Consider the following 53598-nt stretch of genomic DNA (forward strand, 5'->3'; position numbering starts at 1 on the left):
AGTCCCGTCCACTCCGCCAAAATCGAAGCCGTTGTGAACGCAAGTTCACGACGGCTTTTTGTTTTTCGCTTGACCTGTCACAGCGCAAACACCTCGCCCAGCGGCGGGGTGCCCACATTGCTGGCTGTGGCGGGCGGGTTCGGTGGCATCGCCGCCACGCGCGCCGCCCGGGCGAAGGCCATCATGTCGTCCAGGGGCACCGCACGCGAAAACAGGTGTCCCTGTCCCTGGCGGATCCCCAGCTGGTACAGGGTCTGCAGTTGCTCTTCCGTTTCAACACCTTCGGCCACAAAGGTGGTCCCGTAGCGCCGCGCCGATTCGAGCGCGAGCTCGATCGCGGAGCGCATGCGGGGGTTGCCGATCATCGCCACCATGGTGTGGTCGACCTTGAGTTCCGAGAACTGGAAACGCGCCAGCACGGTGAGCGCCGAGTAGCCGCTGCCAAAGTCATCAAGCGAGAGATGGATGCCGCTGTCGTTCAGCACGCGGGCGTTGTCTCTGACCGAATCGATGTCGGGCACGGGGTCGTACTCCGTCAATTCCAGCACGATGGCAGCGCGCGGCAGGGCGTGGTGGTCCATCAGGTCGCGCAGGCGCAGGGCAAAGTGGGCCGTCACCATGGAGGCGCTGGAGATGTTGACCGACAGCGGACAAGCGTGACCCGTGCTGACCCAGCGTTGCGCGTCGCGGCAAGCACGCTCGATGGTGCTCCATTCGAACGCGGCCAGCAGCTTGTGCCGGACGGCCAGGGCCAGCACCTGCCCGGGTGGCACCAGCGCACCCTGATCGTCGTGGCAGCGCAGCAGCGCCTCGGCCCCCAGCACCTCGCGGGTGCACAAATCGCACTTGGGCATGTAGGCCAATGGTGGCGTGCCGGTGTCTATCCACTCGCCCAGCTGGGCCAGCAGTTGCAGCTCGCGGCGGGCGGCGTGGGCGAAACTGGTGTGCAGGAACTGCACGTTGCGCGCATCGTTGCCCTGGGCCTGCAGGTACAAGGCCAGATCGCGCAATGCGGTGGCGGCGTCGGCGTGGCAACGCAGGTCGCAGTTGGCCACCGTCACGGTCAGCACCGGCACCGCGCCCGAGGTGGCGAGGTCTTGCAGTCTCATGTTGAGCCCTTGATGGATGCGGTGGGCCAGGCCCGACTGCTCCAGCGCCGACACCGTCGTGCCCTGCAGGACCAGCACCAGGCTCAGGTCGGTGAACTGGAACGCACGCGCACCAAAGGGCTGAAGCAGTTCCACCAGAGGTTCCTCGTGCACCGCGCCCGACAGCCGCTGTAAAAAACGCTCGCTCCATTCGTGTCCCTGCGAGAGCAGCATCTGCGTGTGGTTGCTGACGCTGATGCTGAGCAGCGCCACCTGCTTGGGCGCAGCCCGGCGGACATGGCGGTCCAGGTGCTCGCTCAGCGCGCGCCGGTTGGGCAACTGGGTCAGCGAGTCCTTGCGGCTGTTGAGCCAGTCGTTTTGCTGGCGCCGGCGGTCCTGGGCGTCGAGCTTGAACATGGCGAACACACCGCCGAGGAACAACAGGGCCGGCCCGGCCATGAGGGTCTTGCGCACCAGGGAGCCCAGCGAGTTTTTGTAAGGAAGGAGTTCGAACGGCACCCAATCCTTGGGCAGCTGGTGCAGGCCCAGCAGCGCCAGCCCGGACAGGATCAGGGTCACCGATCGCAGCGCCCAGATCCACAGCACGCGGCGCACCGTCACGTCGGCGAGTTCCAGGTCGACGTACCACCGGTGGGCCCACACGCCGCCCAGGGTCACGATGGCCATGTCGATCGCGGTGTAGACCGCCTGCACGCTGCCGGCCCACTGCAGGCGGGCACCATAAATCAGCACATAAGCCAGGGCGCCACCTCGCCAGCCGCCCAGCATGCCCGCGAGAAACAGCAGGTCGTAGCGGATGGGCGCGCTGGACGGTGGGGGCAGGTAGAGGTGGAGCAGCGCGCTGATGGCGTAGCCGCTGAGGCCCAGGACGACGCTGTACATCCAGCCGGCCTGCCGTGGCGTGATGCGCAGCGGGCGCGTCACCACCAGGATCAAGGCCAGCAGCCCCAGGACCGCCGCGTACTGCCACATGAACATGGGGATGGGCCCCAGTTCGAAACGGATCAATTCCAGCCAGCTCATGCTGTTCTCCCTGCCCGCGTGTGTCGCGGGTGGGGACAACATAGCATCAACTGCTGAAAATGTAATTTATTGTCAAATTTATCGTTAAAGATTGTTGACGTTGCTGCCCGGTGGCGTGGGCTTGCCCCAGCGAAGCAGGCCGGTGGCCAGTGCAATGCCGACCAGGATCACGCCGCCACACACCACCATCCAGCCGGTCAGTGCCTCGCCCAGGAACACCGTGCCGTAGAGGATGGCGAACAGCGGAATCATGAAGGTCACGGTCACGGCCTTGCTCGGGCCGGCCTTGGCGATGAGGCGGAAATACAGGATGTAGGCCACGGCGCTGCACAGCACGGCCAGCGCCACGATGGCCAGCCAGGCGGTGGCGCCGGGGGGCTGCTCGGGCCAGTACACGATGGTCGGGACGGCCAGGCCCACGCTGGCGCCGATCTGGCTGCCGGTGGCGTTGGCCAGCGGTGGCACGCCGCCCAGGAAACGCTTGGCGTGGTTGGCCGCCAGGCCGTAGCACAGTGTGGCGGCCAGGCAGGCCAGCACGGCCCAGCCGGTGCCGCCGGGCTTGAAGCTGGCCTTTTCCCAGGACAGCAGGGCCACGCCGGCAAATCCCAGGGCCAGACCCAGCAGGCGGCTCCTGTCGGGACGGTCCTTGAGCCAGAGCCAGGCCACCAGGGCGCCAAACAGCGGCGTGGTGGCGTTGAGGATGGACGACAGGCCGGTGGTGATGGACAACACCGCGTAGGAGTACAGGGCGAAGGGCAGGCCGGAGCTGAGCATGCCCGAGATGAACAGGTGGCCCGCGTGCCGGCGCAGCGCGCCGATGTGCCCGCTGCGCCACAGCAGCGGCAGCAACACCAGCGAGGCCAGGGCCACGCGCCCACCGGCCGTGGCCCAGGCGCCGAACTCGGCCGCGCCCAGGCGCATGAACATGAAGGACGCGCCCCACAGGGCGGCGAGCAGCACGAACTCGGCCGCGACAGATGATTTCATGAGAACAGGTCGTTGGTGGTGCCGACAGGCACGGGGGCATGGGCACCTTGTTCCAGGCGCAGCAGGGCGGTCTTGCGCCACAGGCCGCCGGCGTAGCCGGTGAGGCTGCCGTCGGCCCCCATCACGCGGTGGCACGGCACGATGATACCGATCGGGTTGCGGCCCACCGCCGCCCCCACGGCCCGCACGGCCGCCGGGCGGCCGATCTGCCGCGCCAGCGTGCCATAGCTCAGCGAGCCGCGCATGGGAATGTCCACCATCGCCTGCCACACCGCGCACTGGAATTCCGTGCCATGGCGCAGGTCCAGCGGCAGCTCGAAGGTCTCGCGCGCGCCGCTGAAATAGCCGGCCAACTGCTGCGCCGCGGCCTGCAGCACCGGGTGGCTGGGGGGACTGTCGTTCCACTCGGCTGGCAGCCAGGGCGGCAGGTGCTTCTGTTCCTCGAACCACAGGCCACACAGGCCTTGTTCGCTGGCGGCCAGCAACAAGGCGCCCAGCGGACTGGGCACACGGGCAAAGGCGATCACGTGCTGGGCGGTTTTCATGGCGTGTCCTCGGTGGGTGGGGCGGCGGTGGCGTGCCAGGCGCGGATCACCGCGTAGGCCCGCCAGGGCCGCCAGGCCTGGGCGCGTTGTTCGGCGGCGCGCTGGGCCTCGCGCAGGCCCAGGGAATGCAGGCCCAGCGCATGGTGCAGGGCCACGTCGCCCGCGGGAAAGGCGTCGGGCCAGTGCAGCGCCCGCATGGCGATGTAGTGGGCGGTCCAGTCGCCGATGCCGGGCAGCGCCTTGAGGGCGGCGATGGTGGCGGCCGGTTGTGCCGCCGTGTCCAGCTGCAGGGACCCGGCCGCCACGCCTAGCGCCAGGGCCTGGATGGCGGCCTGGCGCTGCCGGGTGATGCCCAGCGCGCCCAGGTCGTCGCCGCTGGCCTGTGCCAGGGTCTCGGGGGCAGGGAACAGGTGGGTGAGCGCCGGCCAGGGCGTGGCGATGGGCGCGCCCCAGCGGTTGACCAGGCGCTGCGCCAGCGTGCGCGCAGCCTTGACCGTGACCTGCTGGCCCAGGACCGCGCGCACCGCCTGGGCGAAGCCGTCGAGCGCGCCGGGCAGGCGCTGGCCGGCCGCCTCGGGAAAGGCCTCGTGCAGCACCGCGTGAACCACCTCGGGCAGCAGGTCCAGGTCCAGCGCGTGCCGCACCCGCTGCAGCACCTGGGGCAGCACCGGCGCCAGGCTGTCGGCCACCTGCAGGTGCACGAGGTCGTGTGTGCCATCGAAGCGCGCCACCACCCAGCCGGTGTGCCGCTGGCCACCCTGGCGCAGGGTGAGCGTGCTGCCCCATTGGCGCTGATCGAGATCGACGAACTCGACGCCGGCCATGGCCCGCTGGCCCAGGAAGCCCAGCAGATGGGCCACGTCCAGCGGCGGACGGTAGGGCAGCTTGAAGCGAAAACCGGCGCCTTGCTCGGCGGCGTCCGGTGGTGTGGTCTTGCGCAACTGCAAGGGATGCAGGCCGTAGCGCGCCTGCCAGGCCGCGTGGAAGCGGCGCTGCGATGCGAAGCCACTCAGCGCTGCCACGGTGCTCACCGGCAGCCGCGTGTCGGTCAGCAGCAGCTTGGCGTTGAGCAGGCGCAGCGTCTGCAGGAACTGCATGGGGCTGGTGCCCCAGTGGTCGGTGAAGATGCGGCGCAGGTGACGTTCGCTCACGCCCAGCCGCGCGGCCACGTGGGCGACGCTGGAGCCCTCGCCGGGGTCGCCGGCGTCGAGGCCACCGCCGCCCGCGCTGTCGGCCGCTTCACGCAGCAGGCGCGCGGCGTCCAGCGCGAGCAGCTGGCTGGCGTCCTCGGTGCTCCAGTGGGCCAGGCCGTTGTTGGATGCGGGAGCCAGCTCGGGCCGGCAGCGCAGGCAGGGGCGGAAGCCGGCTGCTTCGGCCTGCGCGGCGTGGCCGAAGAAGCGGCAGTTCTGGGCCTTGGGCGTGCGCACCCGGCAGACCGGACGGCAGTAGATGCCGGTGCTGGTCACGCCGGTGAAGAACACGCCGTCAAAACGGGTGTCCCTGGCCTTGAGGGCCAGATAGCAGGCGTCGGGGTCCAGTGTGTCCATGGTGGCCATCATAGGTCGCCGGTTCGGCAGAAATCGCCGTTTTCGGACATGCGGTTCGGTGTGCAGCATGGGGCGTTCGGGTGGCGGGTCGCGCCGGGGGCCTGCCTACAATGCGGGAGCTGATCCAACCCCTTCCTTCACCCATGCAAGTTCAACCCGCGATCTTCAAGGCCTACGACATCCGGGGCGTCGTGCCCGACGCCCTCAACACCGATGTCGCCCACGCGCTGGGCCGGGCCTTTGGTGCCGAGGCGCTGGCCCAGGGCGAGACGACCGTGGCGGTGGGGCGCGACGGCCGCATCAGCAGCCCGTCGCTGGCCCAGGCCCTGGTCCGTGGCCTGACCGAGGCCGGTGTTGACGTGATCGACGTCGGGCTGGTGACCACGCCCATGCTGTACTTCGCCGCCAGCACCGTGTGCCGCAGCGGCATCCAGGTGACCGGCAGCCACAACCCCAAGAACTACAACGGCTTCAAGATGGTGCTGGGCGGTCGGGCCATCTATGGTGACGACATCCAGACGCTGCGCGGGCGCATGGAGCGCGGCGACCTGCCCACCCGCGCGCCGGGCCGGGCGCGCACGCTGGACGTGGGCGACACCTACCGCGAACGCATCGTGGGCGATGTGAAGCTGGCGCGCCCGATGAAGATCGTGATGGACTGCGGCAACGGCGTGGCCGGGGCCTCGGCGCCGGCCTTGTTCCGCGCGCTGGGCTGCGAGGTGATCGAACTCTTCAGCGAAGTCGATGGCGAATTTCCCAACCACCACCCCGACCCGAGCAAGCCCGAGAACCTGCGCTGGCTGATCGAGGCGCTGCAGGCCAGCGACGCCGAACTGGGCCTGGCCTTTGACGGTGACGGCGACCGGTTGGGCATCGTCACCAAGCGCGGCGAGAACATCTACCCCGACCGCCAGATGATGCTGTTCGCGCAGGACGTGCTCTCGCGCGTGCCCGGTGGCACCATCCTGTTCGACGTCAAGTGCACCCAGCGGCTGGCGCCGGCCATTGTGGCGGCGGGCGGTGCGCCATTGATGTTCAAGACCGGGCACTCGCTGATCAAGGCCAGGATGAAGGAGGTGGATTCACCGCTGGGCGGCGAGATGAGCGGCCACATTTTCTTCAAGGAGCGCTGGTTTGGCTTCGACGATGGCAGCTACGCCGGTGCGCGCCTGCTGGAGATCCTGAGCCGCCACGCCAACCCGTCGGCCGTGCTTGAGGCCCTGCCGACCAGCCACAGCACGCCCGAGCTCAACGTCGCCTGCGCCGAAGGCGAGCCCCACGCGCTGGTCGCCCGTCTGCAGCAGAGCACATTCGAAGCGCCGGCCCAGGTCTCCACCATCGATGGCCTGCGGGTCGACTGGCCCGATGGTTTTGGCCTCATCCGCGCCAGCAACACCACGCCGGTGCTGGTGCTGCGTTTCGAAGGTCAGACGCCCGAGGCCTTGCAACGCATCGAGGCCCGGATGATGGCCTTGCTCAAATCGGTGAAGCCGGACGCCGTCATCCAGCAGGCAGCACATTGATGGCCGCAGCAACTCCCAGCGATGACCCCGAAGTCATCGTCTTCAACCTCAAGAAACGCTACACCGGCGTCTCGGCCACGGTCAACGCGCTGGTGCCCATCCAGCTGGGCCAATGGCGCCTGGCCTATTGCGGCACGCCCTTGCCCCACGGCGTGCCGGGCATGACGCTGAAACAGGCGATCGCCCTGTCACGCAAGCCACCGGCCGGGCGACCGTTTCGCATCTGGCATGTGCGGCGCGACCACGAGATGATGGCCGGCCTGTGGGCGCGCGATGTCCTGCGCCTGCCCATCAAGTTGGTGTTCACTTCGGCGGCACAACATCTGCATGGCCGTTTCCCGCGCTGGCTGATTTCGCGCATGGACGCGGTGATCTCCACCACGCCACTGGCCGCGAGCTTTGTGCCCAACACCACGGCGGTGGTGCCCCACGGCATCGACCTGGCCCGTTTTGCGCCACCGCCCGACAAACTGAACGCGTGGCACGATGCGGGCCTGCCTGGGCGCTACGGCATCGGCACCTTTGGCCGGGTGCGCCCCGACAAAGGCAGCGACGTCTTCGTGGACGCCATGATCGCCGCCTTGCCCCACCTGCCCGATGCCACCGCCGTGATCGCTGGCCTGGCGCAAGCGCAGCACCAGGCTTTCGAGCAGGCCTTGCGCGACAAGATCGCCGCCGCCGGTTTGAGCGATCGCATCGTCTTCCTGGGCGAGGTGCCCGCCGCCGAGGTGCACCGCTGGTACCAGCGGTGCCTGCTCTGTGTGGCCTGCCCGCGCTACGAGCCGTTTGGCCTCACGCCTTTCGAGGCGGCGGCCACCGGGTGTGCGGTGGTGTGCTCGCGCACGGGCGCCTTCGACCAGCTGGTGCGGCCCGGCGAGAACGGCGAACTGGTGGACACCGGCGACGCCGAGGGCCTGGCCCAGGCGGTGCGGCGTGTGATGGCCGACCCGCAGCAGACGCTGGCCATGGGCGAGGCTGCGCGCCAGCGGGTGCAGGCGCACTTTTCGCTCGCGCAGGAGGCGGCCGGCATCGGCCGCGTCTACCAGCAGCTGTTTGGCGCCTGAGCATGGGGCTGTGGCACCGCATGGCGCTGGCCCTCTACGCCGGCGTCGCCACGCTGGCGCAGCCGCTGCTGCGGCGCAAGCTGCGCCGCCGGGGCCAGGCCGAGCCCGGGTACCTTGAAGCGGTCGAAGAACGGTTTGGCCATTACGCCGATGCGGTGCCGTCCAGCGGCTGGTTGTGGCTGCACGCGGTGTCCTTGGGCGAGACCCGCGCGGCCACGCCCCTGGTCGCCCAATTGCGCGCCTTGCGTCCGGACCTGCGGCTGCTGCTGACACACGGCACCGCCACCGGCCGTGCCGAAGGACTGCGCCTGCTGCGCCCCGGCGACCGCCAGGTCTGGCTGCCCTGGGACACGCCCCAGGCCACGCGCCGGTTCCTGGCCCATTTCCGCCCCGCCGTGGGTGTGTTGATGGAAACCGAAGTCTGGCCCTGCCTGACCCAGGCCTGCCGTGTGGCCGGTGTGCCGCTGCTGTTGGTCAACGCGCGCCTGAGCGACAAATCGCTGCAGCAGGCGCTGCGCCTGCGTGTGCTGTCCGAGGCCACCTACGGCGCGCTGGCCGCGGTGTACGCGCAGACGGAGGCCGACGCCCAGCGCCTGCGCACCCTGGGTGCGCCGGTGCAGGGTGTGCTGGGCAACATCAAGTTCGACGCGCTGCCCAACGCCGCCCAGCTGGCGCAGGCCCGGCAATGGCGCGCGCAGGCCAGCGGGCGCCGCGTGGCCATGCTGGCCAGTTCGCGCGAGGGCGAGGAAGCGATGTGGCTCGCGGCCCGTCCGGTGTCCGCCGGTCTGCTGTGGCTGGTGGTGCCGCGCCACCCGCAGCGTTTTGACGAGGTGGCGGCGATGCTGTCTGCCGCCGGCCTCACGGTCTCGCGCCGCAGCACCTGGTCCGCGAGTGGCCCCGATGCGCAGGCCTGGCAGGCGGACGTGTGGCTGGGCGATTCCCTGGGTGAGATGGCGCTCTACTACGGCCTGGCCGACGTGGCGCTGCTGGGTGGCAGTTTCGCTCCGCTGGGTGGGCAGAACCTGATCGAGGCGGCGGCCTGTGGCTGCCCGGTGGTGATGGGGCCCCACACCTTCAATTTTCTGGAAGCGGCCGAGCGTGCGCTGGACTGTGGCGCCGCGCTGCGGGTGGGCGATATTGACGAGGCCTGTGGTGTGGCTGCAGCGCTTTTGACGGGTGATGGTGTGCGTTTGGCTGCCGCCCGCCAGGGGGCGGTGGCACTGGTGGACAGTGGGCGTGGTGCGGTGTTGCGCACGGCGGAGGTGGTGCTGCAGGCTGATTCTGCTTCACCTGAGCGCCAGGGCTGACTGCCTCCGCGGCTGTCCCCCGGGCGCTGCGCGCCCTCCGCCTTTATGCCGCTGCGCCAGCCAGCCCTGTCACCCAGGCCGCCGATAGATGGGCGCGCCAACGGTGGCACGCCGACACAGTTGCAGATCGGGGTGGCACGCTGCCCTGTGCAGCGAAGTAAAGGCGGAGGGCGCGCAGCGCCCGGGGGACATGAGCGGAACAGGGCGGCGTGTCGCCCCGATCCGCGCGGTCACCGAGACCACATGTCGATCTATTTGGCCAACAGCGAATCGATGGCCTGCAGGTCGTCGGTCTTGAGCACGCCGCTGGCCTGCTTCAGGCGCAGGGTGCCCAGCAGCACGTTGTAACGCGCCACGGCCAGGTCGCGTTTGGTCTGGAACAGCTGGCTCTGCGCGTTGAGCACATCAATGTTGATGCGCACACCCACCTGGTAGCCCAGCTTGTTGGCGTCCAGCGCGCTCTGGCTCGAGGCCTCGGCCGCTTCCAGCGCCTTGACCTGGCCTTGGCCCGAATACACCCCGAAGAACGCGGCGCGGGTGGCCTGGGCCACGTTGCGGCGCGCGGCTTCGAGGTCGGTGCGGGCCTTGTCCTCCAGCGCGGCGGCCTCGACGATGCGGTTCTCCAGCGCGCCACCGGTGTAGAGCGGCAGGTTGAACAACACGCCGACGCTAGCGGTGTTGGTGCGCACGTTGCCGGCCGCCAGGGCCGAGGTGCTGGGCGAGCGCGCGAACTGGTACTGGCCGGTCAGGTCCAGCGTGGGCTTCTTGCCGGCCTCGGCGCGGCGGGTTTCCAGGCTGGCGATGTCCAGCGCGGCGCGGGCCTGGCGGATGCCGGGGTGGACGTTTTCAGACTGCGCGACCCAGGGCGCCACGTCATCTGGTGCCACGGCCGGCAGGACCACCGGTGCGGCCAGCGGCAATGGCGATGTGCCGTTGCGGCCCACCAACTGGTCCAGCGCGAGTTTTTTCACCAGCAGATCGTTTTCGGCCGCGATCTCCTGCGCCAGCACCAGGTCGTAGCGGGCCTGGGCCTCGCGCGAGTCGGTGATGGTGGACGTGCCGACCTCGAAATTGCGCTTGGCCGCGGCCAGTTGCTCGGCCACCGCCGCTTTTTGTGCCTTGACGAAGGTCAGTGTGTCCTGGGCGGCCAGGACGTCGAAATAGGTCTGCGAGCTGCGCACGATCAGCTCGTGTTCGGCCGCGAGCAGTTGGCCTTCTGCCAGGTCCAGCGACTTCTGCGCCTGGTCAAAGGCGATCTGGTTGACCGGGCGGTACAGCGGCATGCTGGCCGAAACAGCGGCGTTCTGGCTGTTGGTGTTGCGGTTGCCAGTGAGGCTGCTGTCGATGTTGGCCACGTTGGCGCCGGCGCCCAGCGCGGCCTGGGGCCGCAGTCCTGCGCGGGCCTGCTCGGCCTTGGCCAGGTTGGCCTGGTACAGCGAGCGGGCCGAGAGGTAGGCGGCGTCGAAGTCGCGTGCCGACGCGTACAGGTCGCTCAGGCTCTGCGCCATGGACGGCAGGGCGCCCCCCGCCAGGCCCAGGAACAGGCCCGCGTGCGCCAGTGCCTGCCACAGGGGGCGGCGGGGCGCGGCGACGGGAGCGGCGTCAAGAGCGGCAATGGCGTGCGGGCGTCGGTTCATGCGGAGAGGTCCTGGGTGGGGCGGTGCGAGGGGTGGGGGATCAGTAACGCGGGATGGCCGGATCGACTTCGATCGACCAGGCATCGATGCCACCCGCGATGTTGACCGCTTGCTCAAAACCCTGGTTGTTGAGGAAGTGTGTGACCTGGGCACTGCGCCCACCGTGGTGGCACAGGCAGGCGATGGGGCGGTCGCGTGGCAGGTCCTGCAGGCGGGCGGGGATGCTCTGCATCGGCATGTGCACCAGCTCGAAGCCCTCGGGCTTGACGCTGGCGGTCTGCAGTTCCCAGGCCTCGCGCACGTCGAGCACCACGGGCAAGACACCGGCAGGCAGTTGGGCCTGGGCCACCCAGGCGGCCACTTGGTTGGGGCGCAGCGCGTTCATCAGAAGTGGAAGCGTGAGGGTTGGGGGAAGTTCAGCAGGCGCGGCGCCACGGTGTCCCAGGGCTGGGTGGTCTGGAAGGCAGCGTCGCTGACGCGGGTGACCAGGGTGGCGCGCATCATGGGTTCGTCGCCGGTGATGGCGATCAGGCGGCCGCCCACGGCCAGCAGGTTCATCAGGGCCTGCGGCACCTCGGCGACCGAGCCACTGAGCAGGATGGCGTCAAAGGGGGCGGCGGTCTTGCAGGCGGCGAAGCCATCGGCCGCCGCATCGGCCTGGCGAACGTCGACGTTTTTGACGCCGGCCTGCATCAGGCGGGTGCGCGCCCGGCTGGCCAGCGCGGGTTCGATTTCCAGGCTCAGCACCTGCTGCGCCAGGCGCGCCATCAGGGCGGCCGAGTAGCCCGAACCGGTGCCGATTTCCAGCACCTTGTCGGTGGGGGCCAGTTGAAGGTCCTGCACCATGCGGGCCTCGACACGCGGCGACAGCATGCACTGGCCTTCCACGGCCGGCTGGGTCAGCGGAATGTCCATGTCGACAAAGGCCAATGCCTGGTGCGCCTCGGGCGCGTAGTGCTCACGCTTGACCTCGCCCAGCAGGGCCAGCACCTGGGGGTCGAGCACGTCCCAGGGGCGGACCTGTTGCTCGATCATGTTGAAGCGGGCTTGTTCGATGTCGAACGTGGAGGGCAGGGCGGTCATGGCAGAAGACTCCGTGGGGCTGGTCAATCAGGGATGTCGATTTTACCGGGGGGCCTGCGCGGCCCCGGCCAGCGGGGCTGCCGGGGCCAGGCCCATGAGGCGGCGGCCCCAGGCCGCCAGGTCGTCCATGTAGCAATACACCACGGGCACCACCACCAGGGTCAGCAGCGAGGAGGTGATGACCCCCCCGATCACCGCCTGGCCCATGGGCGCGCGCTGCTCCGAGCCTTCGGTCAGGGCAAAGGCCAGTGGCACCATGCCGAAGACCATGGCCAGGGTGGTCATGAGGATGGGGCGCAGGCGCACGCGGGCGGCCATCAGCAGCGCGTCCTCGCGGCCCAGTGGCGGGTGGTCGGGCGTGCCCTCGCGGGCGCGGATGGCGAAGTCCACCAGCAGGATGGCGTTCTTGGTGACCAGGCCCATCAGCATCACCACGCCGATGATGGAGAACATGGACAGCGAGGACCGGAACATCAGCAGCGCCAGCACGACGCCGATCAGGGTCAACGGCAGCGAGCTCATCAGCGCCAGCGGCTGCAGAAAGCTCTTGAACTGGCTGGCCAGGATCATGTAGATGAAGACGATGGCCAGCACCAGGGCCGAGATGGCGTAGCCGAAGGACTCCTGCATGTTCTTGGTCGAGCCACCGAACTCGTAGCGGTAGCCGGGCGGCCAGGCGATGCCGTCGAGCACCTGCCGGATCTCAGCCGACACCTCGCCGCTGGAGCGGGCATAGGCGTTGGCGCTGATGCTGACCTCGCGGGTCAGGTTTCGGCGGTTGATCTGGTTGGCGCCGGTCGCCTCGCGCACCTCGGCCACCTGGCCCAGGCGCACCACGCGGGCGCTGCCGTCGGCCTGGGTGCCGGTCACCAGTGGCAGCTGCGACAGGTCGGCCAGGCGGGCGCGGTCGGCGGCCGGCAGGCGCACGTTGACGTCGTAGGTCTGGTCGTCGGGCGCGCGCCAGTTGCCCACCGTGGTGCCGGCCACCAGGGTGCGCAGGCTGCTGGCCACGCTGGCCACGCCCACCCCGGCGTCGGAAGCCAGATCGCGGCGCAGGGCGATGTCCACCGTGGGCTTGTTGGGCTTGACGCTGGCGTCCAGGTCGACCAGACCGGGGATGCCGCGTATGCCGTCCAGCACCTGCTGGCTCAGGCGTTCCAGTTCCTTGAGGTCGCTGCCCTGCAGCGAGAACTCCAGCGCCTTCTGCCCGCCCACCGGGTCGAGCAGGCCGACGTGGGTCACGTTGATGCCAGCCACCTGGCGCAGGCGCTCGCGCAGGCGGGCCGACATGGCGTCCACACTCACCGTGCGCTCCTTGCGATCGACCAGGCGCACGTAGACATTGGCGTAGATCTTGCCCTGCGCGTTGCCGGTGTTGATGGTGGTCAGGGTGTACTGGACCTCGGGAAATTCGCGCACGATGGCCTCGACCTGGGCCGCTCGCGACTCGGTGGTTTCCAGGGACGAACCCACCGGCGTGTGGAAGGTGACCGAGGTTTCGGAGAAGTCGGCCTTGGGCACGAACTCGGTGCCCAGCAGCGGCACCATGACGATGCTGGCCACGAAGGTGGCCAGTGCCACGCCCAACGTGGCGAGCTTGTGCTTCAGCGACCAGCGCAGGATGTTCTGGTAGGTGTCGGCCAGGTGGTCCTGGGCGCGGTCTATCCAGTGGGTCACGCGGCCGATGGTCTTGTCGTACAGCGTCGTGGCCACAAAAGGCTGGCCGTGCTGGTCGATGGCCGGGTCGTGCCAGATGCTGGACAACATGGGGTCGAGCGTGAAGCTCACGAACATGGAGATCAGCACGGCGGCCACGATGGTGATGCCGAACTCGTGGAAGAACTTGCCGATGATGCCTTCCATGAAGCCGATGGGCAGGAATACCGCCACGATGGACAAGGTGGTGGCCAGCACCGCGAGGCCAATTTCCTGCGTGCCGTCCATGGCGGCCTGGAAGGGGGTCTTGCCCATCTGCACGTGGCGCACGATGTTCTCGCGCACGACGATGGCGTCGTCGATCAGCAGGCCCACACACAGGCTCAACGCCATCAGCGTGATCATGTTGATGGTGAAGCCGAACATCTGCATGAACAGGAAGGTGCCGATCAGCGCGATCGGCAGGGTCAGGCCGGTGATGACGGTGGAGCGCCAGGAGTTGAGGAAAAGGAACACGATCAGCACCGTGAGCAGGGCGCCTTCGATCAGGGTGCGGCGCACGTTGTCCACCGCCACCTTGATGGGGCGGGCGGCGTCGCCGATGGGCTCCAACCGCACGCCGGCGGGCAACTGGGTGCGCAGCTCGGCCAGGGCGGCGTGCAGGCCGTCGGTCACGCCGATGGTGTTTTCGTCCTGCGCTTTCTGCACCTGCAGCAGCAGGGTGCGCTGGCCGTTGTAGAGCGCCAGGCTGTCGACGTCGCTGGTGCCGTCCACCACCTGCGCGACCTGGCCCAGGGTCACCGGCTGGCCGTTGCGGCGGGCCACGATGATGCGCTCGAAATCCTGCGGCCGGTGCATGCGTGCCTGCACCTGCACCACACGCTCCTGTTCGCGCGAACGCAGCGCGCCCACCGGCAGGTCCTGGTTCTCGCTCTTGACCGCATTGACCACCTGCTCGGGCGTGATGCCCATGGCCTCCATGGCCGCGGGCTTGAGTTCGATGTTGATGGCGCGCTGGGTGCCGCCCACCAGCGTGACCGAGCCGACACCGCGCACGTTCTCCAGCCGCTTCTTGAGCGTTTGTTCGGCCCAGTTGGTCAATTCCGCAGCCGTCGGGCCGTTGGGCTCGGGCAGCACCGCCACCGACCACACGGCGCGGCTGGACGGGTCGAAGCGCAGCACGCGCGGTTCGTCGACCTCGTCGCGCAGGCTGGGTTTGAGCAGGGCGATCTTTTCGCGCACGTCCTCGGCCGCCTTGCGGCCGTCGATGTGCAGCTGGAACTCGATGATCACCACCGACTGGTTCTCGTAGCTGCGCGAGGTCAGCTTGTTGATGCCGGCGATGGCATTGACCGATTCCTCGACCTTTTTGGTCACCTCGGACTCGACGATCTCGGGCGAGGCACCGGGGTAGGTGGTGGTGACCACCACCACGGGGAAGTCGATGTTGGGGAACTGGTCCACCTGCAGGCGCTGGTAGGAGAAGGCCCCCAGCACCACGAAGGCGAGCATGACCATGGTCGCGAAGACCGGGTTGCGCAGCGAAACCTGGGTGAACCACATGGCGGGGCGTCCGGCGTTACTGGGGCTTGGCGCCGGTGCTGGCCAGGGTCACGGACGTGCCTTCGCGCAGCGCGCCCACGCCCACGCGCAGCACCTGTTCGCCGGCCTGCAGCGGTTCGACGGCCACCCAGTCTTCGTCCTGCACCTGGCCACGTGCGCCCAGCGCCACGGTCTGGTGCACCACCTTGCCCGCGCGCACCAGCTGCAGGTAGGGCTGGGGCTTGTCGGTGCGCACGGCCGACAACGGCACCGCCACACCCTGGGTGTTGCCGGTGCGCAGCCGGCCCTGGGCAAACAGGCCCTGGCGCAGGCCGTCGGCCTGGTCGAGCCGCAGATAGGCCAGCACGCTGCGGCTGCCGGCCTGGGCGCTTGGGTTGATGCGCACCACGGTGGCGGGCACACGCAGGGCGGCGCCTTCGATCAGCAGCTCGGCCTTCTGGCCCACACGCACGGCCAGGGCATCCGCCGGCGCCAGCGCGGCCTCGAGTTCCAGCGCCGACAGGTCGACGATCTCGACGATGCGGGTGTCCAGGGCCACGCGTTCGCCGTTCTGCACCAGCCGACTGGCCACCTGGCCGGTGATGGGCGCGCGCAGTTCGGTGTCGGCCAGGCCTTTCTTGGCGATGTCCAGGGCGGCCAGGGCTGCCTTGTGGGTGGCCAGCGCGGCGTCGAGGTTGGCCAGCGAGGTGTCGAGCGCGGTGCGAGAAATGAAACCCTGGTTGACCAGGGCCTGGTTGTTGTCGCGCTGGCGCTGGGCGATGGCCACCTGGGACTGCGCGGCCTCGGCTTGTTCACTGGCCTGGCGCACGCGGGCCAGGCCCTCGGTGTTGTCGATGCGGGCAATGAGCTGGCCGGCGCGCACGCTGTCGCCTTCGCGCACGCTCAGGCCTTGCAGTTCGCCAGCCACCTTGGCTTTCACGGCCGCACTGCGCACCGCCTTGAGCGCACCCGACAGGGTGACACCGGTGGACATCTCGGTGGTCTGGGTGGCCAGCACGTCGCTGGCGGCCAAGGACAGCACCGCGCTGGCCCGCAGCGCCTGGGCCGCCTGGGCGGCGCTGGCCTGCTGCAGCTTGCGTGCGTTGAGTGCCCGGAGCACGCCCAGGGCCACGGCCAGCAGCAGCGCGCCCCACAACAGCCATTGGATCCAGCGTTTCATGGGGTCGGTTTCCTTGCGTCTGGCTTGAGCAGGCCGTGGGTGAGGATGTCGGCCTGCGCGCGGATGAACGTTTCCGGGTCGAGCAGGTGCTGCACCGCGCAGCAGGGGCCCAGCGAGTGTTTCCACATGGTCAGGAAGATCATGGGCGCGACGATGCTGTGGCAGGCGTTGTCGAGGTCGATGTCGCGGAGTTCGCCACGGCGCACGCCACGCTCCAGGATGCGGCGGATCAGCACGTTGCCGGGCTCGACCACTTCCTGGGTGTAGAAGGTGGCGATTTCCGGGAATGAGCCGGCCTCGCTCATCACCAGCTTGGTGATGCCGGAGGCACGGGTGTTGCCAATGCGCTCCCACCAGCGCAGCATGCATTCGCGCACGAGGTCGGCGGTGTCGCCCGGAAAGTGCTCCAACTCGGCGGTCCACTCGTCAAAGCGGCCGGTGATGGCCTCGCGCACCACCGCCTTGAAGAGGTCGACCTTGCTGGGGAAGTACAGAAACAGCGTGCCTTTGGAGACACCGGCGCGCGAAGCCACTTCCTCCACTCGGGTGGCGGCAAAGCCTTTCTCGACGAACAGGTCGAGCGCGGCGTCCAGCAGTTCGCCCGGGCGCGCGTCCTTGCGGCGCTCGCGCTTGTGCCGAGGCTCGGCGTCGGGCGCATCGCTGTCGCGGGGTGGGGGAGGCGGGGCGGCTGTCATGCGTAGTTAATGACCAATCGGTTATTAACTATAGCGCATGGGGTGTGCTGGCGGGTGAAGATCGGGTCCATGTGAGGTTTTGATGCCACAACGTGGGTCGTGCGAGCCTGCGGGTAACATCGCCGCCGTGAATGTGTCCAGTCCCCAACCCGTGCTGGTGTCCCTGACGCCGGTTGTGCTTCTGATCGTGCTGGGCTTTGTGGTCGGCCGCCTGCAATGGATACGCGACAGCGCCGTGCGCGACCTGTCCAACCTGGTGTTTCTCGTGCTGATCCCGGCCCTGCTGTTCCGCACCATGAGTTCGGTGCGGGTCCAGCAGCTCGACACCTTGCCTCTGCTGGTGTATTTCAGTGCCGCGTTCGTGTTGTTCGGGTTGGTGCTGGCTTTTCAGGGTTTTCACCGGCGTGGCGTGGCGCTCGCGCTGGCCAGCGTGTTTTCCAACACCGTGATGATCGGCATCCCGCTGGTGGAGCTGGCCTATGGCACGGAAGGACTGGTGACCTTGTTGACCCTGGTGTCGGTGCATGCGCTGGTGCTGCTGACGGTGATCACCATCGTGTTCGAGCTGGCGGTGGCGCGCGAGGCCCGGGCTGCGGGGCAGGGCGCAAGCTCGCTCTGGGGCACGGCCTGGGGGGCGGTCAAGAGCACGGTGATCCATCCGATTCCCTTGCCCATCCTCTGCGGTTTGTTGTACGCCCAGACCGGCTGGGCGCTGCCGGTGGTGGTCGACAAGCCCCTGCAACTGCTGGCCAATGCTTTCGGCCCCATTGCGCTGCTGCTGGTCGGCGTGACCATGTCGCGCACCCGCGTCACCGGCTTGTGGCGCGACACCCTGCTGGTGACCCTGCTCAAGAACCTGGCCCTGCCCGCCTGTGTGGGCTTGAGCGGTTGGCTCTGGGGCCTGCAAGGCCTGCCCTGGACGGTGATGGTGGTGTCGGCGGCATTGCCGGTGGGGGCCAACGTGTTTCTGTTCGCCCAGCGCTACCAAGTGGCCGAAGACCTGGTGACCGCCAGCGTCGGTGTGACCACAGCGGCCGCGCTCCTCAGCCTGACGGCTGTTATCTGGCTGATTTCCTGAACCACCCACCCACTTCCATGATCGCATTCCTCCAATCCCTGCCCGTGCCTGTGCAGACCATCGGTTTGTTGCTGGCCTCCAACGTGTTCATGACGGTGGCCTGGTACGGTCATCTGCGCAGCCACGCCGCGTCGCCATGGCTGGTCGCCGCGCTGGTGAGCTGGGGCATCGCCTTGTTCGAGTACCTGCTCCAGGTGCCCGCCAACCGCATCGGCCACACCCAGTTCAGCGTCGCCCAGCTCAAGATCATGCAGGAGGTGATCACCCTCAGCGTGTTCGTGCCCTTTGCCGTGTTTTACCTGAACGAGCCCATCAAGCTGGACTTCCTGTGGGCCGGCCTGTGCATGGTCGGCGCGGTGTATTTCATGTTCCGCAATGGTTGATCACGGCCGTCGCGCCGGGCCGCCCCACGCCAGGCCAGCCCCCTCGGGGGCAGCGACCCGCGCAGCGGTGGAGCCTGGGGGCCTGAGCCCTACTGACTTATTTTGCGGGCCTCTTCCACTTGGTATTCGAAGTAATGCTGAAAGCTGAAGGCCAGGCTGGCCATCAGTGAGCCGGCGCCCACCAGCAGCGATGCCACGATCGCCATGATGGTCAGCGCGCTGGTGTTGCCGGCGGTGGTCGACGCCGCCCCGGGGTTGTGGCGGGCATTCCACTTGCCGGCTTCGGTCAGGGCATAGACGATGGCCGTCAGGCAGGTGCTCGCCACGGTGAAGCCCAGCAGCGGGATCAGCGCCCAGGACAGTTTGTCGTCCTGCCCCAGCGATTGCAGGCGTTCAATGCCCCACAGGCCCAGGGCCGTGGGCAGCGGGTGCAGCCAGCCCAGGGTGTCGCCCAGGCCATGCAGGTAGAAGCGGTGCAGGCCCAGCGGGCCGCCCAGCAGGGCCAGCCAGGCGGCCAGGGTCTTGTTCTTGGGTTTCATGCGGTGACTTGTTTCATTCCGGGCGGCTGCTGTCGCCTTCGCCGAGGCTTTTTTCCATCAGCACGATGTCCAGCCAGCGATCGAATTTCCAGCCGCAGGACTTGACCACGCCCACACGTTCAAAGCCCAGCGCGGTGTGCACGCCCACCGAACCGGCGTTGGCCGAGTCGCCGATCACCGCCATCACCTTGCGCACGCCGCCGGCCTGCAGGCGCGCCAGCAGCTCGGCCAGCAGGGCGCGGCCCAGGCCTTTGCCCGCCGCCTTGGGCGAGAGGTAGATCGAATCCTCGACCGAGAAGCGGTAGGCCGGGCGCGGCTTGAACCAGTTGCCGTAGGCGAAGCCCTGCACCTCGCCGGCCTCCTCCAGCACCAGCCAGGGCAGTCCCTTGGACAACACATCGGCGCGCCGGGTGAGCATGTCGGCCTCGGACGGTGGCGTGGTCTCGAAGGTGCCGGTGCCATGCAGCACGTGGTGGGCGTAGATGCGGGTGATGGCGCCGATGTCGGCGTCGGTGCTGGGGCGGATCAGGGGCATGGTGCGTCGGTTGGATGGGCCCGGGCTGGACAGCGCGCGGGCGGAGGCTATAATCGCGGGCTTTGCGGCGTTTCGCTGACCGGGTGGTCAGTCGTGTGTCTCAAGCGTTGCAAAACTTTGCGGTGCCGGTCGGTGTTTTGAACCACCAGAACCGTCACCACCACCCGAAGGATAAATCATGGTCGTCATTCGACTCTCCCGCGGCGGCGCCAAGGCCCGTCCGTTCTACAGCATCGTGGTCGCCGACAAGCGTGACCGCCGCGATGGCCGCTTCATCGAGCGCATCGGCTTCTACAACCCCCTGGCCAAGGGCGGCGAAGAGCCGTTCCGCATCGCCCAGGACCGCCTGACCTACTGGGCTGGCGTCGGTGCACAGACCTCCGACACCGTGGCCCGCCTGGTCAAGCAACACGCTGCCAAGGCCGCAGCCTGATCGTGTGATCCCGCAGACCCCGTGACCCGTTCACGGGGTCTTTTTCATTTTTTGCCCCCCAGATTCGCATGATTCCAGGCCTGACATCCGCCACCTTGCCCGCCGACGCGGTGGAGGTGGGTCGCTTGGCCGAAGCCTGGGGCATCAAGGGTTGGCTGCATGTCCACCCGCACAGCGCCGACCCACAGGCGCTGTTCTACTCCAAGGACTGGTTCCTCTGCCCGCCCGAAGGCCGCTATGCACGCGGCTTTGACGCCTTCACCGGCGTGGTGTCGGTCACGGTGGACGAGATCAAGGCCCACGCCAATTCGGTGGTGGGCTTGCTGCACGGCCTGGCCGATCGCAACGCGGCCGAGGCGCTCAAGGGCGCGCGCATCTTCATTTCGCGCCAGCATTTCCCGCCCGTTGCGGAAGGCGAGTACTACTGGGTGGACCTGCTGGGCCTGGACGTCTTCAACCGCGAAGGCGTGCACATGGGCGTGGTCAAGGACCTCATGCCCACCGGCCCGCATTCGGTGTTGTGCCTTGAATACACGCTGGGCATGGACGCGGGCGATGACGCCGGCAAGACCGCCGAGCGCATGATTCCTTTTGTGTCGGTCTATGTCGATCAGGTCGACCTGGCCACACGCCGCATCACGGTCGACTGGCAAGCCGACTACTGAGGGCGAACCGCGCCATGCGCTTCGACATCCTCACCCTGTTTCCCGAACTGTTCACGCCGTTTCTGAGCAACGGCATCAACCGCCGCGCTTTCGAGTCTGGCCAAGTCGAGGTGTGCTTCTGGAACCCGCGCGATTTTGCCGACGGCCAGTACCGCCGCGTCGATGACCGTCCCTTCGGTGGCGGCCCTGGCATGGTGATGATGGTCGAGCCCCTGTCGCGTTGCCTGGAGGCCGCGCGCGCCGCGCGCCAGGCCGCGGCGGCCGACCCCGAAGGGCAGGCGGCGCCGGTGCTGCTGTTCTCGCCCGTGGGCCAGCGGCTGGACCACCCGGCCGTGGCGCGTTGGGCCGACAGCGCGGGCGCCGTGCTGGTCTGTGGCCGCTACGAAGGCATTGACCAGCGTTTCATCGACAGCTTTGTCACGCACCAGGTCAGCCTGGGCGACTTCGTGCTGTCGGGCGGCGAGATCGCCGCGCTGGCCCTGCTCGACGCCGTGGCGAGGCTGATGCCTGGCGTGCTGGGCGACGCCGGCAGCCACCAGCAGGACAGCTTCAATCCAGCGCTCGACGGCTTGCTCGATTGCCCCCACTACACCCGGCCCGAGGTGTGGCAGGGGCCGGCCGGCCCCCAGGGCGTGCCCGAGGTGCTGCTGTCCGGGCACCATGCGCGCATCGAACGTTTCCGCCGCGAGGCCAGCCTGTCCGTCACCGCCAACGCGCGGCCCGACGTGCTGGACGCCGTGCGTGCGCATGGCGGTTTGACCAAGCAGGACGAACAATGGCTGCGGCAACACCAGCCTGCGCCTGGCACTCCGTCCTGACACGGTGGGCGGTTTGTGCTCGCCGGCAGAAGCAGGCTATAATCCAAGGCTCTGCGGTCCTCTGCCCGGCCGCCTTGACCGTGCGCCACGTTTGTCGCCATGGATTCGAGGCCTTCTGTGTAGCGCGTGCAAGACCATCAACAGGAAACCATGAACCTCATCCAGACCCTTGAGCAAGAAGAAATTGCTCGCCTGAACAAGGAAATCCCCACCTTTGCGCCCGGCGACACCGTGATCGTCAGCGTGAACGTGGTTGAAGGCAACCGCAAGCGTACCCAGGCCTACGAAGGTGTGGTGATCGCCCGTCGCAACCGTGGCCTGAACTCCAGCTTCATCGTGCGCAAGATCTCCAACGGCGAAGGCGTCGAGCGCACCTTCCCGCTGTACAGCCCGCGCATCGCCAAGATCGAAGTCAAGCGCCGCGGTGACGTCCGCCGCGCCAAGTTGTACTACCTGCGCGACCGCAGCGGCAAGTCGGCACGCATCAAGGAAAAGCTGGGCGCTTGATCGCTCCGCGATAAAAAAACCGCTGCATTGCAGCGGTTTTTTTTCGTCCTCACCCAGCGCGTGCAGCGCAGGAGCTTCAAAGTTCTTCGACGCGGCGCGTCGGGTAGCTGTCCCAGCTTTGGCAACCCGGGCATTGCCAGAAGTACTGTCGGGCTTCGAAGCCGCAGGCGGCGCAGCGGTAGCGTTTGAGCGGGTTGGCCGCCTGGTCCAGGGCGCGCAAGACCAGGGCCTTGGCCTGCGGATCGCTCAGCGGCTCGTCGGCCAGCCAGCGTGAGGCCACCACCAGCGACGCTTCTGTACCGAGGTGGGCCAGGTAGGTGGCGCGGGCCTGGGTGTTGTCCTCGCTGAGCTGGGCGATGGCCTCGGTGACGTCCAGCGAAGGGGGCTGCGACTGCAGGCCTTGCAGGCGCTGGCGCACCTCGGCCTGTCGCTTCGTCTGTTTGGCCAGCTGGGCCATGGGGTGGGCCACCAGGGGCAGCGATTGCGGGGCGTGGGCACTGGTCTCCAGCAGCATGTCCAGCGCCGGGCCCGCCGCGCCGTCTTGCTGCAGCAACAGGGCCCGCTCGATGCGCGGGCGGGCCGCTTCGGGCGCGCGTGCCGTGGCTGCCTCCAGCAATTGCAGCGCTCCGGGGCGGTCGCCCTGACGGGCGCGCTCCAGCGCCTGTTCGCACAAGAAATGCGACAGGCGGATCTGGTAGCTGCCGGGCTGCTCGGTGTCGAGCTGTTCGGCCATGGCCGACGCCTGGGACCAGTCACGGCCACGCTCGTAGATGCCCAGCAGGGCCTGCCGGGCCTCGGAGGCAAAGGCCGAGCCTTCCAGTCGCCGCAGCGCAGCTTCGGCGCGGTCGAGCAGGCCGGCTTTCAGGAAGTCCAGCGCCAGCGCGTGCTGCGCGCGGTCTCGGTCTTTCTGTGTCAGGTCACCGCGCGCCAGCAGGTGTTCGTGCACCCGCACGGCGCGGTCGTAGTCGCCGCGGCGGCGGAACAGGTTGCCCAGCGCGAAATGCAGCTCGGAGGTGTCGGGGTCGTTCTGCACGGCCTCGATGAAGGCGTCGATGGCGCGGTCCTGTTGCTCGTTGAGCAGGTGGTTGAGACCGCGGAACACCGCCTTGGGCGCGCGCCGGCTTTCCAGGCGCCACTGCCGGAGATCGAGGCGGGAGGCCAGCCAGCCCAGGGCAAAGGCCAGGGGCAGTCCCCAGAGCAACCAGGTCAGGTCAAGATCCATGAGGTGGCAGGGGAAGGTCGGTGGGCCGGGCGCCAATGGCATTCTTGTCGCCGCGCGTGCGGCGCGCCTGCAGCCAGGCCGGCAGCATCACCAGCACGCCCAGCGCCACACCGGCCGCCAGGGCGATCAGCAGCACCAGCACCAGGGGGGCCTGCCAGTAGGCGCCGAAGAACAGGTGCACCTGCACCGGCGCCTGGTTGTTCAGGGCAAAGGCGAAGAGGGCAAAAAAAATGGCTGCCTTGAGCAGCCACATGAGGTATTTCAAGTCGTCCCTTTCGTGGCGGAACGATTGTAGTCTTCAGCTGGCGTCGACCCCGGCATCAACGGCCGAGAGCATCGCGGGCGTGCGGGCGTCGACCTGCTCGCGCAAGGCCTTGCCCGGCTTGAAGTGGGGCACGCGCTTTTCGGGGATGGCGACCTTCTCGCCCGAACGTGGGTTGCGGCCCATGCGCGGGGATCGGTGATTGACCGAGAAGCTGCCAAAGCCACGGATTTCGATGCGATGTCCCTTGACCAGCGCGTCGCCCATCGCGTCCAGGATGGACTTGACGGCGAATTCGGCATCGCGCTGGGTCAGTTGCCCAAACCGTTCGGCCAGGGCTTCAACGAGGTCGCTGCGGGTCATGTCGCTGGTGTGGGCGTTCCGTGTCGAGCGTTCAGCGCGGATGGCGGGCGTGGTCTGCACGCCCGCCATCCGTCGCTCCATGCTCGAGCAGGGATCACTTGTCGCTGTTGTCCAGCTTGGCGCGCAGCAGGGCGCCCAGGCTGGTGGTGCCGGCGTTGCCCGAAGACTGGCTCAGGGTGGCCATGGCTTCTTGCTGGTCGGCCTGGTCCTTGGCCTTGATCGACAGCTGGATGTTGCGGGTCTTGCGGTCGATGTTCACGACCACGGCCGTGACTTCATCGCCTTCCTTCAGCACGTTGCGCGCGTCTTCCACGCGGTCACGGCTGATTTCGCTGGCGCGCAGGTAGCCCAGGATGTCTTCGCCCAGATCGATCTCGGCGCCCTTGGCATCCACGGTCTTGACCTTGCCGGTCACCACGGCACCCTTGTCGTTGATCGACACGAAGGTGGTGAAGGGGTCGCTGTCCAGCTGCTTGATGCCCAGGCTGATGCGCTCGCGCTCGACGTCCACGGCCAACACGATGGCTTCGACTTCCTGGCCCTTCTTGTAGTTGCGCACGGCGGTTTCGCCGGGCTCGTTCCAGGACAGGTCGGACAGGTGCACCAGGCCGTCGATGCCGGCGGCCAGACCCACGAACACGCCGAAGTCGGTGATCGACTTGATCGGGCCCTTGACGCGGTCGCCGCGCTTGGTCTGCTCGGCAAACTCGTGCCAGGGATTGGCGCGGCACTGCTTCATGCCCAGCGAGATGCGGCGCTTGTCTTCGTCGATCTCGAGGACCATGACTTCGACTTCGTCACCGAGCGACACCAGCTTGGAAGGGGCCACGTTCTTGTTGGTCCAGTCCATTTCGGACACGTGCACCAGACCTTCGATGCCCGGCTCCAGCTCGACAAACGCGCCGTAGTCGGCGATGTTGGTGATCTTGCCGAACATGCGGGTGCCCTGCGGGTAGCGGCGCGAGACGCCCATCCACGGGTCGTCGCCCATCTGCTTGAGGCCCAGCGAGACGCGGTGCTTCTCGGTGTCGAACTTGAGGATCTTGGCGGTGATTTCCTGGCCGGCCTGAACGACTTCGCTCGGGTGGCGGACACGGCGCCAGGCCATGTCGGTGATGTGCAGCAGGCCGTCGATGCCGCCCAGGTCCACGAAGGCACCGTATTCGGTGATGTTCTTGACCACGCCCTGGACGATCGCGCCTTCGCGCAGCGTTTCCATCAGCTTGGCGCGCTCTTCGCCCATGGAGGCTTCCACGACGGCGCGGCGGCTCAGCACCACGTTGTTGCGCTTGCGGTCGAGCTTGATGACCTTGAATTCCAGGGTCTTGTTCTCGTAGGGGGTCAGGTCCTTGGTCGGACGGCTGTCGACCAGCGAGCCCGGCAGGAAGGCGCTGATGCCGTTGACCATGACCTTGAGGCCGCCCTTGACCTTGCTGGAGGTGGTGCCGGTGACGAATTCGCCGGATTCCAGGGCCTTTTCCAGGGCCATCCACGAGGCCAGGCGCTTGGCCTTGTCGCGGCTCAGCAGGGTGTCGCCGAAACCGTTTTCAACGGAGTCGATGGCCACGGACACGAAGTCGCCCACTTGGACTTCGAGTTCGCCCTGGTCGTTCTTGAATTCGGCGAGCGGAACGTAGGCTTCCGACTTCAGGCCAGCGTTGACGACCACGTGGCTGTGTTCGATGCGAACCACCTCGGCGGTGATGACCTCACCGGAGCGCATTTCGGCGCGCTTGAGGGATTCTTCAAACAGGGCGGCAAAAGATTCAGACATGGAGTTTCCTAATCTGCAGACGGGCCAGCGTTTTTGAGGTGCCGGGGTGACCGGATGCAGCGTTGACAAATGCGCGGATGCGCGGGTTGGTTGAATGAACCATCGGGCCTGCGGGCGGTGTGAATACCCGGCGGGGCCTTCTGGGCCAAGGTGGCCCATCCAGGAGTCTGGGCCAGGGTGGCCTGACCGAACCGCGCCTGGCGGGGCCGCCAGGCAGGTATTCAGAAAGGCCGTTTGTCCTGCCACCAGACCAGCACCTGATGGACCGACTGGTCCACATCAAGTGCCGAGTTGTCCAGCAGCAGGGCATCTTCGGCGGGCTTCAAGGGTGCGCTGGCTCGGGTTGAGTCTTGCCGGTCGCGCGCTTCCAAGTCCGCCAAAAGACTGTCGATTTTAGCGGAAATCCCTTTGGAAATCAATTGCTTATGGCGGCGTTCGGCGCGTTGTGCCGCGCTGGCGGTCAAAAATATCTTCATCGGGGCCGCCGGGAAGATCACCGTGCCCATGTCGCGGCCATCGGCCACCAGGCCCGGCGCGCGCTGAAAACCGTGCTGCAGGGCCAGCAGGGCCTGGCGCACGGAGGGCAGCGCCGACACGCGCGAGGCGGCCATGCCGGCGGCCTCGCTGCGCACGGCGTCGCTCACGTTCTCGCCGTCCAGCCAGATGCCCTGACCGTCAAAACGCACCGCCATCGAACCGGCGAGCGCGCCGAGCTGGCGGGCCAAGGTGGGGTCGGCGAGGTCTTCGCTGCGGGTGGACAGGCCGGCCTTGTCGGCCGCCAGGCCCACCAGGCGGTAGAGCGCGCCGGAGTCCAACAGGTGGTAGCCCAGGCGCTGCGCCACGGCCGCGCCCAGCGTGCCCTTGCCCGAGGCGGTGGGGCCGTCGATGCAGATCACCGGTACCTCGTGGGCCACCGGTGCCACCACCTCGAACAGGGTTTCGAAGTAGTCGGGAAAGGTCTTGGCCACACACTTGGGGTCTTCGATGCGCACCGGCAGGCAGGCCGGGTTGAAGGCCGCCAGCGAGAAACACATGGCCACGCGGTGGTCGTCGTAGGTGTGGATGGACGCCGGCCGCCAGCCGTGCGCCGGCAAGGGCTCGACGCGGATGAAGTCGGGGCCTTCCTCGACGGTGGCGCCGAGCTTGCGCAGTTCGGTGGCCATGGCGGCGATGCGGTCGGTCTCCTTGACACGCCAGCTGGCGATGTTGCGCAGCGTGGTCGTGCCGTCGGCGTAGAGCGCCATCACCGCCAGCGTCATGGCCGCGTCGGGGATGTGGTTGCAGTCGAGGTCGATGGCCTTCAGGGGCCAGGCGCCGCGCTGGATGACCAGGTGGTTGGGGCCGCCCGTGATGTGGGCGCCCATGGCCTGCGCGGCCTCGACAAAGCGGATGTCGCCCTGGATGGACGCCAGGCCCACGCCCTGCACGGTGACGCCCGACGTGCTGGCGATGGCGCCCAGGGCAATGAAGTAGCTGGCCGACGAGGCATCGCCTTCGACGAACACGTCGCCGGGCGAGCGGTAGCGGCTGCCGGCCGGGATGGTGAAGCGCTGCCAGCCATCGCGCTGCACGGCCACGCCAAACTGGGCCAGCAGCTTGAGCGTGATGTCGATGTAGGGCTTGGAAATCAGCTCGCCCACCACGTCGATCACCACGTTTTTGGTGGCCACGAGGGGGAGCGCCAGCAAGAGGGCGGTGAGGAACTGGCTGGACACGTCACCACGCACGCGAATGGGCTGGTCCAGCTGGAGCGTGGCCGGCTGGCCATGGCCCAGGCGCAGCGGCGGGAAACCGGCATTGCCCAGGTAGTCGATCGGGCAGCCGAGCTGGCGCAAGGCGTCGACCAGATCGCCGATGGGGCGTTCATGCATGCGGGGCACGCCGCGCAGCTCGAACTGGCCGCCGTGTTGCGCCGCCAGCAGCGACAAGGCCGCACACAGCGGCCGCATGGCGGTGCCGGCGTTGCCCAGGAACAGGTTGGCGGACTGGCGCGGCAGCGCGCCGCCCAGGCCGGTGATGGCCAGCGTGCCATCGGCCTGAGGCTCGACGCCACAGCCCAGCTCACGCAGCGCCGCCAGCATGACCCGGGTGTCGTCGGAGTCGAGCAGATCGTGCACCGTGGTGCGGCCTTCGCTCAGCGCGGCCAGCAGCAGCACACGGTTGGAAATGCTCTTGGAGCCCGGCAGGGTGACGGTACCGGCGGCGCTCTGCAGGGGCGGCACGTCGAGGAAGGGAATGTCGTACATCAGTCGGAGTCTTTGGAGGCGGGCAGGCGCCACGCGCCGCGCTGCTTGTTGGCCTGCTCGATCAGGGGCACCAGCACGTCGGCGCGCTGATCGGTGAGCGATTGTTCCAGCGCCTCCAGCGCGGCACGGAAGTGGCGCGACTGCGCCAGCACCTCCTCGCGGTTGGTCAGCAGGATGTCGCGCCACACGCTGGGGTCGCTGGCCGCGATGCGGGTGAAATCACGGAAGCCGGGACCGGCCATGGCCAAGAACTTCGCGCCCTCGGGTTGCGCGGCCAGCCCGTTCATGTAGGCAAAAGCCAGCAGGTGGGGCAGGTGGCTGACTGCGGCGTAGGTGCTGTCGTGCGCCTGGGGCGTCATGCGCAGCACCTGGGCGCCCAGGGCGCGCCAGACGGCTTCGGCGCGGTCGGTCTGGGCCGGATCGGTGTGTTCGGTCGGGGTCAGGATGACTTGACGGTCAACGTAGAGGCGCGGGTCGGCGTGCTCGACACCCGCGACCTCCTTGCCGGCGATAGGGTGGGCCGGCACGAAGCCGCCGAGGTGTTCGCGCAGTACGCGCTGGGCTGCTGCCACCACGTCGCCTTTGGTCGAGCCCACGTCCATCAGCAGGGTCTGCGGCGTGAGCAGGTGGCGTATGGCCTTGAAGCTGTCTTCGGTGGCCGCCACCGGCACGGCCAGCAGCACGATGTCGGCACCCGACACCGCCAGCAACGCCGAAGGCGCCTCCACGTCGATCACGCCCAGCTGGCGGGCCTTGGCCGTGGTGGTGGGGGACTTGCTGTAGCCCACCACCTGCTTGACCAGCCCGGCCTGTTTCATGGCCAGCGCAAACGAGCCGCCCATGAGGCCGCAGCCGATCAGGCCAAGCTGTTCGAACATGGTGCTCAGTCCTGCACGGGGTAGGCGCCGAGCACCTTGTAGAAGGCGCACAGGCTCTGCAGTTCGGTCAGCGCCGCGGCCACGTTGGGCTGCGAGGGGTGGCCGGCCAGGTCGATGTAGAAGTAGTACTCCCACTGGCCCGATTTGGCCGGGCGCGATTCGAAGCGCGTCATGGACACGCCGTTGTTCTTGAGCGGCACCAGCAGGTCGTGCACGGCGCCGGGCCGGTTGGGCACCGACACCACCAGGCTGGTGCAGTCCTTGCCCGAGGCCGGTGGCGTGGCCAGGGTCTGCGGCAGGCAGATGACAGCGAAGCGGGTGCGGTTGTAGGCCTCGTCCTGGATGGCGTGGGCGACGATGTGCAGGCCGAACTGCGCGGCCGCGCGTTCGCTGGACAGGCCGGCCCAGGCCGGGTTGGTGGCGGCCAGGCGCGCGCCCTCGGCGTTGCTGGACACGGCGCGCCGCTCGACGTTGGGCAGGTGCTGCGACAGCCAGCCCTGGCACTGGGCCAGCGCCTGCGGGTGGGCCATCACCACCTCGATGCCTTCGAGCGAATTGACCTGGCGCAGCAGGTTGTGGCGGATCAGCAGGCTGACCTCGCCCACCACATGCACCGGCGAGCGCAGGAACAGGTCCAGCGAACGCGCGACAACGCCTTCGGTGGAGTTCTCCATGCCCACCACGCCGTATTGCGCGGTGCCGGCGGCGGTGGCGTGGAAGACCTCGTCGAAGCTGGCGCAGTAGATCAGGTTGGCGGCGCTGCCGAAGAACTCGATCGCGGCCTGTTCGGTGAAGGTGCCTTCGGGGCCCAGCACGGCCACGCGCTGCGGCGCCTCCAGCGCCAGGCAGGCCGACATGATCTCGCGCCAGATCGAGGCCACATGCTGGTTGAGCAGCGGGCCCTGGTTGGCGTTCTGGATCTTTTCGATGACCTGGGCCACGCGGTCGGGTCGGAAGAAGGGCGAGCCTTCGGCCTTCTTGATCTCGCCCACCTGTTCGGCCACGTGGGCGCGCTGGTTCAGCAGGCTCAGCAGTTGTTTGTCGATGCTGTCGATCTGCACCCGCAGGGCGCCCAGCGCTTCGGACTGGATGGGTTGGCTCATGGCAATGTCTCAGGCCTGTTCTTTTTCGAAATCGCGCAGGTAGTCCACCAGCGCCTGCACCCCTTCGATGGGCATGGCGTTGTAGATGCTGGCGCGCATGCCGCCGACCGACTTGTGGCCCTTGAGCTGCAGCAGGCCACGCGCCTTGGCGCCGGCCAGGAAGGCGTCGTTGCGGGACTCGTCGCGTAGGAAGAACGGCACGTTCATGCGCGAGCGGGCGGCATGGGCGACCTTGTTGACGTAGAAGGAGGACGCGTCAAGGTAGCCATACAGCAGTTCGGCTTTGGCGATGTTGCGCCGTTCCATCTCGGCCACGCCACCCTGGGCCTTGAGCCACTGGAAGGTCAGGCCGGCCATGTAGATGGCGTAGGTGGGCGGGGTGTTGTACATGGAGCCGTTGTCGGCCACGGTCTTGTAGTCGAAGGCGCTGGGGCAGGCGGGCAGAGCGTGGCCCAGCAGGTCCTCGCGCACCACCACCAGGGTCACGCCAGCCGGGCCCACGTTCTTCTGGGCGCCGCCAAAGGCCAGACCCACGCGGGACCAGTCCACCGGGCGCGACAGCACGTGGGACGAGAAATCGATCACCAGCGGGGCGTTGCTGCCCAGCGCCTTCAGGTCGGGAAGGGCCTGGAACTCGACGCCGTGGATGGTTTCGTTGCTGCACAGGTGCACGTAGCTGGCGCCGGCGCTGAGGCGCCACGATGCCGGGTCGGGCAGCGTGGTGAAACCGCTCTCCTGCGCGCTGGCGGCCACTTGGGGCGAGCAGTAGCGCAGCGCCTCCTTGGCCGACTTCTGACTCCAGCTGCCGGTCAGCACGAAATCCACCGTGCCAGCGCGCGACAGGTTGAGCGGCACGATGGCGTTTTCGGCCAGTCCACCGCCCTGCATGAACAGGATCTTGAAGTGGGCGGGCACCGCCAGCAGCTCGCGCAGGTCGGCTTCGGCCTGTTCGTAGATGGCACCGAATTCCTTGCCGCGGTGGCTCATCTCCATCACGCCCATGCCGCTGCCGTGCCAGTCCAGCATTTCAGCCGCAGCGGTCTGCAGCACGGCTTCGGGCATGGCCGCGGGGCCGGCGGAAAAGTTGTAGGGGCGGGTCGTCATCTCAAGCCTCCGGCGTGGCGGCCGCGTCGTCGTCCGCGCCACCTTCTTCGGGGGCGGTGTCCTCGCGCACGTTGGCGTCGTTTTCAACGATGCGCTGCAGGCCGCTGAGCTTGGAGCCTTCGTCCAGGCCGATCAGGGTGACGCCCTGCGTGGCGCGGCCCAGCTCGCGGATCTCGCTCACGCGGGTGCGCACCAGCACACCCTTGTCGGTGATCAGCATGATCTCGTCATCGGCATGCACCAGGGTGGCGGCCACGACCTTGCCGTTGCGCTCGCTCTGCTGGATGGCGATCATGCCCTTGGTGCCGCGGCCGTGGCGGGTGTATTCGCCGATCGGCGTGCGCTTGCCGTAGCCGTTGATGGTGGCGGTCAGCACGCTTTGCTGCTCGTCCTCGGCCACCAGCATGGCGATCACGCTCTGACCGTCCTCGATGGTCATGCCACGCACGCCGCGGGCGTTGCGGCCCATGGGGCGGACGTCGTTTTCGTCGAATCGCACGGCCTTGCCGCCGTCGCTGAACAGCATCACATCGTGCTGGCCGTCGGTCAGCGCCGCGCCGATCAGGAAGTCGCCTTCGTCCAGGTCCACGGCAATGATGCCGGCCTTGCGCGGGTTGCTGAATTCGTCCAGCGCAGTCTTCTTGACCGTGCCCATGGAGGTGGCCATGAAGACATAGCGGTTGTCCGGGAAGCTGCGCATCTCGCCGGTGAGCGGCAGCACCACGTTGATCTTCTCGCCCTCTTGCAGCGGGAACATGTTGACGATGGGGCGACCGCGCGAGCCACGCGAGCCCGAGGGCACTTCCCAGACCTTGAGCCAGTAGAGCCGGCCTCGGTTGGAGAAGCACAGGATGTAGTCGTGCGTGTTGGCGATGAAGAGCTGGTCGATCCAGTCGTCTTCCTTGGTGGCGGTGGCCTGCTTCCCGCGCCCGCCACGCTTCTGCGCTCGGTACTCGGACAGCGGCTGGCTCTTGATGTAGCCGCTGTGGCTGAGCGTGACCACCATGTCGGTGGGCGTGATCAGGTCCTCGGTGCTGAGGTCCTGCGCGCTGTGTTCGATCTGGCTGCGGCGTGCGCCCAGCTTGGACTGGCCGAACTCCTTGCGGATGTCGCCCAGCTCGTCGCCGATGATGACCGACACGCGCTCGGGACGGGCCAGGATGTCCAGCAGATCGTCGATCTCGGCCATCACTTCCTTGTACTCGGCGACGATCTTGTCTTGCTCCAGGCCGGTCAGGCGCTGCAGTCGCATTTGCAGGATTTCCTGGGCCTGGGTCTCGGACAACCGGTACAGGCCGTCGCTGCCCATGCCAAAGGCCTTTTCCAGGCCATCGGGGCGGTAGTCGTCGGCGTTGATGGTGCCGCCGTCGGCGCGGGTTCGCGTGAGCATCTCGCGCACCAGCTGGCTGTCCCAGGGGCGGGCCATCAGCTCGGCCTTGGCCACCGGCGGCGTGGGCGATTCGCGGATGATCTTGATGAAGTCGTCGATGTTGGCCAGCGCCACCGCCAGGCCTTCGAGCACGTGGCCGCGCTCGCGCGCCTTTCGCAGGGTGAACACGGTGCGCCGGGTCACCACCTCGCGGCGGTGCTCCAGGAAGACCTGGATCAGGTCCTTCAGGTTGCACAGGCGCGGCTGGCCGTCGATCAGCGCCACCATGTTGATGCCGAAGGTGTCCTGCAGCTGCGTCTGCTTGTACAGGTTGTTGAGCACCACCTCGGGCACTTCGCCGCGCTTGAGCTCGATCACCAGGCGCATGCCCGACTTGTCGGACTCGTCCTGGATGTGGCTGATGCCTTCGATCTTCTTCTCGTGCACCAGCTCGGCCATGCGCTCCTGCAGCGACTTCTTGTTCACCTGATAGGGCAGCTCGTCCACGATGATGGCCTGACGCTGTCCCCTGTCGATGTCCTCGAAGTGGCACCTGGCCCGCATCACCACGCGGCCGCGGCCGGTGCGGTAGCCGTCCTTGACGCCATTGATGCCGTAGATGATGCCGGCGGTGGGGAAGTCGGGCGCCGGGATGATCTCCATCAGGTCGTCGACCGAGGCCTCCGGGTGCTTGAGCAGGTGCAGGCAGGCGTCCACCACCTCGTTGAGGTTGTGCGGCGGGATGTTGGTGGCCATGCCCACCGCGATGCCGGCCGAGCCGTTGACCAGCAGGTTGGGCAGCTTGCTGGGCAGCACCAGCGGTTCTTTTTCGCTGCCGTCGTAGTTGGGGCCGAAGTCGACGGTTTCCTTGTCGATGTCGCCCAGCATCTCGTGAGCGATCTTGGACAGGCGGATTTCCGTGTAACGCATCGCCGCCGCGTTGTCGCCGTCCACCGAACCGAAGTTGCCCTGGCCGTCCACCAGCATGTGGCGCAGCGAGAAATCCTGCGCCATGCGCACGATGGTGTCGTAAACCGCGCTGTCGCCATGGGGGTGGTATTTACCGATGACGTCGCCAACGATACGCGCCGATTTCTTGTAAGGGCGGTTCCAGTCGTTGTTCAGCTCGTGCATCGCGAACAACACCCGGCGGTGTACCGGTTTCAAGCCATCGCGCGCATCAGGCAGCGCGCGACCCACGATCACGCTCATCGCGTAATCCAGGTAGCTGCGCCGCATTTCTTCTTCTAGGCTGATGGGCAGGGTTTCTTTGGCGAACTGGGTCATGGCGGGCAGACGTTGGAAGGCGGGCGCAATCCAGCATTCTAGTTGGGCGCCGTTGGGCGGTTGCCTGCGCTGGCGAATGCGCAAGTGTGGCGCTCAAACAACGTTCGAGGTGGTCAATATTCAATGAAGTTTTAAGCCTGCTCTGTACGTGGGTGACCCCAGAGGCCTTGTGGCAAAATAATCGACAGCGTTTCAAGTGGTGGTCACTTCAAGCGTCGTCATACAACGCAGATGCTCTGCGCCTTCAATCAGAGGAAACCATGCAAAAACTGAATAAAGTGGCAATGCTGTTCGCAACCGCTGCGCTGGCAACTGCCGCGGGTGCACAAACCGTGGACAACTGGCGCGCTAACGACGGCACCGTGTGGAAGAACGGCACCAACGAACTGTGCTGGCGCGATGCCAACTGGACCCCGGCCACCGCCGCTGTGGGTTGCGATGGCGCCATCGTTCCCGCTGCTCCGGCTCCCGCCCCTGTGGCTGCTCCGGCACCCGCACCGGCTGCTGCGCCTGCTCCGGCACCCGCTGCTGCTCCGGCCGCCGCACCCGCTGCGCCCGCTGCCGCTTCCAAGGTGACTTACGCTGCCGATGCCTTCTTCGACTTCGACAAGGCTGTGCTGAAGCCCGAAGGCAAGGCCAAGCTGGACGATCTGGTCGGCAAGGTCAAGGGCATCAACCTGGAAGTGATCATCGCCGTCGGTCACACCGACTCGGTGGGCAAGGACGCCTACAACCAGAAGCTGTCGGTTCGCCGCGCTGAAGCCGTGAAGGCTTACCTGGTGTCCAAGGGCATCGAAACCAACCGCGTCTACACCGAAGGCAAAGGCGAAGCCCAGCCGGTGGCCGACAACAAGACCAAGGAAGGCCGTGCGAAGAACCGTCGCGTGGAAATCGAAGTGGTCGGCACCCGCGCCAACAAGTAATTCCTGACGGAATTGCGCCAGGGCCTTCGGGCTCTGGTTCATAAAAAACCGCGCATTCGCGCGGTTTTTTATTGGCCCTCCGATAATTCAAACCATGAACCCCACCGTCAATGCCGATCCGGCCGAACTGGCCAAGTTTTCCGAACTCGCCCACCGCTGGTGGGACCCCGAAAGCGAATTCCGGCCTCTGCACCAGATCAATCCCTTGCGCCTTGAATGGATCGAGCAGTTGGCGGGCGGACTCGCCGGCAAGCAGGTGCTCGATGTCGGTTGTGGCGGCGGCATCCTGGCCGACTCCATGGCCCGCAAGGGGGCCGATGTGCTGGGCATCGACCTCGCCACCAAGGCATTGCGGGTCGCGCAGCTGCACGCGTTGGAGGCCCAGACCCAGGGCGTGACCTACCGCGAGGTGGCCGCCGAGGCGCTGGCCAATGAAAGCCCGGCGCGGTTCGACGTGGTCACCTGCATGGAAATGCTGGAACACGTGCCCGACCCGGCCTCGGTGGTGGCGGCCTGCAGCACCCTGGTCAAACCCGGCGGCTGGGTGTTCTTTTCCACCCTCAACCGCAACCCCAAGTCCTTTCTCTTTGCCATCGTGGGTGCCGAGTACATGCTCAATCTGCTGCCGCGCGGCACACACGAATACGCCAAGTTCATCCGCCCCAGCGAGCTGGCCAGCTATTGCCGCCGTGCCGATCTGGACCTGCAGCACAGCAAGGGCATGGCCTACAACCCGCTCACGCGCCGCTACTGGCTCAACCAGGACACCAGCGTGAATTACTTGCTGGCCACCCGCAAGGCCGCGGCATGAGCCGTTTTGCCGCCGCCAAGGCGGTGTTGTTCGATCTCGACGGCACCCTCATCGACAGCGCGCCCGACCTCGGGGCCGCCGCCGACCAGATGCGCGTCGCCCGTGGCTTGCCGTCCTTGCCGCTCGATGCCTACCGCCACATGGCGGGGGCCGGTGCGCGCGGCATGATCGGCGTGGCCTTCGGCTACGGCACCGATCACCCCGAGTTCGAGGCGCTCAAGCAGGAGTTTTTTGCCAACTACGAAGCGCGGCTGACCGAACTCACCCGTCCCTTCGACCAGGTACCCGAAATCCTGGAGGCGCTGCACGGTGCCGGCCTGGCCTGGGGCGTGGTCACCAACAAGTCCGAGCGATTCACGCTGCCGCTGACGGCTGCCATGCCCTTGTTCCGCCGCGCGCGGGCCGTGGTCAGCGGCGACACCACCCCCCATGCCAAGCCCCATCCCGCGCCCTTGCTGGAAGCCGCCCGTCGCCTGGGGCTGGACGCCACCGAGTGCATCTACGTGGGCGACGACGAGCGCGACATCGTGGCCGGCCGGGCTGCGGGCATGCCGACGGTGGCCGCGCTGTACGGCTACCTGGGCGCACGCGCCGATGTGGCCGCCTGGCAGGCCGATGCCATCATCGACAGTCCCGGGGGGCTCTTGAAATTGCTGGGCATGCCTTAAACTATGGGTTCCAGGGGCTGCACTGGTTTCGACGTGGGTTCGGACGCGCAGCAGGGCATGTCGAGGTTCTGTCACCTCGTTAATCAGCAGAAAAAATCCAACTGCAAACGACGAACGTTTCGCACTCGCCGCTTAATTGCGCGTGAGCCTCGCAACAGCAAGCCAATAGGCTGGGCAAGGGTTGTGGTGCCGCAAGGCAACACGGTCCAGGCTGCGGGGTAATTTCATTTGGCTGGATCGGCGTCGGGCAACTTGGCGCAGTTCGAGACTCAAGGTTGCTGGCGTCTTGTTCAGCGTGCCACTGCGCGGAGCAAGAAGCGAGATCCAAATCAGACGGCTACACATGTAGAACTGCTCGAAAAAGGCTTGCGGACGGGGGTTCAAATCCCCCCAGCTCCACCACATTACCCAAGACCAACTGGCTCGCCAGTTGGTCTTTTTGCTTGTACCGCGCACGTTGCGGCGGGTTTTCATGATTTCTCAAGCACCGGGCACGCTCGGCATCGATTTCGGCACTTCCAACTCCGCCATGGCCTGGGCCGCAGCCCAGGGGGACGCCCACCTGATTCCGCTGGAAGGCGATGCGGTGTCCATGCCCACCGCGGTGTTCTACAACGCCGAGGACCGCCGCACCCACTTCGGCCGCGACGCGGTGGCGCAGTACCTCAGCGGCACCGAGGGGCGGCTGATGCGCTCGCTCAAGAGCCTGCTGGGCAGCCCGCTGCTGCTGGAGACCACGGTCATCAACCACGAGCAGGTCAGCTTCCAGGACATCGTGGCCACCTTCCTGGCGGCCCTGCGCGACCGCGCCACCGCCACGCTGGGTGCCGCGCCCACCCAGGTGGTGATGGGGCGGCCGGTGTTTTTTGTCGATGACGACCCGGTCCGCGACGCCCAGGCGCAGCAGTCCCTGCTGGACGCGGCGCGGGCCGTGGGCTTCGAGCAGGTGTCGTTCCAGCTGGAGCCGATCGCCGCCGCGCTGGACTACGAGCGCCGCCTCACACGCGAGGCCACGGTGCTGGTGGTCGACATCGGCGGCGGCACGTCCGATTTCACCGTGGTGCGCCTGGGGCCAGGCCGCATGGCACAGGCCGACCGCAGCGGCGACGTGCTGGCCACGACCGGCGTGCACATCGGTGGCACCGATTTCGATCACAAGCTGAGCCTGGAAAACGTCATGCCGCTGCTGGGCTACCGCCACCTGGGGCCCCAGGGCCGCGAGGTGCCCAGCCGCGTGTTCTTCGACCTCTCCACCTGGCACCTGATCCAGTGGCTGTACCAGCCGCGCGCCATCAGCCAGGCCCAGTCCTTGCGGTCGAACTACGCCGACCCGGCGCTGCACGTGCGGCTGATGGAGGTCTTGCACCAGCGCCATGGGCACCACATCGCCCACGAGGTGGAGCTGGCCAAGATCCGCTGTTCGCAGTCGGGGGGTGACACGGTGGTGGATCTGTCCGTCATCGAACGCCGGCTGGGTGCCGATATGGGTGCTTCCGACATGCAGGCACAGTTGGCAGCCCAGTTGCTCAAGGTGGTGGCCTGCGCACGCGATTGTGTGTCGCGGGCGAAGCTGGACAATGGCGGCCTGGACGCCGTGTACCTGACCGGTGGCTCCTCGGCCTTGCGGCCGTTCCAGCAGGCCTTGCAGGCCGAATTCGCGGGCGTGCCCATGGTCGAGGGTGACCTGTTTGGCGGCGTGGCCTCGGGCCTGGCCTACACGCGGCTTTGACGGAAAGGGCGGGGCGATGGTGCAGATGACAGTGGCGGCCCTGAAGGCCTTGGCGCAAGCGCAGGCCGGCGGTGGCTGTGAACGGTGCGCGCCCCTGGCCCACCCGGGCTGGGAGGCCATGCCGGCCGGCTTTGCCGAGCGCGACTTGCGCCAGGTGGGCACGCTGCGGGATGGCTCGGACGAGCCGACCTGGGAGGAGCATCACCCCACCGGCACACGCACATGGTCACCCGAAGCACCCATTGCGCTGCGTTTCCATCCCTGCAACCGCAGCGATGTGTGGGTGTGTGTGGGCTGTGGCCGCCCTTTTCTGCGCTACACCGAGTTCGGTGGCTACTACGTGGAGCAGCGGGTGCGCCTGCTGGACGCGGCCCTGATCGTCGACTGACGGCGCTGAACGCGGGCCGCGTTCATTTGTCCTTGATCTTGCCGCGCGGAATCACCGAGGTGGTGGGTGCCACCGGGCGATCCGAACTGCCCGAAGGGGTGTCGCGGGGTCCGCTGTCCTTCTTGGGCTTCTTGACCATTTTTTCCTTGCGTTGTTCGCCTTTGGCCATGGGGCCTCCGTGGTGGGTTGGGGCGGTGCCGGGCTCGGCGCCGTGCGGCAATGGTAAGCGACTGCGCGGGCGCTTCAGCGGGCGCGAAGGCCTTGCACCAGCGCACCCAGCGCAATGCCGCCGAGCGCCCACAACAGGCTCCAGTTGCCCGTGCCCAGGCCGGCAATCGCCGGTCCGGGGCAGACGCCACACAGGCCCCAGCCGATGCCAAAAATGGCCGCACCCTGCAGGGTGTCCCGGTTGAGGTGGGCCACATGCGTGTGGAAGTAGCCTCCCAGCAGCGGCTGCTTCAGCACACGGGGCATCAGCTTGTAGGCGATCAGCGTCACCGCCACGGCGCCGCCCATCACCAGCATCAGGCCGAAGTCGGTGAAGCGCAGAAAGCCCAGCACCACTTCAGGCCGGACCATGGTGGACAGCGCCAGCCCGAAGCCGAACAACACGCCCGCCGCCAGAATGGCCAACAGGCGCCCAGGCGACATCGGGGGCGCGCTCATGCCAGCCACCTCGTCACCAGGTTGGCGGTGATGAAGGCCGTGGCCATGAAGGTCAGCACCGCCAAGAGCGACGGCCACTGCAGCGAGCCCAGCCCGCAGATGCCATGGCCTGACGTACAGCCGTTGCCCAGCCGCGCGCCGTAGCCGACCAGAAAGCCCCCCGCCACCAACTGCCAGACGGGCACCGCCGTGCCGCCGCGCGTGCCGTCACCCAGCAGCAGCCACCACAGCCACGCGCCCAGCACCAGGCCCGCTGCATAGACCAGCCGCCACAGCCGCGTGTCGGTGTAGCGGGCTTGTTGAAAGTACGGGCGCTGGACCAGGTACGACCAGGTGCTGGAGAACACGCTGCTCATGCCGCCCACCAGGCCGGTGAACACGAACAGCAGCGCCACGCCGGTGCCAATGAACACGCCGCCCAGCAGGTAATGCTGCCAGCCCAGGGGAAAGAGGGTGAGGGTCGTTGCCATGGCGCGAAATTATCTGTCCGTCGGCTCGCCGGGGTGCCTGTCCCAGGCCCATACCCCTGCTTGCTGCATCAGTTGTTGCCAGTGCCGCAGATCGGGGTGTGCAGCGGCCGCGCTGTCCGGCGGCTGTTGGCCCGGCAGCACCAGGCCGCTGTGCAAACGCAGCGTCACGCCGCTGTAGGGGTGCACCAGGTCGAGCGCCTGCGCGTGCAGCCACAGCCGCTGGTGGCCCAGTTGCCCGGCCCACCAGCGGTTCAGCGGCCCCTTGCCGTGGGTGGCGTCGCCAATGATGGGGTGGGCCAGGTGCTTGAGGTGGCGCCGGATCTGGTGCCGTCGCCCGGTGCGGGGCATGGCGGCCACCAGCGAGGCGCGTGTGGTGGCGTGGCGCGCATCGGCCGCCGCCGGCCATTCGAGCCGGCCCAGGCGTTCGAAGTGGGTGAGCGCTTCCTGTGTTGGGGTATCGGGCGGTGCGTCGTCGGGCCGCAGGGCGTGGTTCACCTCGACGCGCTCGGGCGCCCAGCCGCGCACCAGCGCGAGGTAGCGCTTGTGCACCGTGTGCTGCTCGAAGGCCTGCGCCAGCCGGCGTGCCGCGTCCGGGTGCAGGGCCATGAGCAACACGCCGCAGGTGCCTTTGTCGAGCCGGTGCACCGGGTAGACCAGCTGCCCGAGCTGGTCGCGCAGCGCCTGCAGCACAAAGCGGGTCTCGCCCGCGTCCAGCCCGGTGCGGTGCACCAGCCAGCCGGCGGGCTTGTGCACGGCCACCAGGTGTTCGTCGCGCCAGATCAGGGGCAGGGAGGTGTTCATGGGCAGGGGATGCGGGGAATGCCCGGTATTTGAGCACGCCCCGCCAGGCCAATGGCGGCGCGGCCTGGCGCGGATGTCCCCGGGCTTGTCCACAGCTCCATTCACAGTCCGTGGGTACAACTCGGTGGCCTGTCCGGGCGTCGGCTAGCATGGGCCCATGACCGTCCACTACGAAAGCCTGCCCCAGGCCACCCTCTACCCCGAAGCCTTTGGCCTGCCGGCGCCCGATGGGATGCCGCCGCGCGACATGTGGCCGCGCAAGCCCGGTGTGTTCATCCGCCGGGCCGCAGGCGACCCGGCGCTTGAGGGCGGCGGCGGGCGCGAACTGGTGGGGGGGCAGTTTGGCCTGGTGCCGCCCTGGGTCAAGTCGGCTTCCGACGCCAAGCTGCGCTCGCCCAAGCTGGTCACCGCACGGTCGGAGACCGTCACCACCTCCAAGAACTTCCGCGACGCCTGGCTCAAGGGCCAGCGCTGCATCGTGCCCATGATGGCTTTTTTCGAGGACGACCTGCGCAGCGGCAAGGAAGTGCCCACCCGCATCGCCCGCGTGGACGGCCAGCCCATGGGCGTGGCGGGCCTGTGGGAACGCTGGGCCGGTGCCGACGGCGCCGAGATCATCAGCTTCACCCTGCTCACCCTCAACGCCAACAACCACGCGCTGATGCACCGCTACCAGCACCCCGGCAGCGAAAAGCGCATGCCGGCCATCCTGGGCGAAGGCGCCTTCGACGCCTGGCTCAACGTGGCCCACCCCGAAAAGGCGCGCGAGTTCATGCGCCACTACCCGGCCAACTGGCTGACCGCGAACCCGGTCGAGAGGAAGTAGCAGAAGCAGCGCGTGCCAAGGGGCTGTGCCCCTTCGCGGTCCTGTGTGAGAATGAAAGTGGCAAATATGCCACTTCATACAACACACAGGGAGATCACATGGCACTGCCCAATTTGCGGGTGTTTTTTGACGGACTGGAAGAGGCCAAGCCAGGCATGCCGTGCTACGACACGGCCCAGCCCTGGTTTGCGCACGTGACGGTGGTGAACGCCAACAGCCCGCCGGGCGCGGCGCCGGCCTTGCGGGCCATGGACCCCAAGCAGCCCACCGCGGCGGCAGGGCCATTCGGTGTCGTGTTCGAGGTCTTCGTGGGCGCCACGGCCGCCCTGGGCACCCAACACGTGTCCACCTACCAGCTCGATGGCCTGGACGCCTACCCCGGCAGCAACGACTGCGTGGTGGGTTTCTCCATGCAGTTGCCCAAGACCATCAGCCACCAGGATTTCGGCCTCAAACACGGCTTTCGCTTCACGGCCGACCTGTACGGCCACGTCGCCGAGACCAACGAAGGCGACAACGTGTACCTGTGGGACAAGGCCCAGCAGCCCATGCTGGCGCCGGTCTGGAAAGAGGGCGACCCCAGCCCCTTCACCGACCTGAAGTTTGTCGATTTCAAGGGCGTGCCGGGCTCGGAGCGGCAGCTCGACGTGCTGGTCAGGAACCAGGGGGCCGAGACCTCGCTGCAGCTCGAACTCCGGCTGGAGATCATGGGCGCGCCCACCCCCGACAGCCCGACGGGCAGCGTGCTGGAGACCGTGCGGGCCAACTCCACCGCCATCCCCGCGGGCGGACAGACCTGGATCCGTTTCAAGGCCAAGGCCGCGTTTGTGCACGCCCTTGCGGGGCTGTCGCCACGGGAGTTGAAACGCTGGGCCCGGTCGGGCAGCCGGCGGTTCCGGCAGGTGCAGTCGGTGCGCGGCGGCCTGCGCGGCGCACCGAGCTTCCAGCGCTATCTGGTGGTCGAGAAAAGTTTCGACTTCGTGCCCTTGAAGCCCTTTGTCATCACCCTCATCAACGACGTGCGCAGCGAAAAGGTCGCGTTCGGTGAACCCAGCCTCAAGCAGCAGACCGGCCGCCAGGGTGGTGGCATCGCCGTGCCGGAAAAATGAGGCCGCAACGCCAGGCTAGAGCGTCTGCCGGTAGCGCTCCAGCATCTGCGCCTGGGTTTCGAACACGGCGTCGGCGCCCATGCGGTCGCCGATCTGGTCGCGCAGCATCTCGCCCATGCTGGGCATCACGGCGCGGTCCACGTGGCGGCTGGCGTCCCACAGGGCCGAGCGCATCAGCGCCTTGGCGCAATGCAGGCAGGCGGCCGCCACCGTCACCCGGATCACCAACTGGGGCACGCGGCGTTCGTCGGCGCAGCGCTGGCGGTCCGCTTCCTCGGTGCTCAGGACCGCGCGGCCGTTCACCCGCAGGGTTTCGTCCACGCCGGGCACCAGGAACAGCAGCCCGATCTGGCCGGTCTCGATGATGTTTTCCAGCGTGTCCAGCCGGTTGTTGCCGGGGGCATCGGGGATCAGCAGGGTGTGGGCATCCAGCACCTGCACGAAGCCGGGCGCGCCGCCCCGGGGCGATGCGTCCATCGCCCCGGCCGCGCTGGCGCTGGACACCACCAGCAGTGGCGACAGGCCAATGAAGCGCGTGGCGTGCACGTCCAGCTGGGTCAGTTCCTTCTTGAGCGAGCGTTCGCGCGCGGGGCCGTAGAGGGCGCGCAGGTCGGCCAGGGTGGTGAGGGTCGTGGGCGTCATGTTCGGGGCGGGCCTACAGGTCGTAGTGGACCGAGTGCTCAGGCAACACGCTCAGTTCCAGCGGCCGCACGGCGCCCATCCACAGGGCGCGGTCGCGGTGGTCCACCAGGTCGTGCCCGGTGATGGGGTGGATGAAGACCACCAGGCCGGCGCGGTGCAGCGCCAGCCACGGCACCACGTCGGCGAACAGCGCGGCCTTGAAGGCCAGCTGGCAGCTCCAGTCGGGGTGTGGGCCCACCGGCTTTTCGTGCACCCGGCCCATCTTCAGCGGGAAGCGCGCGGCCGCGGCTTCGCACAGGGCCCGCGCCTGCGTCAGCGTGTCGGCGTTGAAATACACGTGGGCGTGGTAGCCGTGGATGACGGGCTCGGCGGGGGCAGCGGGGGCGGCATCGGTCATGCCCGGCATGATCGCAGACTTTGGCTGCGCTTACATTTCCGGGATGAGCCACGCCGTTTCCCGCCTGCGCGCCACGCGCCTGGCCGCCAGCACCAAGCCCTTTGTCACCCGTGGCTCGGCCACCGCGCGCTGTGGCGGTTGCCGCCTCATGGCCAGCCACTGCATGTGCGCCCTGCGCCCCACCGTGGCGGCGCGGGCCGGCATGTGCCTGATCATGGCCGACATCGAGCCCTTCAAGCCCAGCAACACCGGCTGGCTGATCGCCGATCTGGTGGCCGACACCTGGGCCTTCGGCTGGTCGCGCGTGGCGGTGGACCCGGCCCTGCTGGCGCTGCTCAATGACCCGCAGTGGCAGCCCTACGTGGTGTTCCCGGGCGAGTACGTGGCGCCCGAACGCGTGGTCACCGAGGTGCAGGTGCCGGCGGCGGCCGGTGGCAAGCGGCCGTTGTTCGTGCTGCTCGACGGCACCTGGTCCGAGGCGCGAAAAATGTTCCGCCGCAGCCCCTACCTCGACCGGCTGCCCGTGCTCAGCCTGCGGCCCGGGCACGCGTCCAACTACCGCTTGCGCCGCGCCCTGCACGAGCAGCATTTCTGCACCTCCGAAGTGGCCGCCCAGTGCCTGGCCCTGGCCGGCGACACCCACGCCGCCGAAACCCTGGCCGCCTACCTCGACGTGTTCACCACCCACTACCTCAGCGCCAAACGCAACCTGCGGCTGGACCGCGACAGCGAAGCCCACCATCGGCTGGCCAGCCTGAGCACGGGCGTGCCCACCGGAGCGCCGGCATGACGGCGCCCTCCACCACCGGTCACATCGGCACCCCCGGCCAACCCTGGGGCGCGCCCGAGATCGCCGCCTGGCGCGCCCGCCAGGTGCGCCAGCGCAGCTATGCGGACGATGTGCTGGCCGAGGCCACGCGCCTGGCCCCACGCCTGGACCTCCTGCCCTACGGCGAGGTGGTCTATGCGGACGAGCGCTTCCCATTGCTGGCCCTGCGCTCGCGCGACTGGCACCCCGGCCGGCCCACGGTGCTGGTCACGGGCGGTGTGCACGGGTACGAGACCAGCGGCGTGCGCGGCGCGCTGCGTTTTGTGGACCAGCACGCGCCCGCTTACGCCGGCCGGGCCAACCTGCTGGTCGTGCCCTGCGTGAGCCCCTGGGCCTACGAGCGCATCCACCGCTGGAACTTCGACGCCGTCGACCCGAATCGCGCCTTCAGCACGCCCAGCCCGGCGCAGGAGTCGGCCGCGCTCATGCGGCTGCTCGCACCCTTGCATGGGCAGTTCACGGCCCACATCGACCTGCACGAAACCACCGACACCGACGAAAGCGAGTACCGCCCCGCGCTGGCCGCGCGCGACGGCCAGGTGTTCGAGCCCGGCGGCATTCCCGACGGTTTCTATCTGGTGGACGACGTCAACAACCCCCAGCCCGCGTTCCAGCAGGCCATCATCGCCGCCGTGGCCCGTGTCACCCACATCGCGCCCGCCGACGCGCGCGGCCAGATCATCGGCTCGCCCGTGGTTGCACCCGGTGTGATCCGCTACGCCTTCGGCCCCCTGGGCCTGTGCGCCGGCGCGAGCGGCGCGCGCTACACCACCACCACCGAGGTCTACCCCGACAGCCCACGCACCACGCCCGAGCAGTGTGTGGTGGCGCAAGTGACTGCGGTGTGTGCGGCGCTGGATTTTGTGGCCCACGCCGGCACCGCCGCGCGCACCGCCGGCTGACCCCGTCCGACCCGTCCCGCCCCGACATGACCGCCCAGCGTCAACACATCCACAAACACATCTACCCTTTGCGCGGTTTTGGCATGGCGCTGGGGGGCCTGCTGGTGTCGGCCGTGCTGTACGAGCAACAGGCCGGCTGGCCCGAGTGGGCGTTCATGGTGCTGAGCTGCCTGGTGTGGCCCCACCTGGCCTACCTCCACGCGCGCCTGGCCGCCGACGCCCACCGCGCCGAAACGCGCAACCTGCTGCTCGACTCTGCCATTGCCGGCGCCTGGGTGCCGCTGATGCACTTCTGTCTCCTGCCCTGTGTGGTACTGGTCATGGTCACCACCTTCGACAAGCTCAGCAGCGGCATCCACCGGCTGTGGCTCCGGTCGCTGCCGGGCCTGGTCGGCAGTGGTCTGGTGCTCACGCTCTGGCTGCAACCCGAACCCCGGTGGGAGAGTTCGCTGCTGGTGGTGGTGTGCTGCCTGCCGCTGCTGGGCATGCACACGCTGGCCGTGAGCGTGAGCAGCTACCGCCTCATCCGCACGGTGGCGCGGCAAAACCAGATGCTGGAGGCCTTGCGCCGCACCGACGCCCACACCGGCCTGTTCGGACGCGACCACTGGCTGCAACTGGCGCGCGAGGCTTTTGATCGTTTTCGCGCCAGCGCCCAGCCGGCCTGCCTGATGATGATCGACATCGACCACTTCAAGACCATCAACGACCGGTTTGGCCACACGGTGGGCGACGAGGTCATCCGCGCTGTCGGACTGATCCTGCGCCAGAGCATCCGCCCTTCGGACTGGGCCGGCCGCTACGGTGGCGACGAGTTTGCGGTGGTCTGCCCCGGCACCCGGCTGGACGACGCGCTGGCGATCGCCCAGCGCATGCGCGAGCGCATCCAGGCCATCCGCATCCGCGAAGTGCCCGAGCTGCAGGTCAGCGGCAGCATCGGCCTGGCCCTGGCCAGCGACCGCCACCCCGGCCTGCGCGAGTGGATCAACGACGCCGATGCGGCCCTCTACCGCTCCAAACACGGCGGGCGCAACCAGGTCCAGGCACTCGCCCCAGGCTGACGGCGGTCCGCCGCTGCCCTCGCTTCAGGCGCCGGCCCGCTGCGCCAGCCACTGCACCAGCATCTCCCGCTTGAGCAGTTTGCCGCTCAGCGTCATGGGCATGTCGGTCACCGGCACCAGGTGGCTGGGCCGTTTGTAGGGCGACAGGCGCTCGGCCAGTGCCGCCCGGAGCGTGTCCAGGTCCAGCGCCTGGCCAGGCGCCGGTTCGACGAAGGCGATCACTTCCTCGTTGCCGTCGGCGCAGGCGTGCCCGACCACGGCCGAGCGTGCCACCCCCGGGCAGGCGGCCAGCGCGGCCTCGACCTCGCCGGGGTAGACGTTGAAGCCCGAGCGGATGATCATTTCCTTGAGCCGCCCGACCACGGTGAGCGCACCATCGGTGCCCACCACGCCGAGGTCGCCGCTGGCGTACCAGCCGCCCGGGCGCATGACGTGTGCGGTGGCTTGCGGGTCTCGGAAGTAGCCGGGCATCAGGCCGACGCCGCGCATCCAGATTTCGCCGGTCTGCCCGTCGGGCAGGGGGTCGCCGTCCGGGCCGACGATGCGCAGTTCGCCGCCTTCGAGCAGGTGGCCAGCGGCGGTGTCGTCGCGCGCCTGGCCCAGCGGCACCACGCACAGGGCGCCGGCGTACTCGGACAGGCCGTAGCCGTGGTGCAGGGGCTGGCCAAAACGCGCCTCCACCGCCTGCTTGAGCGCCAGCGTCAGCGGGGCGGCGCCGGTGTAGAGGTAGCGCAGCGCGGGCGCCGGCGGCCGGGCCACGCCTTGCTGGTCGAGCCAGGCCAGCAGCCGGCTGAAGAACATGGGCGGGCCTTGCAGCTGCGACACCCCGTGGTGGGCCAGCGCGTCGAACACGTCGGCCGGCTCGAAGCGGCTGCGCATGACGAGGCCGGCCCCGGCGTGCAGCGAGGCCATCAGCACCGTGCCGAGCCCGAAGATGTGGGTCATGGGCAGGTAGGCGTAGGAGCGGTCTGCCGGGCCCAGGGCGCGCGAGGCGCTGGACGCACGGGCGAACTGCAGCAGCCCCGCGTGGCTGACCAGCACGCCCTTGGGTGCACCGGTGGTGCCCGAGGTGAAGATGACCGCCGCTACCTGCTCGGCCAGCGCGCCCGTTTCGGTGCGGGCGCTGCTGCGCACCCCGCTGCGTGCCAGCCCGGGCAGGGCACTGGGGTGGGCCTGGGCGGCACGGCCGTGGGCCGCGGCGGCGTCCGACTCTGTGCTGGTGTAGTAGGTCAGGCGCGGCTCGGCCTTGGCCTCGAAGGCGGCCACTTCGCCGGCCGACATGCGCGCATTCACCCCGCAGGACCAGGCACCGACGCGGCTGCAGGCCAGCACCAGCGCCACGTGGGCCGGGCAGTTTTCGGCGACGATGAGCACCCGGTCGCCCACGCCCACGCCGGCCTCGCGCAGCTCGGCCGCCAAGACCGCCACACGGGCGGCGAGTGCGCCCAGGGTCACGGTTTCGTCGGGCGCAAACAGAAAGGGCTGGTCCGGGGCTTCGGCGGCGCGCTGCTCGAACAGCTGGTGGATGTGTTGCCAGACCATCATTCGAACTTCATGCCCTTGGTCACTTCGCCCCACAGCGCCAGCTCGTCCAGCTGGCGTTTGTGCAGGTCGGCGCCGGTGCCGGTCCAGACCACGTAGCCCTGCTCGGCCCAGCGTTTGCGCAGGTCGGCGTCGGTCAGGGCCTTGGCGGTGGCACCGGCCAGGCGCTGCAACAGCTCGGGTGCCATGCCCTGCGGGCCGTAGAGGCCGAACCAGCCGCCCACGTCGTAGTCGGGCACGCCGAGTTCGGCCATGCTGGGCAGGTCGGGCAAGGCCGGGTTACGTTCGCGCGAGGTCACGGCCAGCGGGCGCACTTTCTGGCCACCGATGTAGCCCCGCGCGCTGCCGATGATGTCGAACATCAACTGGATTTGTCCGCCCATCACGTCGGCCATGGCCGGCGCGTTGCCCCGGTAGGGCACGTGGGTCATGTTCACGCCGGTGCGCCGCGCAAACAGCTCGCCGCTGAGGTGGTTGGAGGCGCCCATGCCGGCCGAACCGAAGGCCAGCTTGCCCGGGTGGGCACGCGCGTAGGCGATCAGCTCGGGCACGTTCTTGACCGGCAGGTCGTTGTTAACCACCAGCACGTTGGCGTAGCTGAGGATGGGGGCGACGGCCACGAGGTCTTTGCGCACGTCCAGCGGCATGGCCTTCATCACGTGAGGGGTGATGGTCAGTGTGGGGCTGGCGGCAAAAAACAGCTCGCCGCCGGTGGGCGCCGACTTGGCCACCGCAGCGCCACCCATGGCGCCGGCAGCGCCGGGGCGGTTTTCCACGATCACGTTCTGCCCGAGCTCCCGGCCCAGCACGGGCGCGAACACGCGTGCCGCCATGTCCACCGGGCCGCCGGCAGCGTAACCCACGATGAGCTTGAGCACCGCGCCGCTGGGGGGGGGGCGTGGGCGCCGGCATCTGTGCCAGGGCGGGCGCCAGGCCGAACGAAAGGCCAGCGGCCAGGCCGGATGCCAGCGCGGCGGCCAACAGGCGGCGGCGCGCGGGTGGGGTCGGGGTGGTGAAAGGCAGGGTCACGTTGTCTCCTTGAGTGTTGTGTTGTGTTGTGTCGGGTCGGTTGAGGGCGGGCAGGCGCGGGCCCAACCCAGCGGCCGATGGTGTTCGCTTGGGTCCCTCGCGGCAATTCGCGATTGCGAAACCCGGGCTTTGTCTGGCTGGAAGGCAGTGGCCCGTGCCTCAGGCCTGCCACACCCCGAAGCCGGCCGAGCGCAGGTCGATGCCGATCTCGACCTCGCGCGCCTGCGCGTCTTCGTAGCGCATCGGGTTGAAGCCTTCGTACAGGTCGGGCAGCAGGCGCAGGCCGTACTTGCGCACATAGGCGTTGGCCTGGATGCCCGCCTTGTGTTTGTCGAAACGCACGTCCGGGTCCAGCCCCGTCATGCCCACGTACACGCAGGGTTGGCCGTCCACGTAGCCGGGGTTGCACTTGCGGAATTTGGGCTCGAACAGCACGTCCTTGTGCAGCTCGATCACATAGACGTGGTGGTGGGGTCGGCGGGCCATGGCATGTGAACTGTAGACGCAGCGGCCACCCCGCCGGGCAGCACCGCGCCAATCTCTATAATCGCGCCCCTTTTCAGGGAGAAGAACATGGGGATAGACATCGCGCAATCGACGCCCACCGCCGCCGCGATGGCCCAACTGGTGCAGGCCCACTATCCGCTGGGCGAGGTGGTCGCGGGGGAGTTTCTGCGCCGCAGCTTCAACCAGGTGTACCGGCTCACGCTGGCCGATGGGCGCCACGTGGTGGCCCGGCTCTGCGCCGAACGCCCACGCGGCGCGCCCCAGCTGCAGTTCGAGGCCGACGTGCTGCAACACCTGCGCGCGGGCGGCTGCCCCGTGGCCACCAGCCTGCCCACCCGCAGCGGCGAGGTGGCCCTGCGTGTGCAACTGCCCGAGGGCGAACGGGCGGTCATGCTGTTCGAACACCTGAGCGGCGAAGCCACCAGCGACCTGCCGGCCAACATCGAGGCCTTTGGCCGTGGCCTGGCGCGGCTGCACACCGCCGGCGAAGGCCTGCACAGCAGCGCCAGCCACTACACGCTTGATCTGGACTACCTGTTGCTGCTCCCCCTGCAGCGGCTGCTGCGCGCGCCAACCATGACCGCCGAACTGCGCCCGCAGTTCGAAGCGCTGGGCCAGCGCCTGCACAACCGCATTCTGTCGCTGGGCGCGCTGACCCAGGTGCTCTGCCACGGCGACGCCCACAGCGACAACAACTTCATCGCCGTGCGCGACAACGGCGAACGCGAGGCCGTGTTTTTTGACTTCGACGAATGTGGCCCCGGCCACCTGGCCTACGAACTGGCGGTGTACCCGTGGTGGCTGCACCCGCGTGCGGTGGACGGTCTGTGGAGCGACAAAGCGGCCACACGCTGGCGCCAGTTCATCACGGCCTACCGCGAAGTGCGTGTCCTCAGCGACGCCGACCTGGCCGCCCTGCCGCTGTTTGTGGCCGTGCGCCAGTTCTGGCTGCTGGGCGAATACGCCGGGCGTGTGCCGGTGTGGGGCTCGCAGGCCATGTCCACCGACTACCTGCATCGGCAGGTCAAGCTGTTGGGGCAGTGGGAGGGGTTGGAGATGCCGGCGGTTTGACGGGGCAGCAGGCGCTCCGGTCGGGGAAGCTGACGGCGAGCTTTTGCGCGTCTTTCTGCGCGTGTTTCGCAAAGACAACGGCCCACCTCACCAGCCCGGCACCGTGGCACAAACCTCCACGGGCTCGACCATGCCTTCCTTGATCGACTCCCGCATGCCGGGCACCGAGAGCAGGGACAGCGGTTCCTGACTCGCCTGCCGGTCTTCGGCGGACACCAGCACCGCGTCATGGCCTTTGCCCACGATGGTCGCAGGCTGGTGCGACTCGGCCGTCTGGTCCATCAAGCGGCACAGGTTGGCGCGCGTTTCGCTGGCGGTGAGGGTGCGTCGACCTTGATCTGAAGCCAACTTTACGCCGCCGCCAGTGCATCAGCCACGCGCTGCGCCGCCCAGATCAGATCCTTGACCAGCCGCTCATCCACCTCCAACAGACCTTCGTACTCGCCCAGGTTGCGCTTGTTGTGGCACAGGTCCAGCACCCGCCAGACCTCAGGCCCCAGCCCCAGCGTGTGCGGCAGCACCTGAAAGACGATGTAGCGGTTGCCGGCCCGGTGGCCCTTGGCGCCCAGCGCGGCAAGGCACAAGGCGTGGGCCGCGTTGTAGGCCAAATCAAACCGGCTTTCCAGCGCGAGAGTGGTGTTGCCTGCATCCATCAGGCGGGCACGGCCCGTGTGCAGCAGGCCGGCAATCTCCGCAGCGTCCGGTGGCTCGGGCTTGAGCGAACCGCCAGGGCGGCTCAGGCTTTCAAGTGGGTGGGGTGGGCTCATGTCGCGGTGACTCCTCCTGGCCGATCAGCCATATCTTTGGCTGTTGCATCACGCGGTGGATGAACGCATTGTCGCCCTGCAGCCGGGCGCGGAAATCGGCGGCGGTGTACAGCGCCGGATTGATGGTGCGGCCCAGCGTCTGGCTGGCGCCTTCCAGCGCAGCGAACACATCGCCATAGCCCAGCGTGTCGCTCACCACCAGCAGGTCCACGTCGCTCTTGGCCGTGTCCTGCTGCTTGGCAATGGAGCCAAACACAAAGGCTTGCGCGATCTGCGGCGCCAGTGGCGCCAGCGCGGCGCGCAGCACATCGGCCAGCCCCATCGTCTTGAGGACCAGCCCGCGCAACTCGGCAAACACGGGCGACGCCGCGTTGGCCTGAAAGTGCTTCTGGTTACCCTGCTTGCGCACCGTGAGCAAACCCGCCCCGGCCAGATCGGCCAGTTCGCGCTGCACCGCGCCGGCGCCCGACTGCGCCAGGCCGATCACTTCGTTCGTGTAGAAGCTGCGGTCCGGCGCGCCGAACAGAACGGCCAGCACGCGCTGGCGCACCTTGGGGAAGAGGGCGTCGGCGGCGGATGACGAAGAGGACATCTTTGAAGTACCCATATTGGGTTCAATCATACCCAATTAGGGTTATTAAAGAAGTGCCGCAACAGGTGCGCAACGAGAAATCTGCCCTAAAAGGGGGGCGGGCTATTCCCCGGCTCAGCCGTCCAGTGCGTCCAGCAGCGCCTGAACCGACGGAAGCAGATCGGGCCGGGCGTCCGCCGCGAACTCCACCAGAAAGTCCACGTCGCTGCTCTCGGGCACGAAGTCGTCGCCCAGCGCGGCGGAGCCAAACACCTCCAGCCGACGGATGCCGTAGCGCTGGCAATCAGCTTGGTTCTTCGCGATCACGTCAGACAAAGACTTGGCCTGAATTTCGCCATGGCGGTAGGTGGTTAGCCTCGACTCTGCCTCTTTGGCCCAAAGCGCATCGAGCGATGCATCTGGCTCGTCCAGCGCGTCCAGCGGCTGGTCCATCAGCGCCAGGCGTTCGTCGGGCGGGAGCTGCATTGCCTGAGCGGTGAGCGTTTTTGCGGTGATGGGCATGGTGCTTCCCTTGTGGATGAGCGAAATGGAATGCTGCTCCAGAGATCCTTGGCTGCGGGGCCACGCAGCCAACAGGTGCTCGTGTGGCAAATGGCAAGACCTGACCCCGGCAATGACCGTTAGTGGCCTGAGCGCCTGAAGTGTCAGACCGCAGACTCGCTGATCGTCCCGCGCTTCCCGCCTTTGGTGGACAACTTCAAGCCATTCCCCGCAGCGCAATCACCAGCGGTGGTAGCGCTGTTTGCACCGTGTCCCACACCAAACCCAGATTGATTTCGAAATAGCCGTGCGCAATGCGGTTGCGCATGCCGCGCATGTTGCGCCACGGAACCTGCGCATGCTGGTTGGCGAAGTCGGGGTAACGGTCCATCACCTTCGTGGCCGCTTCACCCAGCACGATCAGGCTCATGATCACCGCTTGCTGGGTGCGCTTGTCGGCCAGAAAGTCGTCCTGGCTCATGCCCTCAGTGAAGGCCATCGCGTCTGCAGCGGCTTGCTGCATGTGCTCCAGGAAATCGGTGAGACGAAGGTCGCTCACAGCGGTCGCGCTTCGGCCAGAACCTGATCGCGGAACTTGGCTGGCAAATCTTTGGGCGTCAGCACGTCCACCCGCAGTCCCATCAACTGCTCCAGTTCGTCCTGCAGACCGCCCAAATCAAACAGCGTGGCGCCCGGCAGCAGGTCGACCAGCAAATCAAGGTCGCTACCCTCCGCGTCGTGGCCATGCAGCACCGATCCGAACACGCGCGGATTGCTCACGCGATAACGCCGCGCGGCGCTGCACACGGCGTCATGGTGTTGTGCGAGGGCTTGAGAGGGGCGCATGAGGCTGAGTGTAGCTACTGGGCCGCGCCTTCGGTGCGGTCAAACGCCCCCGACCCCATTGCCCAGCCCCATGTTCATGTGATCTCGTCGCATCGGCGCGGCGTTTTTCGCGTCTTTCCTTGACACGCTCCACCTGACCTGTCAAAAATCGCAAAATTGATACCGGACGGTGGATAACCGACCGACAAGCAACACACGATGGCGACACTGATACCTGCGCTGGGCAGCTGCCTTTCGCGCATGACCAGCGGCGAAAAGCGGCTGGCTGAACGGCTGGAAGAGAAGCTGGAGGACGACTACCTGCTCTGGTACGACGTGCCCGTTGGCCCCAAACAGTCGCACCCGGACTTTGTGGTGCTGCACCCGCGCCGCGGCCTGCTGATCCTGGAAACCAAGGATTGGCGGCTGGAGACCATACGCCGCGCCACCCGCCAGGCTTGGGAGATCGCGCCAGACGGCCAGCTCAAGGTCGTCATCAACCCGCTGGCGCAGGCGCGGCATTGCGCCATCCAGGTGGTCAACGCGCTGGAGCGCGATGCGCAACTGGTGCAGCCCGCCGGCGCCCACCAGGGCAAACTGGCCTTTCCTTGGGGCCACGGCGTGGTGTTCACCCGCATCACGCGCAAGCAGTTTGAAAGCGCCGGGCTGGGCGAGGCCATCGAGCCGCATCACGTCATCTGCTCCGACGAAATGACCGAGTCCACCGACCCGGAGCAGTTTCAGCAGCGGCTGTGGGCCATGTTCCCCCATGCGTTTGGCAGCGTCATGTCGCTCCCGCAGCTGGACCGCGTGCGCTGGATCATGTTCCCCGAGGTGCGCGTGCCGGTGCAGGGATCCCTGTTTGACGCGGCCGAAGATGCGGCCGAATTGCCCAGCATCATGCGCGTGATGGACATCCAGCAGGAGCAGCTGGCGCGCAGCCTGGGCGACGGGCACCGCGTCATCCACGGCGTGGCCGGCTCGGGCAAGACCATGCTGCTGGCCTACCGCGCCGAGCACCTGGCCAAGGCCCATATGTCACAGGCCGAGGTGGCCAACAAACCCATCCTCATGCTTTGCTACAACGAGCCGCTGGCCA

General features: G+C 67.8%; 57 protein-coding genes, 1 tRNA gene and 1 other RNA gene (2 of these 59 running past the window's edge). 23 read left to right on the plus strand and 36 right to left on the minus strand.

Annotated features, from left to right (window positions below; genetic code table 11):
* Positions 1-19: transfer RNA gene (locus AAHB17_RS02830), tRNA-Asp, on the plus strand (it extends 58 nt beyond the left edge of the window).
* 58 nt (positions 20-77) lie between these two features.
* Here AAHB17_RS02830 and AAHB17_RS02835 read toward each other — a convergent pair.
* The 4 genes from AAHB17_RS02835 to AAHB17_RS02850 form a co-directional block, all read right to left on the minus strand.
* Complete coding sequence (locus AAHB17_RS02835; RefSeq protein ID WP_342128947.1) at positions 78-2132, minus strand: EAL domain-containing protein; 2055 nt, start codon at positions 2130-2132, stop codon at positions 78-80.
* An 84-nt stretch (positions 2133-2216) separates the two neighbouring features.
* Positions 2217-3119: a DMT family transporter gene (locus AAHB17_RS02840; protein WP_342128948.1), complete on the minus strand. Its 903-nt coding sequence runs from the start codon at positions 3117-3119 to the stop codon at positions 2217-2219.
* On the minus strand, positions 3116-3664 hold the full coding sequence (locus tag AAHB17_RS02845) for a methylated-DNA--[protein]-cysteine S-methyltransferase (protein WP_342128949.1): 549 nt from the start codon (positions 3662-3664) through the stop codon (positions 3116-3118). The genes AAHB17_RS02840 and AAHB17_RS02845 overlap by 4 nt, the downstream gene beginning before the upstream one ends.
* On the minus strand, positions 3661-5220 hold the full coding sequence (locus tag AAHB17_RS02850) for an Ada metal-binding domain-containing protein (protein ID WP_446719546.1): 1560 nt from the start codon (positions 5218-5220) through the stop codon (positions 3661-3663). Before AAHB17_RS02850 ends, AAHB17_RS02845 begins: the two co-directional genes overlap by 4 nt.
* A gap of 134 nt (positions 5221-5354) precedes the next feature.
* On the opposite strand from AAHB17_RS02850, the gene AAHB17_RS02855 reads away from it, so the two are divergent.
* From AAHB17_RS02855 to AAHB17_RS02865, 3 genes are read left to right on the plus strand one after another with little or no spacing between them, the layout of a single operon-like run.
* Positions 5355-6734, plus strand: coding sequence for a phosphomannomutase/phosphoglucomutase (locus AAHB17_RS02855; RefSeq protein WP_342128951.1), 1380 nt, complete (start codon positions 5355-5357; stop codon positions 6732-6734).
* A complete protein-coding gene (locus tag AAHB17_RS02860; protein ID WP_342128952.1) occupies positions 6734-7798 on the plus strand; it encodes a glycosyltransferase family 4 protein in 1065 nt (354 codons plus the stop codon). Before AAHB17_RS02855 ends, AAHB17_RS02860 begins: the two co-directional genes overlap by 1 nt.
* A 2-nt stretch (positions 7799-7800) precedes the next feature.
* Complete coding sequence (locus tag AAHB17_RS02865) at positions 7801-9105, plus strand: 3-deoxy-D-manno-octulosonic acid transferase (RefSeq protein WP_342128953.1); 1305 nt, start codon at positions 7801-7803, stop codon at positions 9103-9105.
* A gap of 251 nt (positions 9106-9356) precedes the next feature.
* Here the strand turns inward: AAHB17_RS02865 and AAHB17_RS02870 are convergent, their stop codons facing one another.
* The 6 genes from AAHB17_RS02870 to AAHB17_RS02895 are packed head-to-tail and all read right to left on the minus strand — an operon-like array spanning position 9357 to position 16898.
* Positions 9357-10742, minus strand: coding sequence for a TolC family outer membrane protein (locus AAHB17_RS02870; protein ID WP_446719547.1), 1386 nt, complete (start codon positions 10740-10742; stop codon positions 9357-9359).
* Positions 10743-10782: 40 nt separating this feature from the next.
* The gene (locus AAHB17_RS02875; protein ID WP_446719548.1) at positions 10783-11127 is read right to left on the minus strand and encodes a rhodanese-like domain-containing protein; all 345 of its coding nucleotides are present in this window, start codon (positions 11125-11127) and stop codon (positions 10783-10785) included.
* Complete coding sequence (locus AAHB17_RS02880; RefSeq protein ID WP_342128954.1) at positions 11127-11825, minus strand: protein-L-isoaspartate O-methyltransferase family protein; 699 nt, start codon at positions 11823-11825, stop codon at positions 11127-11129. Before AAHB17_RS02880 ends, AAHB17_RS02875 begins: the two co-directional genes overlap by 1 nt.
* Before the next feature lie 42 nt (positions 11826-11867).
* Entirely contained in the window at positions 11868-15044 is a 3177-nt protein-coding gene (locus AAHB17_RS02885) for an efflux RND transporter permease subunit (RefSeq protein ID WP_342128955.1), read from the minus strand.
* A gap of 16 nt (positions 15045-15060) precedes the next feature.
* The gene (locus AAHB17_RS02890; RefSeq protein ID WP_342128956.1) at positions 15061-16203 is read right to left on the minus strand and encodes an efflux RND transporter periplasmic adaptor subunit; all 1143 of its coding nucleotides are present in this window, start codon (positions 16201-16203) and stop codon (positions 15061-15063) included.
* Positions 16200-16898 carry a TetR/AcrR family transcriptional regulator gene (locus AAHB17_RS02895; protein WP_342128957.1) on the minus strand — a complete coding sequence of 233 codons (699 nt, stop codon included), beginning with the start codon at positions 16896-16898 and terminating at the stop codon, positions 16200-16202. Before AAHB17_RS02895 ends, AAHB17_RS02890 begins: the two co-directional genes overlap by 4 nt.
* A 127-nt stretch (positions 16899-17025) precedes the next feature.
* On the opposite strand from AAHB17_RS02895, the gene AAHB17_RS02900 reads away from it, so the two are divergent.
* Positions 17026-17976: an AEC family transporter gene (locus AAHB17_RS02900; RefSeq protein WP_342128959.1), complete on the plus strand. Its 951-nt coding sequence runs from the start codon at positions 17026-17028 to the stop codon at positions 17974-17976.
* A 17-nt stretch (positions 17977-17993) separates the two neighbouring features.
* The gene (locus tag AAHB17_RS02905; RefSeq protein ID WP_446719549.1) at positions 17994-18359 is read left to right on the plus strand and encodes a DMT family protein; all 366 of its coding nucleotides are present in this window, start codon (positions 17994-17996) and stop codon (positions 18357-18359) included.
* An 89-nt stretch (positions 18360-18448) separates the two neighbouring features.
* Here the strand turns inward: AAHB17_RS02905 and AAHB17_RS02910 are convergent, their stop codons facing one another.
* Together AAHB17_RS02910 and AAHB17_RS02915 are read right to left on the minus strand one after the other, a co-directional pair.
* Positions 18449-18898: an NINE protein gene (locus AAHB17_RS02910; RefSeq protein ID WP_342128960.1), complete on the minus strand. Its 450-nt coding sequence runs from the start codon at positions 18896-18898 to the stop codon at positions 18449-18451.
* A gap of 13 nt (positions 18899-18911) precedes the next feature.
* On the minus strand, positions 18912-19433 hold the full coding sequence (locus AAHB17_RS02915; RefSeq protein ID WP_342128961.1) for a GNAT family N-acetyltransferase: 522 nt from the start codon (positions 19431-19433) through the stop codon (positions 18912-18914).
* 178 nt (positions 19434-19611) lie between these two features.
* On the opposite strand from AAHB17_RS02915, the gene rpsP reads away from it, so the two are divergent.
* The 4 genes from rpsP to rplS all read left to right on the plus strand — a co-directional run bounded on the left by rpsP (position 19612) and on the right by rplS (position 21856).
* Complete coding sequence (rpsP, locus tag AAHB17_RS02920) at positions 19612-19866, plus strand: 30S ribosomal protein S16 (RefSeq protein WP_342128962.1); 255 nt, start codon at positions 19612-19614, stop codon at positions 19864-19866.
* A 68-nt stretch (positions 19867-19934) separates the two neighbouring features.
* A complete protein-coding gene (rimM, locus tag AAHB17_RS02925; RefSeq protein ID WP_342128963.1) occupies positions 19935-20531 on the plus strand; it encodes a ribosome maturation factor RimM in 597 nt (198 codons plus the stop codon).
* A 14-nt stretch (positions 20532-20545) separates the two neighbouring features.
* A complete protein-coding gene (trmD, locus tag AAHB17_RS02930; protein WP_342128964.1) occupies positions 20546-21349 on the plus strand; it encodes a tRNA (guanosine(37)-N1)-methyltransferase TrmD in 804 nt (267 codons plus the stop codon).
* Between the two features lie 150 nt (positions 21350-21499).
* Entirely contained in the window at positions 21500-21856 is a 357-nt protein-coding gene (rplS, locus tag AAHB17_RS02935) for a 50S ribosomal protein L19 (RefSeq protein ID WP_342128965.1), read from the plus strand.
* Positions 21857-21932: 76 nt separating this feature from the next.
* Here rplS and lapB read toward each other — a convergent pair whose 3' ends face one another.
* The 9 genes from lapB to gyrA all read right to left on the minus strand — a co-directional run bounded on the left by lapB (position 21933) and on the right by gyrA (position 33464).
* Positions 21933-23078 (minus strand): lipopolysaccharide assembly protein LapB, encoded by a 1146-nt coding sequence (gene lapB / locus AAHB17_RS02940; RefSeq protein WP_342128966.1) that lies wholly within the window; start codon positions 23076-23078, stop codon positions 21933-21935.
* Positions 23068-23343: a LapA family protein gene (locus AAHB17_RS02945; protein WP_342128967.1), complete on the minus strand. Its 276-nt coding sequence runs from the start codon at positions 23341-23343 to the stop codon at positions 23068-23070. Before AAHB17_RS02945 ends, lapB begins: the two co-directional genes overlap by 11 nt.
* Positions 23344-23376: 33 nt before the next feature.
* Positions 23377-23784, minus strand: coding sequence for an integration host factor subunit beta (locus AAHB17_RS02950; RefSeq protein ID WP_342128968.1), 408 nt, complete (start codon positions 23782-23784; stop codon positions 23377-23379).
* 13 nt (positions 23785-23797) lie between these two features.
* Positions 23798-25477 (minus strand): 30S ribosomal protein S1, encoded by a 1680-nt coding sequence (gene rpsA, locus AAHB17_RS02955; RefSeq protein WP_342128969.1) that lies wholly within the window; start codon positions 25475-25477, stop codon positions 23798-23800.
* Positions 25478-25698: 221 nt separating this feature from the next.
* On the minus strand, positions 25699-27723 hold the full coding sequence (locus AAHB17_RS02960) for a bifunctional 3-phosphoshikimate 1-carboxyvinyltransferase/cytidylate kinase (RefSeq protein WP_342128970.1): 2025 nt from the start codon (positions 27721-27723) through the stop codon (positions 25699-25701).
* Complete coding sequence (locus AAHB17_RS02965; RefSeq protein WP_342128971.1) at positions 27723-28601, minus strand: prephenate dehydrogenase; 879 nt, start codon at positions 28599-28601, stop codon at positions 27723-27725. Before AAHB17_RS02965 ends, AAHB17_RS02960 begins: the two co-directional genes overlap by 1 nt.
* A 5-nt stretch (positions 28602-28606) precedes the next feature.
* Positions 28607-29704 carry a prephenate dehydratase gene (pheA, locus tag AAHB17_RS02970; RefSeq protein ID WP_342128972.1) on the minus strand — a complete coding sequence of 366 codons (1098 nt, stop codon included), beginning with the start codon at positions 29702-29704 and terminating at the stop codon, positions 28607-28609.
* Between the two features lie 9 nt (positions 29705-29713).
* The gene (gene serC / locus AAHB17_RS02975; protein ID WP_342128973.1) at positions 29714-30808 is read right to left on the minus strand and encodes a 3-phosphoserine/phosphohydroxythreonine transaminase; all 1095 of its coding nucleotides are present in this window, start codon (positions 30806-30808) and stop codon (positions 29714-29716) included.
* Between the two features lies 1 nt (position 30809).
* Positions 30810-33464: a DNA gyrase subunit A gene (gene gyrA / locus AAHB17_RS02980; protein WP_342128974.1), complete on the minus strand. Its 2655-nt coding sequence runs from the start codon at positions 33462-33464 to the stop codon at positions 30810-30812.
* A gap of 260 nt (positions 33465-33724) precedes the next feature.
* Here gyrA and ompA point away from each other — a divergent pair, with 260 nt between their 5' ends.
* From ompA to AAHB17_RS03010, 6 genes are all read left to right on the plus strand, one after another.
* Positions 33725-34387, plus strand: a complete 663-nt coding sequence (ompA, locus tag AAHB17_RS02985) for an outer membrane protein OmpA (protein WP_342128975.1) — start codon at positions 33725-33727, stop codon at positions 34385-34387.
* Positions 34388-34481: 94 nt separating this feature from the next.
* The gene (gene ubiG, locus AAHB17_RS02990; RefSeq protein ID WP_342128976.1) at positions 34482-35198 is read left to right on the plus strand and encodes a bifunctional 2-polyprenyl-6-hydroxyphenol methylase/3-demethylubiquinol 3-O-methyltransferase UbiG; all 717 of its coding nucleotides are present in this window, start codon (positions 34482-34484) and stop codon (positions 35196-35198) included.
* Positions 35195-35866, plus strand: coding sequence for a phosphoglycolate phosphatase (gph, locus tag AAHB17_RS02995; protein ID WP_342128977.1), 672 nt, complete (start codon positions 35195-35197; stop codon positions 35864-35866). The genes ubiG and gph overlap by 4 nt, the downstream gene beginning before the upstream one ends.
* A gap of 13 nt (positions 35867-35879) precedes the next feature.
* Positions 35880-36268: a transfer-messenger RNA gene (ssrA, locus tag AAHB17_RS03000) on the plus strand.
* 70 nt (positions 36269-36338) lie between these two features.
* Complete coding sequence (locus AAHB17_RS03005) at positions 36339-37595, plus strand: Hsp70 family protein (RefSeq protein WP_342128978.1); 1257 nt, start codon at positions 36339-36341, stop codon at positions 37593-37595.
* Between the two features lie 16 nt (positions 37596-37611).
* Entirely contained in the window at positions 37612-37983 is a 372-nt protein-coding gene (locus AAHB17_RS03010; RefSeq protein WP_342128980.1) for a hypothetical protein, read from the plus strand.
* 22 nt (positions 37984-38005) lie between these two features.
* Here AAHB17_RS03010 and AAHB17_RS03015 read toward each other — a convergent pair whose 3' ends face one another.
* The 4 genes from AAHB17_RS03015 to AAHB17_RS03030 form a co-directional block, all read right to left on the minus strand.
* Positions 38006-38152 (minus strand): hypothetical protein, encoded by a 147-nt coding sequence (locus tag AAHB17_RS03015; RefSeq protein WP_342128981.1) that lies wholly within the window; start codon positions 38150-38152, stop codon positions 38006-38008.
* Between the two features lie 74 nt (positions 38153-38226).
* Entirely contained in the window at positions 38227-38649 is a 423-nt protein-coding gene (locus AAHB17_RS03020; RefSeq protein WP_342128982.1) for a DUF6691 family protein, read from the minus strand.
* Entirely contained in the window at positions 38646-39119 is a 474-nt protein-coding gene (locus AAHB17_RS03025; RefSeq protein ID WP_342128983.1) for a YeeE/YedE family protein, read from the minus strand. The genes AAHB17_RS03020 and AAHB17_RS03025 overlap by 4 nt, the downstream gene beginning before the upstream one ends.
* A 9-nt stretch (positions 39120-39128) precedes the next feature.
* Positions 39129-39920 carry a pseudouridine synthase gene (locus AAHB17_RS03030; protein ID WP_342128984.1) on the minus strand — a complete coding sequence of 264 codons (792 nt, stop codon included), beginning with the start codon at positions 39918-39920 and terminating at the stop codon, positions 39129-39131.
* A gap of 157 nt (positions 39921-40077) precedes the next feature.
* Between AAHB17_RS03030 and AAHB17_RS03035 the strand changes: the two genes are divergently transcribed.
* Both AAHB17_RS03035 and AAHB17_RS03040 read left to right on the plus strand, forming a co-directional pair.
* Complete coding sequence (locus AAHB17_RS03035; RefSeq protein WP_342128985.1) at positions 40078-40746, plus strand: SOS response-associated peptidase; 669 nt, start codon at positions 40078-40080, stop codon at positions 40744-40746.
* A 98-nt stretch (positions 40747-40844) separates the two neighbouring features.
* On the plus strand, positions 40845-41855 hold the full coding sequence (locus AAHB17_RS03040; RefSeq protein WP_342128986.1) for a hypothetical protein: 1011 nt from the start codon (positions 40845-40847) through the stop codon (positions 41853-41855).
* 15 nt (positions 41856-41870) lie between these two features.
* Here the strand turns inward: AAHB17_RS03040 and AAHB17_RS03045 are convergent, their stop codons facing one another.
* Both AAHB17_RS03045 and AAHB17_RS03050 read right to left on the minus strand, forming a co-directional pair.
* Positions 41871-42497: a pyridoxamine 5'-phosphate oxidase family protein gene (locus AAHB17_RS03045; RefSeq protein ID WP_342128987.1), complete on the minus strand. Its 627-nt coding sequence runs from the start codon at positions 42495-42497 to the stop codon at positions 41871-41873.
* Positions 42498-42510: 13 nt separating this feature from the next.
* Positions 42511-42894 (minus strand): DOPA 4,5-dioxygenase family protein, encoded by a 384-nt coding sequence (locus AAHB17_RS03050; protein WP_342128988.1) that lies wholly within the window; start codon positions 42892-42894, stop codon positions 42511-42513.
* A gap of 43 nt (positions 42895-42937) precedes the next feature.
* On the opposite strand from AAHB17_RS03050, the gene AAHB17_RS03055 reads away from it, so the two are divergent.
* The 3 genes from AAHB17_RS03055 to AAHB17_RS03065 are packed head-to-tail and all read left to right on the plus strand — an operon-like array spanning position 42938 to position 45686.
* Positions 42938-43684: a tRNA-uridine aminocarboxypropyltransferase gene (locus tag AAHB17_RS03055; RefSeq protein WP_342128989.1), complete on the plus strand. Its 747-nt coding sequence runs from the start codon at positions 42938-42940 to the stop codon at positions 43682-43684.
* Positions 43681-44625: a M14 family metallopeptidase gene (locus AAHB17_RS03060; protein WP_342128990.1), complete on the plus strand. Its 945-nt coding sequence runs from the start codon at positions 43681-43683 to the stop codon at positions 44623-44625. Before AAHB17_RS03055 ends, AAHB17_RS03060 begins: the two co-directional genes overlap by 4 nt.
* Before the next feature lie 26 nt (positions 44626-44651).
* Positions 44652-45686 (plus strand): sensor domain-containing diguanylate cyclase, encoded by a 1035-nt coding sequence (locus AAHB17_RS03065; RefSeq protein ID WP_342128991.1) that lies wholly within the window; start codon positions 44652-44654, stop codon positions 45684-45686.
* Between the two features lie 24 nt (positions 45687-45710).
* On the opposite strand, the gene AAHB17_RS03070 is transcribed toward AAHB17_RS03065, so the two are convergent.
* The 3 genes from AAHB17_RS03070 to AAHB17_RS03080 form a co-directional block, all read right to left on the minus strand.
* Positions 45711-47231, minus strand: coding sequence for a class I adenylate-forming enzyme family protein (locus AAHB17_RS03070; RefSeq protein ID WP_342128993.1), 1521 nt, complete (start codon positions 47229-47231; stop codon positions 45711-45713).
* Positions 47228-48106, minus strand: coding sequence for a Bug family tripartite tricarboxylate transporter substrate binding protein (locus AAHB17_RS03075; protein WP_342128994.1), 879 nt, complete (start codon positions 48104-48106; stop codon positions 47228-47230). Before AAHB17_RS03075 ends, AAHB17_RS03070 begins: the two co-directional genes overlap by 4 nt.
* A 310-nt stretch (positions 48107-48416) precedes the next feature.
* Complete coding sequence (locus AAHB17_RS03080) at positions 48417-48743, minus strand: hypothetical protein (protein ID WP_342128995.1); 327 nt, start codon at positions 48741-48743, stop codon at positions 48417-48419.
* A gap of 87 nt (positions 48744-48830) precedes the next feature.
* Between AAHB17_RS03080 and AAHB17_RS03085 the strand changes: the two genes are divergently transcribed.
* Positions 48831-49835, plus strand: a complete 1005-nt coding sequence (locus tag AAHB17_RS03085; RefSeq protein WP_342128996.1) for a phosphotransferase enzyme family protein — start codon at positions 48831-48833, stop codon at positions 49833-49835.
* Positions 49836-49922: 87 nt separating this feature from the next.
* Here AAHB17_RS03085 and AAHB17_RS03090 read toward each other — a convergent pair whose 3' ends face one another.
* From AAHB17_RS03090 to AAHB17_RS03115, 6 genes are all read right to left on the minus strand, one after another.
* Complete coding sequence (locus tag AAHB17_RS03090) at positions 49923-50183, minus strand: type II toxin-antitoxin system Phd/YefM family antitoxin (protein WP_342128997.1); 261 nt, start codon at positions 50181-50183, stop codon at positions 49923-49925.
* A 2-nt stretch (positions 50184-50185) separates the two neighbouring features.
* On the minus strand, positions 50186-50602 hold the full coding sequence (locus tag AAHB17_RS03095) for a hypothetical protein (protein WP_342128998.1): 417 nt from the start codon (positions 50600-50602) through the stop codon (positions 50186-50188).
* Entirely contained in the window at positions 50580-51194 is a 615-nt protein-coding gene (locus AAHB17_RS03100) for a nucleotidyltransferase domain-containing protein (protein WP_342128999.1), read from the minus strand. The genes AAHB17_RS03095 and AAHB17_RS03100 overlap by 23 nt, the downstream gene beginning before the upstream one ends.
* 114 nt (positions 51195-51308) lie before the next feature.
* The gene (locus AAHB17_RS03105) at positions 51309-51695 is read right to left on the minus strand and encodes an addiction module protein (RefSeq protein WP_342129000.1); all 387 of its coding nucleotides are present in this window, start codon (positions 51693-51695) and stop codon (positions 51309-51311) included.
* Positions 51696-51891: 196 nt separating this feature from the next.
* Positions 51892-52233: a HepT-like ribonuclease domain-containing protein gene (locus AAHB17_RS03110; protein WP_342129001.1), complete on the minus strand. Its 342-nt coding sequence runs from the start codon at positions 52231-52233 to the stop codon at positions 51892-51894.
* Positions 52230-52520 carry a nucleotidyltransferase family protein gene (locus AAHB17_RS03115; RefSeq protein ID WP_342129002.1) on the minus strand — a complete coding sequence of 97 codons (291 nt, stop codon included), beginning with the start codon at positions 52518-52520 and terminating at the stop codon, positions 52230-52232. Before AAHB17_RS03115 ends, AAHB17_RS03110 begins: the two co-directional genes overlap by 4 nt.
* 198 nt (positions 52521-52718) lie before the next feature.
* Between AAHB17_RS03115 and AAHB17_RS03120 the strand changes: the two genes are divergently transcribed.
* On the plus strand, positions 52719-53598 hold the start of the coding sequence (locus AAHB17_RS03120) for a DEAD/DEAH box helicase (RefSeq protein WP_342129003.1). 965 nt of this gene lie beyond the right edge of the window; only the first 880 of its 1845 coding nucleotides appear in the window; it begins with the start codon at positions 52719-52721; the stop codon falls past the right edge of the window.

The organism is Hydrogenophaga sp. OTU3427 (assembly GCF_038440225.1).
GTDB lineage: Bacteria > Pseudomonadota > Gammaproteobacteria > Burkholderiales > Burkholderiaceae_C > Hydrogenophaga.

What these genes read in the sequence shown, in the direction of transcription:
- AAHB17_RS02835 (WP_342128947.1), bottom strand. Translation starts at nt 2,132, where the DNA reads ATGAGCTGGCTGGAATTGATCCGTTTCGAACTGGGGCCCATCCCCATG.
- AAHB17_RS02840 (WP_342128948.1), bottom strand. Translation starts at nt 3,119, where the DNA reads ATGAAATCATCTGTCGCGGCCGAGTTCGTGCTGCTCGCCGCCCTGTGG.
- AAHB17_RS02845 (WP_342128949.1), bottom strand. Translation starts at nt 3,664, where the DNA reads ATGAAAACCGCCCAGCACGTGATCGCCTTTGCCCGTGTGCCCAGTCCG.
- AAHB17_RS02850 (WP_446719546.1), bottom strand. Translation starts at nt 5,220, where the DNA reads ATGGCCACCATGGACACACTGGACCCCGACGCCTGCTATCTGGCCCTC.
- AAHB17_RS02855 (WP_342128951.1), top strand. Translation starts at nt 5,355, where the DNA reads ATGCAAGTTCAACCCGCGATCTTCAAGGCCTACGACATCCGGGGCGTC.
- AAHB17_RS02860 (WP_342128952.1), top strand. Translation starts at nt 6,734, where the DNA reads ATGGCCGCAGCAACTCCCAGCGATGACCCCGAAGTCATCGTCTTCAAC.
- AAHB17_RS02865 (WP_342128953.1), top strand. Translation starts at nt 7,801, where the DNA reads ATGGGGCTGTGGCACCGCATGGCGCTGGCCCTCTACGCCGGCGTCGCC.
- AAHB17_RS02870 (WP_446719547.1), bottom strand. Translation starts at nt 10,742, where the DNA reads ATGAACCGACGCCCGCACGCCATTGCCGCTCTTGACGCCGCTCCCGTC.
- AAHB17_RS02875 (WP_446719548.1), bottom strand. Translation starts at nt 11,127, where the DNA reads ATGAACGCGCTGCGCCCCAACCAAGTGGCCGCCTGGGTGGCCCAGGCC.
- AAHB17_RS02880 (WP_342128954.1), bottom strand. Translation starts at nt 11,825, where the DNA reads ATGACCGCCCTGCCCTCCACGTTCGACATCGAACAAGCCCGCTTCAAC.
- AAHB17_RS02885 (WP_342128955.1), bottom strand. Translation starts at nt 15,044, where the DNA reads ATGTGGTTCACCCAGGTTTCGCTGCGCAACCCGGTCTTCGCGACCATG.
- AAHB17_RS02890 (WP_342128956.1), bottom strand. Translation starts at nt 16,203, where the DNA reads ATGAAACGCTGGATCCAATGGCTGTTGTGGGGCGCGCTGCTGCTGGCC.
- AAHB17_RS02895 (WP_342128957.1), bottom strand. Translation starts at nt 16,898, where the DNA reads ATGACAGCCGCCCCGCCTCCCCCACCCCGCGACAGCGATGCGCCCGAC.
- AAHB17_RS02905 (WP_446719549.1), top strand. Translation starts at nt 17,994, where the DNA reads ATGATCGCATTCCTCCAATCCCTGCCCGTGCCTGTGCAGACCATCGGT.
- AAHB17_RS02910 (WP_342128960.1), bottom strand. Translation starts at nt 18,898, where the DNA reads ATGAAACCCAAGAACAAGACCCTGGCCGCCTGGCTGGCCCTGCTGGGC.
- AAHB17_RS02915 (WP_342128961.1), bottom strand. Translation starts at nt 19,433, where the DNA reads ATGCCCCTGATCCGCCCCAGCACCGACGCCGACATCGGCGCCATCACC.
- rpsP (WP_342128962.1), top strand. Translation starts at nt 19,612, where the DNA reads ATGGTCGTCATTCGACTCTCCCGCGGCGGCGCCAAGGCCCGTCCGTTC.
- rimM (WP_342128963.1), top strand. Translation starts at nt 19,935, where the DNA reads ATGATTCCAGGCCTGACATCCGCCACCTTGCCCGCCGACGCGGTGGAG.
- trmD (WP_342128964.1), top strand. Translation starts at nt 20,546, where the DNA reads ATGCGCTTCGACATCCTCACCCTGTTTCCCGAACTGTTCACGCCGTTT.
- rplS (WP_342128965.1), top strand. Translation starts at nt 21,500, where the DNA reads ATGAACCTCATCCAGACCCTTGAGCAAGAAGAAATTGCTCGCCTGAAC.
- lapB (WP_342128966.1), bottom strand. Translation starts at nt 23,078, where the DNA reads ATGGATCTTGACCTGACCTGGTTGCTCTGGGGACTGCCCCTGGCCTTT.
- AAHB17_RS02950 (WP_342128968.1), bottom strand. Translation starts at nt 23,784, where the DNA reads ATGGAGCGACGGATGGCGGGCGTGCAGACCACGCCCGCCATCCGCGCT.
- rpsA (WP_342128969.1), bottom strand. Translation starts at nt 25,477, where the DNA reads ATGTCTGAATCTTTTGCCGCCCTGTTTGAAGAATCCCTCAAGCGCGCC.
- AAHB17_RS02960 (WP_342128970.1), bottom strand. Translation starts at nt 27,723, where the DNA reads ATGTACGACATTCCCTTCCTCGACGTGCCGCCCCTGCAGAGCGCCGCC.
- AAHB17_RS02965 (WP_342128971.1), bottom strand. Translation starts at nt 28,601, where the DNA reads ATGTTCGAACAGCTTGGCCTGATCGGCTGCGGCCTCATGGGCGGCTCG.
- pheA (WP_342128972.1), bottom strand. Translation starts at nt 29,704, where the DNA reads ATGAGCCAACCCATCCAGTCCGAAGCGCTGGGCGCCCTGCGGGTGCAG.
- serC (WP_342128973.1), bottom strand. Translation starts at nt 30,808, where the DNA reads ATGACGACCCGCCCCTACAACTTTTCCGCCGGCCCCGCGGCCATGCCC.
- gyrA (WP_342128974.1), bottom strand. Translation starts at nt 33,464, where the DNA reads ATGACCCAGTTCGCCAAAGAAACCCTGCCCATCAGCCTAGAAGAAGAA.
- ompA (WP_342128975.1), top strand. Translation starts at nt 33,725, where the DNA reads ATGCAAAAACTGAATAAAGTGGCAATGCTGTTCGCAACCGCTGCGCTG.
- ubiG (WP_342128976.1), top strand. Translation starts at nt 34,482, where the DNA reads ATGAACCCCACCGTCAATGCCGATCCGGCCGAACTGGCCAAGTTTTCC.
- gph (WP_342128977.1), top strand. Translation starts at nt 35,195, where the DNA reads ATGAGCCGTTTTGCCGCCGCCAAGGCGGTGTTGTTCGATCTCGACGGC.
- AAHB17_RS03005 (WP_342128978.1), top strand. Translation starts at nt 36,339, where the DNA reads ATGATTTCTCAAGCACCGGGCACGCTCGGCATCGATTTCGGCACTTCC.
- AAHB17_RS03010 (WP_342128980.1), top strand. Translation starts at nt 37,612, where the DNA reads ATGGTGCAGATGACAGTGGCGGCCCTGAAGGCCTTGGCGCAAGCGCAG.
- AAHB17_RS03015 (WP_342128981.1), bottom strand. Translation starts at nt 38,152, where the DNA reads ATGGCCAAAGGCGAACAACGCAAGGAAAAAATGGTCAAGAAGCCCAAG.
- AAHB17_RS03020 (WP_342128982.1), bottom strand. Translation starts at nt 38,649, where the DNA reads ATGAGCGCGCCCCCGATGTCGCCTGGGCGCCTGTTGGCCATTCTGGCG.
- AAHB17_RS03025 (WP_342128983.1), bottom strand. Translation starts at nt 39,119, where the DNA reads ATGGCAACGACCCTCACCCTCTTTCCCCTGGGCTGGCAGCATTACCTG.
- AAHB17_RS03030 (WP_342128984.1), bottom strand. Translation starts at nt 39,920, where the DNA reads ATGAACACCTCCCTGCCCCTGATCTGGCGCGACGAACACCTGGTGGCC.
- AAHB17_RS03035 (WP_342128985.1), top strand. Translation starts at nt 40,078, where the DNA reads ATGACCGTCCACTACGAAAGCCTGCCCCAGGCCACCCTCTACCCCGAA.
- AAHB17_RS03040 (WP_342128986.1), top strand. Translation starts at nt 40,845, where the DNA reads ATGGCACTGCCCAATTTGCGGGTGTTTTTTGACGGACTGGAAGAGGCC.
- AAHB17_RS03045 (WP_342128987.1), bottom strand. Translation starts at nt 42,497, where the DNA reads ATGACGCCCACGACCCTCACCACCCTGGCCGACCTGCGCGCCCTCTAC.
- AAHB17_RS03050 (WP_342128988.1), bottom strand. Translation starts at nt 42,894, where the DNA reads ATGACCGATGCCGCCCCCGCTGCCCCCGCCGAGCCCGTCATCCACGGC.
- AAHB17_RS03055 (WP_342128989.1), top strand. Translation starts at nt 42,938, where the DNA reads ATGAGCCACGCCGTTTCCCGCCTGCGCGCCACGCGCCTGGCCGCCAGC.
- AAHB17_RS03060 (WP_342128990.1), top strand. Translation starts at nt 43,681, where the DNA reads ATGACGGCGCCCTCCACCACCGGTCACATCGGCACCCCCGGCCAACCC.
- AAHB17_RS03065 (WP_342128991.1), top strand. Translation starts at nt 44,652, where the DNA reads ATGACCGCCCAGCGTCAACACATCCACAAACACATCTACCCTTTGCGC.
- AAHB17_RS03070 (WP_342128993.1), bottom strand. Translation starts at nt 47,231, where the DNA reads ATGATGGTCTGGCAACACATCCACCAGCTGTTCGAGCAGCGCGCCGCC.
- AAHB17_RS03080 (WP_342128995.1), bottom strand. Translation starts at nt 48,743, where the DNA reads ATGGCCCGCCGACCCCACCACCACGTCTATGTGATCGAGCTGCACAAG.
- AAHB17_RS03085 (WP_342128996.1), top strand. Translation starts at nt 48,831, where the DNA reads ATGGGGATAGACATCGCGCAATCGACGCCCACCGCCGCCGCGATGGCC.
- AAHB17_RS03095 (WP_342128998.1), bottom strand. Translation starts at nt 50,602, where the DNA reads ATGAGCCCACCCCACCCACTTGAAAGCCTGAGCCGCCCTGGCGGTTCG.
- AAHB17_RS03100 (WP_342128999.1), bottom strand. Translation starts at nt 51,194, where the DNA reads ATGTCCTCTTCGTCATCCGCCGCCGACGCCCTCTTCCCCAAGGTGCGC.
- AAHB17_RS03105 (WP_342129000.1), bottom strand. Translation starts at nt 51,695, where the DNA reads ATGCCCATCACCGCAAAAACGCTCACCGCTCAGGCAATGCAGCTCCCG.
- AAHB17_RS03115 (WP_342129002.1), bottom strand. Translation starts at nt 52,520, where the DNA reads ATGCGCCCCTCTCAAGCCCTCGCACAACACCATGACGCCGTGTGCAGC.